The organism is Arundinibacter roseus (genome assembly GCF_004348825.1).
GTDB classification, from domain to species: domain Bacteria; phylum Bacteroidota; class Bacteroidia; order Cytophagales; family Spirosomataceae; genus Arundinibacter; species Arundinibacter roseus.
Genome location: NZ_SMJU01000002.1, coordinates 1 through 57,671 on the forward strand (window position 1 = coordinate 1; position 57,671 = coordinate 57,671).

General features: G+C 45.5%; 44 protein-coding genes (1 of these 44 running past the window's edge). 14 read left to right on the plus strand and 30 right to left on the minus strand.

Annotated features, from left to right (window positions below):
* Positions 1 to 144: 144 nt before the first annotated feature.
* The 5 genes from EZE20_RS02580 to aspS all read right to left on the minus strand — a co-directional run bounded on the left by EZE20_RS02580 (position 145) and on the right by aspS (position 8,451).
* Complete coding sequence (locus EZE20_RS02580; protein ID WP_132114203.1) at positions 145 to 1,173, minus strand: oligosaccharide flippase family protein; 1,029 nt, start codon at positions 1,171 to 1,173, stop codon at positions 145 to 147.
* 125 nt (positions 1,174 to 1,298) lie between these two features.
* Positions 1,299 to 2,897, minus strand: a complete 1,599-nt coding sequence (locus tag EZE20_RS02585) for an autotransporter outer membrane beta-barrel domain-containing protein (protein ID WP_132114205.1) — start codon at positions 2,895 to 2,897, stop codon at positions 1,299 to 1,301.
* A 139-nt stretch (positions 2,898 to 3,036) separates the two neighbouring features.
* Entirely contained in the window at positions 3,037 to 4,050 is a 1,014-nt protein-coding gene (locus EZE20_RS02590; protein WP_165933395.1) for a GumC domain-containing protein, read from the minus strand.
* A gap of 14 nt (positions 4,051 to 4,064) precedes the next feature.
* Positions 4,065 to 6,641: an SLBB domain-containing protein gene (locus EZE20_RS02595; protein WP_132114209.1), complete on the minus strand. Its 2,577-nt coding sequence runs from the start codon at positions 6,639 to 6,641 to the stop codon at positions 4,065 to 4,067.
* Between the two features lie 31 nt (positions 6,642 to 6,672).
* A complete protein-coding gene (gene aspS / locus EZE20_RS02600) occupies positions 6,673 to 8,451 on the minus strand; it encodes an aspartate--tRNA ligase (protein WP_132114211.1) in 1,779 nt (592 codons plus the stop codon).
* 92 nt (positions 8,452 to 8,543) lie between these two features.
* Here aspS and EZE20_RS02605 point away from each other — a divergent pair, with 92 nt between their 5' ends.
* The gene (locus tag EZE20_RS02605; protein ID WP_132114213.1) at positions 8,544 to 9,458 is read left to right on the plus strand and encodes a PE-PGRS family protein; all 915 of its coding nucleotides are present in this window, start codon (positions 8,544 to 8,546) and stop codon (positions 9,456 to 9,458) included.
* A gap of 117 nt (positions 9,459 to 9,575) precedes the next feature.
* Here EZE20_RS02605 and EZE20_RS02610 read toward each other — a convergent pair whose 3' ends face one another.
* The 11 genes from EZE20_RS02610 to EZE20_RS02660 form a co-directional block, all read right to left on the minus strand.
* Positions 9,576 to 9,881, minus strand: coding sequence for a helix-turn-helix domain-containing protein (locus EZE20_RS02610; protein WP_132114215.1), 306 nt, complete (start codon positions 9,879 to 9,881; stop codon positions 9,576 to 9,578).
* A complete protein-coding gene (locus tag EZE20_RS02615; RefSeq protein ID WP_132114217.1) occupies positions 9,865 to 10,212 on the minus strand; it encodes a type II toxin-antitoxin system RelE/ParE family toxin in 348 nt (115 codons plus the stop codon). Before EZE20_RS02615 ends, EZE20_RS02610 begins: the two co-directional genes overlap by 17 nt.
* Positions 10,213 to 10,348: 136 nt before the next feature.
* Positions 10,349 to 11,005 (minus strand): response regulator transcription factor, encoded by a 657-nt coding sequence (locus EZE20_RS02620; RefSeq protein ID WP_132114219.1) that lies wholly within the window; start codon positions 11,003 to 11,005, stop codon positions 10,349 to 10,351.
* A gap of 72 nt (positions 11,006 to 11,077) precedes the next feature.
* Positions 11,078 to 11,953 (minus strand): sensor histidine kinase, encoded by an 876-nt coding sequence (locus EZE20_RS02625; protein WP_228713505.1) that lies wholly within the window; start codon positions 11,951 to 11,953, stop codon positions 11,078 to 11,080.
* Positions 11,934 to 12,629 (minus strand): hypothetical protein, encoded by a 696-nt coding sequence (locus EZE20_RS02630; RefSeq protein WP_132114221.1) that lies wholly within the window; start codon positions 12,627 to 12,629, stop codon positions 11,934 to 11,936. Before EZE20_RS02630 ends, EZE20_RS02625 begins: the two co-directional genes overlap by 20 nt.
* A gap of 13 nt (positions 12,630 to 12,642) precedes the next feature.
* Positions 12,643 to 13,008 (minus strand): hypothetical protein, encoded by a 366-nt coding sequence (locus EZE20_RS02635; RefSeq protein ID WP_132114223.1) that lies wholly within the window; start codon positions 13,006 to 13,008, stop codon positions 12,643 to 12,645.
* 387 nt (positions 13,009 to 13,395) lie between these two features.
* On the minus strand, positions 13,396 to 14,166 hold the full coding sequence (gene rlmB, locus EZE20_RS02640) for a 23S rRNA (guanosine(2251)-2'-O)-methyltransferase RlmB (RefSeq protein WP_132114225.1): 771 nt from the start codon (positions 14,164 to 14,166) through the stop codon (positions 13,396 to 13,398).
* The gene (locus tag EZE20_RS02645) at positions 14,142 to 15,425 is read right to left on the minus strand and encodes a GWxTD domain-containing protein (RefSeq protein WP_132114227.1); all 1,284 of its coding nucleotides are present in this window, start codon (positions 15,423 to 15,425) and stop codon (positions 14,142 to 14,144) included. Before EZE20_RS02645 ends, rlmB begins: the two co-directional genes overlap by 25 nt.
* Before the next feature lie 71 nt (positions 15,426 to 15,496).
* Positions 15,497 to 16,387, minus strand: coding sequence for an SDR family oxidoreductase (locus tag EZE20_RS02650; RefSeq protein ID WP_132114229.1), 891 nt, complete (start codon positions 16,385 to 16,387; stop codon positions 15,497 to 15,499).
* A 56-nt stretch (positions 16,388 to 16,443) separates the two neighbouring features.
* A complete protein-coding gene (locus EZE20_RS02655; protein ID WP_132114231.1) occupies positions 16,444 to 17,253 on the minus strand; it encodes a crotonase/enoyl-CoA hydratase family protein in 810 nt (269 codons plus the stop codon).
* Positions 17,254 to 17,401: 148 nt separating this feature from the next.
* Positions 17,402 to 18,658 carry a thioredoxin family protein gene (locus EZE20_RS02660; protein WP_132114233.1) on the minus strand — a complete coding sequence of 419 codons (1,257 nt, stop codon included), beginning with the start codon at positions 18,656 to 18,658 and terminating at the stop codon, positions 17,402 to 17,404.
* 139 nt (positions 18,659 to 18,797) lie between these two features.
* On the opposite strand from EZE20_RS02660, the gene EZE20_RS02665 reads away from it, so the two are divergent.
* A complete protein-coding gene (locus EZE20_RS02665; RefSeq protein ID WP_132114235.1) occupies positions 18,798 to 19,916 on the plus strand; it encodes a trans-sulfuration enzyme family protein in 1,119 nt (372 codons plus the stop codon).
* On the opposite strand, the gene EZE20_RS02670 is transcribed toward EZE20_RS02665, so the two are convergent.
* The 3 genes from EZE20_RS02670 to EZE20_RS02680 all read right to left on the minus strand — a co-directional run bounded on the left by EZE20_RS02670 (position 19,901) and on the right by EZE20_RS02680 (position 23,923).
* A complete protein-coding gene (locus EZE20_RS02670; RefSeq protein ID WP_228713506.1) occupies positions 19,901 to 20,746 on the minus strand; it encodes an SDR family oxidoreductase in 846 nt (281 codons plus the stop codon). The genes EZE20_RS02665 and EZE20_RS02670 overlap by 16 nt on opposite strands.
* A 160-nt stretch (positions 20,747 to 20,906) precedes the next feature.
* Positions 20,907 to 21,989: a phosphotransferase enzyme family protein gene (locus EZE20_RS02675; protein ID WP_132114239.1), complete on the minus strand. Its 1,083-nt coding sequence runs from the start codon at positions 21,987 to 21,989 to the stop codon at positions 20,907 to 20,909.
* Between the two features lie 86 nt (positions 21,990 to 22,075).
* Positions 22,076 to 23,923 carry a M1 family metallopeptidase gene (locus EZE20_RS02680; protein ID WP_132114241.1) on the minus strand — a complete coding sequence of 616 codons (1,848 nt, stop codon included), beginning with the start codon at positions 23,921 to 23,923 and terminating at the stop codon, positions 22,076 to 22,078.
* A 243-nt stretch (positions 23,924 to 24,166) separates the two neighbouring features.
* Here EZE20_RS02680 and EZE20_RS02685 point away from each other — a divergent pair, with 243 nt between their 5' ends.
* From EZE20_RS02685 to EZE20_RS02705, 5 genes are all read left to right on the plus strand, one after another.
* Positions 24,167 to 26,053 (plus strand): CocE/NonD family hydrolase, encoded by a 1,887-nt coding sequence (locus EZE20_RS02685; protein WP_132114243.1) that lies wholly within the window; start codon positions 24,167 to 24,169, stop codon positions 26,051 to 26,053.
* A gap of 107 nt (positions 26,054 to 26,160) precedes the next feature.
* Positions 26,161 to 30,576 carry an NACHT domain-containing protein gene (locus EZE20_RS02690; RefSeq protein WP_132114245.1) on the plus strand — a complete coding sequence of 1,472 codons (4,416 nt, stop codon included), beginning with the start codon at positions 26,161 to 26,163 and terminating at the stop codon, positions 30,574 to 30,576.
* A gap of 10 nt (positions 30,577 to 30,586) precedes the next feature.
* Positions 30,587 to 31,024 carry a carboxypeptidase regulatory-like domain-containing protein gene (locus EZE20_RS02695; RefSeq protein WP_132114247.1) on the plus strand — a complete coding sequence of 146 codons (438 nt, stop codon included), beginning with the start codon at positions 30,587 to 30,589 and terminating at the stop codon, positions 31,022 to 31,024.
* 98 nt (positions 31,025 to 31,122) lie between these two features.
* The gene (locus EZE20_RS02700) at positions 31,123 to 31,443 is read left to right on the plus strand and encodes a DUF4249 domain-containing protein (protein WP_132114249.1); all 321 of its coding nucleotides are present in this window, start codon (positions 31,123 to 31,125) and stop codon (positions 31,441 to 31,443) included.
* Positions 31,444 to 31,540: 97 nt separating this feature from the next.
* A complete protein-coding gene (locus tag EZE20_RS02705; protein WP_132114251.1) occupies positions 31,541 to 32,824 on the plus strand; it encodes a DUF5690 family protein in 1,284 nt (427 codons plus the stop codon).
* Here the strand turns inward: EZE20_RS02705 and EZE20_RS02710 are convergent, their stop codons facing one another.
* The 3 genes from EZE20_RS02710 to EZE20_RS02720 form a co-directional block, all read right to left on the minus strand.
* The gene (locus tag EZE20_RS02710; protein WP_132114253.1) at positions 32,825 to 33,982 is read right to left on the minus strand and encodes a TIGR03364 family FAD-dependent oxidoreductase; all 1,158 of its coding nucleotides are present in this window, start codon (positions 33,980 to 33,982) and stop codon (positions 32,825 to 32,827) included. It abuts the gene before it with no gap.
* Positions 33,983 to 34,012: 30 nt separating this feature from the next.
* Positions 34,013 to 34,741, minus strand: coding sequence for an HAD hydrolase-like protein (locus EZE20_RS02715; RefSeq protein ID WP_132114255.1), 729 nt, complete (start codon positions 34,739 to 34,741; stop codon positions 34,013 to 34,015).
* Positions 34,742 to 34,846: 105 nt separating this feature from the next.
* Complete coding sequence (locus EZE20_RS02720; RefSeq protein ID WP_132114257.1) at positions 34,847 to 35,959, minus strand: endonuclease/exonuclease/phosphatase family protein; 1,113 nt, start codon at positions 35,957 to 35,959, stop codon at positions 34,847 to 34,849.
* A gap of 162 nt (positions 35,960 to 36,121) precedes the next feature.
* Between EZE20_RS02720 and EZE20_RS02725 the strand changes: the two genes are divergently transcribed.
* The 5 genes from EZE20_RS02725 (at position 36,122) to EZE20_RS02745 (ending at position 41,934) form a co-directional block, all read left to right on the plus strand.
* Positions 36,122 to 36,604 (plus strand): ribosome maturation factor RimP, encoded by a 483-nt coding sequence (locus EZE20_RS02725; RefSeq protein ID WP_132114259.1) that lies wholly within the window; start codon positions 36,122 to 36,124, stop codon positions 36,602 to 36,604.
* Positions 36,605 to 36,691: 87 nt separating this feature from the next.
* Positions 36,692 to 37,933 carry a transcription termination factor NusA gene (gene nusA / locus EZE20_RS02730; RefSeq protein WP_132114261.1) on the plus strand — a complete coding sequence of 414 codons (1,242 nt, stop codon included), beginning with the start codon at positions 36,692 to 36,694 and terminating at the stop codon, positions 37,931 to 37,933.
* 116 nt (positions 37,934 to 38,049) lie between these two features.
* Positions 38,050 to 41,199: a translation initiation factor IF-2 gene (gene infB, locus EZE20_RS02735; protein ID WP_132114263.1), complete on the plus strand. Its 3,150-nt coding sequence runs from the start codon at positions 38,050 to 38,052 to the stop codon at positions 41,197 to 41,199.
* 149 nt (positions 41,200 to 41,348) lie between these two features.
* Positions 41,349 to 41,663, plus strand: coding sequence for a hypothetical protein (locus EZE20_RS02740; protein WP_132114265.1), 315 nt, complete (start codon positions 41,349 to 41,351; stop codon positions 41,661 to 41,663).
* A 43-nt stretch (positions 41,664 to 41,706) separates the two neighbouring features.
* Positions 41,707 to 41,934: a hypothetical protein gene (locus tag EZE20_RS02745; protein ID WP_132114267.1), complete on the plus strand. Its 228-nt coding sequence runs from the start codon at positions 41,707 to 41,709 to the stop codon at positions 41,932 to 41,934.
* A gap of 9 nt (positions 41,935 to 41,943) precedes the next feature.
* Here the strand turns inward: EZE20_RS02745 and EZE20_RS02750 are convergent, their stop codons facing one another.
* The 6 genes from EZE20_RS02750 to EZE20_RS02775 form a co-directional block, all read right to left on the minus strand.
* The gene (locus tag EZE20_RS02750; RefSeq protein WP_132114269.1) at positions 41,944 to 42,825 is read right to left on the minus strand and encodes an alpha/beta hydrolase; all 882 of its coding nucleotides are present in this window, start codon (positions 42,823 to 42,825) and stop codon (positions 41,944 to 41,946) included.
* Between the two features lie 70 nt (positions 42,826 to 42,895).
* Positions 42,896 to 44,611 carry a GMC oxidoreductase gene (locus EZE20_RS02755; RefSeq protein ID WP_132114271.1) on the minus strand — a complete coding sequence of 572 codons (1,716 nt, stop codon included), beginning with the start codon at positions 44,609 to 44,611 and terminating at the stop codon, positions 42,896 to 42,898.
* A gap of 17 nt (positions 44,612 to 44,628) precedes the next feature.
* A complete protein-coding gene (locus EZE20_RS02760; protein ID WP_132114273.1) occupies positions 44,629 to 45,819 on the minus strand; it encodes an acyltransferase family protein in 1,191 nt (396 codons plus the stop codon).
* A 96-nt stretch (positions 45,820 to 45,915) separates the two neighbouring features.
* Positions 45,916 to 47,577, minus strand: coding sequence for a CotH kinase family protein (locus EZE20_RS02765; protein WP_132114275.1), 1,662 nt, complete (start codon positions 47,575 to 47,577; stop codon positions 45,916 to 45,918).
* Positions 47,578 to 47,751: 174 nt separating this feature from the next.
* Complete coding sequence (locus tag EZE20_RS02770) at positions 47,752 to 49,473, minus strand: FAD-dependent oxidoreductase (RefSeq protein ID WP_132114277.1); 1,722 nt, start codon at positions 49,471 to 49,473, stop codon at positions 47,752 to 47,754.
* A 96-nt stretch (positions 49,474 to 49,569) separates the two neighbouring features.
* Positions 49,570 to 50,169, minus strand: a complete 600-nt coding sequence (locus EZE20_RS02775; RefSeq protein ID WP_132115073.1) for a gluconate 2-dehydrogenase subunit 3 family protein — start codon at positions 50,167 to 50,169, stop codon at positions 49,570 to 49,572.
* A gap of 252 nt (positions 50,170 to 50,421) precedes the next feature.
* Between EZE20_RS02775 and EZE20_RS02780 the strand changes: the two genes are divergently transcribed.
* Entirely contained in the window at positions 50,422 to 51,126 is a 705-nt protein-coding gene (locus EZE20_RS02780; RefSeq protein ID WP_132114279.1) for a DsbA family oxidoreductase, read from the plus strand.
* 70 nt (positions 51,127 to 51,196) lie between these two features.
* On the opposite strand, the gene EZE20_RS02785 is transcribed toward EZE20_RS02780, so the two are convergent.
* On the minus strand, positions 51,197 to 54,958 hold the full coding sequence (locus EZE20_RS02785) for a GEVED domain-containing protein (protein ID WP_132114281.1): 3,762 nt from the start codon (positions 54,956 to 54,958) through the stop codon (positions 51,197 to 51,199).
* A gap of 460 nt (positions 54,959 to 55,418) precedes the next feature.
* Here EZE20_RS02785 and EZE20_RS02790 point away from each other — a divergent pair, with 460 nt between their 5' ends.
* Positions 55,419 to 56,579, plus strand: a complete 1,161-nt coding sequence (locus EZE20_RS02790) for a sigma-54-dependent transcriptional regulator (RefSeq protein ID WP_132114283.1) — start codon at positions 55,419 to 55,421, stop codon at positions 56,577 to 56,579.
* Positions 56,580 to 56,634: 55 nt separating this feature from the next.
* Here EZE20_RS02790 and EZE20_RS02795 read toward each other — a convergent pair whose 3' ends face one another.
* On the minus strand, positions 56,635 to 57,671 hold the 3' portion of the coding sequence (locus tag EZE20_RS02795; RefSeq protein ID WP_132114285.1) for an acyl transferase. It continues 16 nt past the right edge of the window; only the last 1,037 of its 1,053 coding nucleotides appear in the window; its start codon lies beyond the right edge, outside the window; the stop codon is at positions 56,635 to 56,637.

Genomic DNA, 57,671 nt, shown 5'->3' on the forward strand with positions numbered 1-57,671 from the left:
TGTACAACCAAAAGTATTTTGATATGAAGAATCAAATAATTTTAACAACTTAATATATCTTTCCTTATTAAGTCCGGTTGCAGAACGCCATTGACGCTCATTTTTTAGATCATTTATCGATATTTTCATGTGCCAAATTTAAGACTATTTTTCCATTGCAACAAGTCTAATGTACTCATACTTGAAATTTTCTTTCAAAAAGAATATTAAGATTTCTTCCGAAAAACATATTAAGAATAGCGATCCTCCAAAGGAAACAGTAATATTCAATACAAATACCTTAAGAAATGATTTGAATATTTGGTTTGGATTAGCCTTATTATCTTCTTGGTAAGAACTTATTAGTGGAAAAATTGGATGAGCAACTTGTGCAGTTAATTGATTTAATTGTATACATATGTTAGTAAATACAGTGTATACAGTTAAAACTGATGGTCCTAAAAGGCTTGCGATAAGCATTTTATCACCATGTGTAAAAATAGATGATCCAATACTTCCACCCCAAATTCTCAAATTGTATTTGACAAACGTCTTGAAATTTGATATTTCAAAACTCCAATTGAAATTTTGTAAAATATTCAAAAATTTTAATAAAATTATTATGGTTATTATTGTAATTATTATACTTGCTATAATAAAATATGGCAGATAAGTAAGTTTGAAATATGCAAGAATAATAAATGACGCATTTATTGTTACAATTTGTACTGTCTGAAAAACATTTAATAATTCATACCTTTGTTTTGATTGTAAAATTGACCAATACAAGTTTTGAATAATTCTTAGAGCAATTAGTATAGAACCTAATTCTAATACTATTGACAACTCCAATTCATATCTTTGAGCTGATGATGGTAATAGGTTTATTAATAAAAATGAAAAAGAGAGAATTGTCAGAATTACAAATAAAATTGAGACAAGTAAAAGAACTATGCTGTTTGTTAATGTTTGATTTTTTAACTCAGTTGAATGTTCATTTTTGGATAAAAAATATATGAGTCCTGAACTCAATCCCGCCTCTGAAAGTTGAAATATACTAATTATAGTTGTCGACCAAGTCCATAACCCGTATAATTCAGTTCCAAGTAGCGAGATTAAAATTGGTATACTTATTATAGTTGTTGCCATCCTTATTATCTGACCAACTAAATTCGATACTCCTTTTTTAAGCATTAAATTTGATTTCTAATTTTTTTAATTGTTATTTATAGATTTAGGCCTCTGAAAAAAAATATCATATTACATTCTAAATGAGATATTCAGAATGTAATATGATATTAAATTTTTTAATTTTGTCTTTATGGGTTGTTACCTCTCTTTTCTAGATCAATTATACGATTCTTCAATTCTTTGTTTTCGTCTTTTATTTCAAGTAAATATAAAGTCAATTCTTCGATCTTTCTAAGTAAGAGAGCATCTGTTCTGTGCAAGTCGTTTCCTTGTTTTACCATTTCTTTTGCACTAGGGACATCTGGTAGATGTTTATTTTCTTCTATATAATTTTTCACTTCATTTAAATCCATCAATTTGTAATTAGTATTGAATACATAATCTGACCATTCCGAAGTGTTCTTTACAGCTACTTTTACTTTTTCAGTTAATAAGCCATCAGATACGACCAATTTATAACCTTTTGGAATTCTCTCTAATTTATCACCGATAACGACACTTCCACTATTTAGATTTTGTAAATTATTATCTGCGTCTATTCTCCAATTGTTATCTATTGGAGATGCAGATTCCCGAGCACTTGAAGTATTAGATTTTAGTATATTACCATTCGAATCTACAAATAATGGATATACAGTGCCGCTTACATTTGGAAGATTTTCAAATCTTACTCCTGTTGAGGTTGTTCCACCTAAGGTCACGTGCAATCGTGAAGTTGGCGCATTATTTCCTATTCCAATATTTGTTGCTGATGTTCCTAATATCATAGCATTGCTTATTGTTACCGTTGAATTGGTTCCAATAGCAATTGAATTGGATAATGTGGCAGCATTTATTCCAGACGGTTTTGAATTGTATCCAATGAAAATATTTTCACCTCCTGATATAAGTCCTTGTCCACTATTTGCACCTAATAATATGTTATCATTACCTGTTTGACTGTTTCTGCCAGAATTATACCCAAGAAATAGATTTCTTACTCCGGTTGTATTGTCATATCCTGAGCTCACGCCACAAAAAAAGTTTAAGCTAGCTGTTGTATTCGAAGCTCCTGCATTGGGTCCAATGAACGTGTTTAATGAACCAGTTGTATTTGAGGAACCAGCTCCACTACCTATAAATGTATTTGATTGTCCTGTCGTATTTAACTTTCCGGAATTTACACCGGCGAAAAAATTATTTGTTCCTGAGGTAGTTTTTTGTCCTGCATATGTACCTAAAAATACATTGAAATTTGCGGTAGTATTACTTTCTCCTGCATATGATCCTATGAATACATTATATGCACCGCTAGACAAAACACTTCCCGCATAATTACCTATGATAGTATTTGCGGTTCCAGGAGCTCTTAAAAATGGTAAATTATTTATCCTAATAGCATTCGCACTTGGAATATTAATATCCCCATTGACATGCAGTCTTTGGAGCGGCGTGTTTGTGCCAAGCCCTACGTTACCGGTATTGAAAAAGATATTTGCGGCATTGTTGGTCCATTGACTTGGGGTGCCTCCTTCATCAGGAGCGAGAAAGAGGAGTCCGTTGGCATCAACGGTTAGCACCTTGCCGTTCGCGGCTTGTGTTGGCGTGCTGCTGTTGAGGTTTGAAAGCCTTACGCCTTGATTCCCGATGACCAAAGGCTGCCCGGCGGGGGTAGTGATTTGATTTTGCGCTACTGCACCAAAGGAAACAGCGAGCAGCAACAGGAGGAATGTAAAGTTCGATTTCATAGAAAAAGTAGTTGGAGTTCGGCAAAAATAGTTAAAATACTCAACTAATATAGGGAGGCTACTGCTTTTAAAAAAATGATTGTTATCGAACGGTCACTTAGCCATTTTCCTATGAAAGCCTTTTTTGAATAGGAGTATTTCATCCGAATTTATGATGAATTTTTTCCTTAACAAACAAAAGTACAATTAAAACCAAAAATCCGCCAAGAATGGCAAAACCGAGGGCATAGAGGCTTCGTTTGGGCTTACTCTTCCAGTTGGGTATCATCGGTGGTTCGAGTACCTTTAGCACGGGGGCTTCTTCCAGGGCCTGCAGGCGGGCGGCTTCCAGCTGTCGGGTCAACTCACCGTAGAGGGTTTGCGCCTGCAGGTAATCGTTTTGCAGGCGTTGCTCTTCTACCTGTGCCATGTTGGTGAAGGCGCTGCGGTTGCGGTCGCGGTAGGCATTCAACGCCACTTCGGTACGTTGGTATTTCCCCTTTGCTTCATTGACCTGCGTGCGCAGAAAGGCAACTTTTTCGGCCTTTTTCCCTCCCCGGTACTCGCCCACAAAGGTTTTGAGGTAACTAAGCGTGTAGGTGGCACAGGCCGCAGCGAGCGTTGGGTCCGGCATTTCGGCCCGAATGCTGATGACGCCGGACATTTTATCCATGCTTGCGGTGATGCGGGCGGCCACATCCTTCATGACGCGTTCCTGTTCTTTGCTAAGCGTAATGAGTGTATCTCCCTGCGCGAGTTGCTGCGGGCTCAGGGGTTGCGCTTCTTCGTCGAGGTAGCTAGCCAACACGATCTTTTCGCCATTTTGCAGCGGGAAAGGAGTAGATAGCACCTGCATCAGGAATGTTTTGCTGCTGAGAATACTCGGGTAGAGGTCGGGACGCAGGGCATCAGAACTGCTTTTACCCAGGGAAAAACCGGCAAGGCTTGCCAGGTCGCTTAGCCCCCCGGCACCAGTACCGGAACCGAATTCGGGCAGTATTTTGGCGGTCGCTTCAAATTGGGGAGCTATGAGATGTGATATTCCGTAGCCTGCTGCCCCGGAAAGCAACCCGGCGAAGAACAGGATCAGCCAATTTCGTTTGAAAAAGCCAAAAATATCGGACAAACTAACTTCGATGACTTCCGAAGAAGGGGGAGAAGGAGTTTCATTCATGAGGTTCATAATGGTTAAAACAACCGGATAATGGTGAGAGCGAGGGTTCCCAGGAGTGATAAGATAGCCACCCGTTCGGCGGGTGTAGTTTCGCGCCCCGACTTATCAATTTTGATTGGGACATTAATAGTTGTACCGGGCGTAATTTTGGGGCGGCTGATGAAAAATAGCGCGCGTTTGGTGCGGTCGAGCCGGCCGTTGGCATAGGCCACAAATGCTTTGTGCTTTCGGGCATTATCCGTATAGCCGCCGGCTTGCGAAATGTAGTCGTTAAAACTAAACTTTGGATCGTAGTTTACGATGGAAGGGTTGAGTACTTCCCCGAGTATGCGAACGGTTTCAATCTTTCGTGGAATGATGATCGAGTCACCTTCCTGCAACAAAATATTGGCGGGAGAGGAAATATCACGCAGGAGCGAAACCATGTCTAAGCCCACTAGCTGACGGGTCACGGGCGGTTCGGTAGGTGTTGCTTCTATATCTTCGTCTTTCCTATCGTTTTCGGTCGGCTGTTGCTGGAGTTCAAGTTGCTTGCGGGTCATTTCTTCCAGCGTGCGGGTGTTTTTCTGTTCATCTTTGGTAAGTTGTCGGGTCAGACGGGCGCCAGCGAGGTAGGCATTGGCTTTAAGGCCACCGGCCCGTTCGATTATATCGGAAATACGCTCCGTATTGTTTAGGATTGCGTAACGTCCGGGGTAGTTCACTTCACCGGAAATCACGATGGTTTTTTGGGTATCATAGCGCGGAGATTTCCGCACAAAGACGAGGTCGAAGGGTTGTAGCCGAAACCTACGGTCCTTGGGCTGCAGCTGCAGGTTTTCCTCAATATCGAAAGAAAAAATACGGGTGGTTTGGGAAGGTGCAAGATCCGTAGAGTCGTCCCTGACGCGCCGGGCTACCTCGATGCGGTCGGGCGTACCGCCTTCGGCATAGCCTCCGGACAGATAAATGAGGTCGGAGACGGTCATGCCTTCCGAATAGGCGTAGGTTCCGGGTTTATTTACCGAACCCTGAATGCTGATATTTTGAGTTGCCTGCAACTGCTGAACCGACTTAATGACTAAAATATCTTCCCGTTTGAGGGGAATATCCTCAATTTCGCCGCGCATCAGTTGTCCGAGGTCGAAGGAAACCGTTTGCGGACTTAGGTATTCATTTTTACGCTGAATGATGGCGCGGTTCAGGAAGGCATCTTCCCGCAGGCCTTCGGCTTTCAGGATAAGTTCTTTAACGGTGGAGGATCCGGCTTCGATGGCATACAGACCGGGGCGAAACACGGGGCCTTCGATGGTAACGAGGTTTTCGTAGCGATCCAACAGCGGATCTACCTGATAGAGGTCGCCGTCTTTGAGTTGAAAGGATTCGGCGGCGTCGCTGCCAATCATCCCGATGCGTAATTCTTTTCCGGTATTTCGGCGGTAGCGAACGGAGGCTGTATAGGCATTGCTGCCAAAGCCGCCGGCGTAGCGCATGAGATCCTGAAAGGTATCGCCGGGCCGGGCTTCAAAGAGACCTTCGTGCTTGACCTCGCCGATGAGTTCTACCCGTGCCTGATACGGATGAACCATGATGATGTCCTGATCCTGCAGGGTGATATTGTCTTTCAGCTCGGCATTGACGATAAACGAGTAGAGATCAATTTTGGCGACTACGTTATTGCCCCGAATGACTTCAATCTTACGGAAAGAGCCGTTTTCGGAGGGGCCACCTGAGAGGTACAGGGCGTTAAAAGCCGTGGCAAGCGAAGAAACGGTGTACGAACCGGGCCGCTTGACCTCGCCCGTAACAACTACCCGAATGCTACGGACGTCGCCCAAAGATATGGTTGCATAGGTGCCGCTGCCGGGACGATTGAGGGAAGAAAAAGCCTGCCGCAGGCGGGTCACGATCCGCTCGGATGCCTGCTCAATTGTGAGGCCGTTGACGTACACGGGCGCAAGGTTCAGCATCTTGACCGTTCCTTCGGGGCTGACATTCAGCTGGAAATTTTCTACTGCATTGCCATAAATATCCACAATGAGCTGATCGTCGGGGCCCAGGACGTAGTTTTTGGGCGTAGCCATGCGTAGGTTTGGCTCAAAGGTCAGGGAAGTATTTCTGAAAAAATTGGCCCCGAAAATTCTTTTTTCAATGTCTGAAAGTTCCACAGGAGGCTCCGAAGCCTGCGGGTCGTCGTTGAGCGACGTTCCGACCTGCTCGCGGGTATTGGAAGTGGTATCACGCTTCATGCCGGAGGTAGCGTTTGGGTTTTTCTGAGCTTCCATCAGGGCCGTACGCAGTTTGGCAATATCACTCAGCGTGTAGCCCTGAGCCATCGCGGCCTGCTCGATTTGCATGTCAGTCATGCCACTTGCTTTGGCTTGCTTATAGTAGGAAAGCAGCTGCGCCGGGGACACCTGTGCCGGACTGCCAATCCGCGACTGAGCGTGGGTTGGCAGGTTGAGTAAAAGCAGGCTAAGAGCAAGCAGGCAGAGGAAACGAGGCAATAGAAAACGATTAGTAGTCATAATTGGGATATATCTCCACGGCGATGGGATAGATGTAACGGCCTTATCAATAACTAAAAAATTCAGACGGATGGTATAAAACATACTTTTCAAGTTCGTAAACGGTCGGTTCAATTTAGGAGAGTGCGACCTGAATACTCAGTTCTTTCATTTGCTGCGGGGCAATGGGCGAGGGGGAGTCGATCATGACATCCCGGCCGGAATTATTTTTAGGAAACGCGATAAAATCCCGGATGGAATCGACTCCACCAAACAGCGAACACAGGCGGTCAAATCCAAAGGCAATGCCCGCATGCGGAGGCGCACCAAATTCAAAGGCATTCAGCAAAAAGCCAAACTGCGCCTGTGCTTCTTCGGGGCTGAACCCGAGCAGGGCAAACATCTTTTGCTGCAGCTCTTTCTGGAAAATCCGAACGGAACCGCCGCCAACCTCCACGCCGTTGATCACGAGGTCGTAGGCATTGGCGCGCACCTTGCCGGGCGCCGTATCAAGCAGGGCGATGTCTTCCGGTTTGGGGCTGGTAAATGGATGGTGCATGGCGTACCACCGGCCGGTAGAAGGATCGGTTTCGTCTTCTCCGTATTCTAAAAGTGGAAAATCGAGTACCCATAGGACCCGGTAGTTATCGGGTTTTCTGTATCCGAGGCGTGTGCCCATTTCGAGGCGCAGCTCGTTGAGTTGCTTACGGGCTTTGTCGGTTTCGCCGGGCAAAATCAGCATCAGGTCTCCGGGTTTGGCGCCGAAGGCATCGGCCCACTGTCTGAGCGTGGCTTCGTCGTAGAATTTATCTACCGAAGATTTCAGGCTGCCGTCTTCGTTGTAGCGAACATATATTAACCCTTTGGCACCGATTTGCGGCCGCTTGATCCACTCGGTCAGTTCATCGAGCTGCTTGCGGGTATAGACCGCACAGCCGGGCGCACAAATACCCGCGACAAGCTCGGCAGAATCAAAGACGACAAAATCTTTCCCGGAAGTGAGGTCCCGGTCTTCGCCTTTAAGTTCGACGAATTCCATACCAAACCGAATATCGGGTTTGTCTGACCCAAAGCGTTTCATGGCTTCTGCGTAGGTGATGCGGGGTACTTCGGGCAGTTCCAGGTTTTTGACTTTCAGAAACAGGTGCCGAATCAGCCCTTCAAAGGTATTAAGGATGTCTTCCTGCGTTACGAAAGACATTTCACAGTCAATTTGGGTAAATTCCGGTTGGCGGTCGGCGCGGAGGTCTTCATCCCGGAAGCACTTCACGATTTGGTAGTAGCGATCAAAGCCGGACACCATCAGGAGTTGCTTGAAGGTTTGGGGCGATTGGGGCAGCGCATAAAACTCACCGGGGTTCATGCGGCTGGGAACTACAAAATCGCGGGCACCTTCGGGCGTAGATTTGATCAGAACGGGAGTTTCTACTTCTATAAACCGGAGGTCGTCGAGGTAATTGCGGGTATGCCGGGCTACCTGATGGCGCAGTTCAAGATTTTTGCGTACCGGCGACCGCCGCAGATCGAGGTAGCGATATTTCATGCGGAGATCGTCGCCGCCATCCGTTTCATCTTCAATCAGAAAAGGAGGCAGTTTGGCAGGATTCAGGATGACGAGTTCGGTTACCCGTACTTCAATGGCTCCGGTATCTATTTTATCATTTTTGGAAAAACGCTCAATTACTTCTCCTTTGGCCGAAATGACAAACTCCCGGCTCAGCGTGCGGGCGGTTTCGAGGAGTTCACGAGTGGAGGAGCTATCGTCAAAAAGTAGTTGCGTCAGGCCGTAGCGGTCTCTTAGATCAATCCAAAGCATACCTCCTTTATCACGTACTTTTTGTACCCATCCACAAAGGGTAACTTCTTGATTTACATGATCTAAGCGCAGCTCGCCACAGGTATGAGTTCGTAACATAAAATGGAATTAATTCAATATTGTAGGTTGTAGTTTGTAAGTTACGGGCCAAAAGTACGTATTTTTGACAAATCTATCGTTCCGAACATTCTATGAAATCATGTAGGAAATTTTCCCTAATCGCAATTCTTGCCTTTATCTTTTATTGCTGCGGAGAGAAAAACCCCTTAAAACCCGGAGCCGGAGGCGGGCGATCTGATTCTTTTGCCACTGTTCCTCAGCGATTTCCGATCACTCCCGGACAAATAGACGAAGCCTCCGGACTTACCGATAGCCGAACCATCAACGGGTATTTGTGGACACATCAGGATGCAGGAAGTGTAACTAAATTGTATTTGATTAAACATGACGGCACAGACATTCGCAGCTATATCCCCACAGGAATAACCAACCGGGATTGGGAAGATATTGCCGTGGGAGCGGGCCCAACGGAGGGTGTAAGCTATTTGTACGTGGGTGATATTGGAAACAACGATTCTAATCCGGGCGTCACGTCGCAGTTCATTTACCGCATGCCCGAATTGACTTCGCTCGACGGGCAGTTCAATGCTGCGTCCATTGACCGGATAACGTACCAATATCCCGACAGTCCGCGTGATGCGGAAACGTTGCTATTCGATCCGTTGACAAAAGACCTGTTTATAGTTTCCAAAGAACTTACTCAGACAAACTTATACCGTTTGCCCTATCCGCAGGCAATTGAAGGAGTGATGCGTGCGGAGTTGATAGGACGAATTCCTACGGTACTTTTAGCTACGGGTGGAGATATTTCGGCGGACGGAAAAGAAATTATTGTTCGGACGTATTCTGCGATTTACTATTGGAAACGGCCTGAGGGTCAGTCAATAGGCGAGGTACTGACCAAAAATCCGGATAAGATGCTTCCCTATGAGCTCGAACCGCAGGGAGAGGCTGTATGCTTTGATAAAGAAATGAATGGCTATTTTACTATTAGTGAGCGGCGTAACGCACCGAGTGTAACGCTGAATTATTATAAGCGGCAGTAGCGGTTGATTTTTTTTGAATGCTATTGTGCCGACGTTGCTGTTTTCCCTACAGCCGTCAGGCTGACTACGGAAGCCCTTTTTGTAAGAAGTAGTTTACTTCTGTTGCAAAGTCGTTTGTTAGATTTTTATTTTAAGTTCAAGTCGTCCACCAAAACCTAGCTCTATGATTTTTTGAAGTGTCGAAATACGAGCTTCTTTTAAATTGTTCTCAATTTTAGAAATATAGGATTTAGTTGTCCCAACTTTTTCAGCAAGTTCTTCTTGTGTCATTCCCATTTCTATGCGAGTGTCGTGAATCAATGCACCAATTTTGAATGCTTCATAACCTGCTTCAAGTTCGTCACGTTCCTTTGTTCCAGGTTTGCCGTAGTTCTTTTCTTTGAACTCTTCCAATGTCATTAAGTTCTTATTTTTCGCTTTCATATTCTGCCTTTATTTTAAGGGCCATTTCAATTTCTTTCTTTGGTGTTTTTTGTGTTTTCTTCTGAAAACTGTTTGCTAGAACCACCAATTTTCCCTGGTCAAAAAAACAGAAAATTCTAAAAATGTCGCTTCCTGCTTTAATTCGGATTTCATAAAGCCCATCCGTATTTTCAAGGTGTTTAAGATAGGATTCTGGAACTCTTTGCAAGTCTTCAATCAAGTCAAAAGTCCAAACAATTTTTGCCTTAACCTTTTTGTTTTGTCTTTCGAAAAATTCTTGAAAGTAGTTTTTGTAAAATACTATCGTTCTATGTTTCTGATTTTTGTCCACGAAGCAAAGATAGAAAAGTTGCCTTAAAGTGAAACATGAAATTTGGATTTTTGTGCCGTCGTTGGTGTTCTCACCAACGACATTACAAGTACGTTTTTGGTGTAGCTGACAAACCACCAACAATGGCAGGAAACCATCAAATCAGATGATTTTTGTAGGCAAATGCTACGGCGGCGGCGGTGTTTTTGGTGCCGGTTTTTTCGAGAATACGCAGGCGGTGCCCTTCTACGGTGCGGCTGCTGATAAAAAGTTTGTCGCTGATTTCGGAGGTAGACAAGCCGTCGCACAAAAGTTGAAGCACTTCCTGCTCGCGATTGGATAGCCCGACATTGGCGGCGTTTGGGAAAAACGGCTGTTTGTTTGGGGAGCGGTTGACCATTTTTCGATGCATCGCTCTTGACACAAAATCACTGTAATAAAACCCTTCTTCGGCTACCCTTCGGATTGCTTTTTCCACTTCGTCGGGCGAGGTATCTTTGAGCAGATAGCCCTGCACTCCTTTTTCCAGCATGTGAATCACAAAGCGGTCTTCGTCGTACATAGACACGACGATAACCTTGATCTGCGGGTATTTTTCGAGGATAATTTCGGTAGCCTGCATGCCGTCCATGACGGGCATCTGCAAGTCCATTAAAATAATGTCGGGCGAATTAAGGGCAATTTTTTCGATCAATTCCTGCCCATTGGCGGCTTCCAGCACAAACTCAAAATCGGGAATGACACTAAGCATCGAAATAAAACCTTTTCGAAAGAGTTCATGATCGTCGGCAATGGCAAGTTTCAGGGTTTTCATGTCAGAACGGGGCAAGAGTCCAGGAATTGGCGGCAATATACGTACTTATTGGCAGATAGGACAATGACGCTGTTAGGTTCCGGTGACGCCTGCGGGAGTTTTTCTGAACGGATGCAGTGGCTCGGGTTTGGTATTGCGCTCAGGACCGACCGGAATCTGCACGCGGGCCCGGGATCCCCGAATGCCGGGAGTCTGATAGTTGACATTTCCATTAATGACACTCAGTCGACTTTCGATGTTGCGCAGGCCAAGGCCGGCCTGATCGCTCATTTTTATTTCCTGAGCATCAAATCCTTTGCCATTGTCGGTCACTTGCAGTTCCAGTTTTCCCCGGTCGAGGTGCAGGTCAATTTCGATTTCGTTGCAGTTGGAGTGCTTGATGGCGTTGTTGACCAGCTCCTGCATGATGCGGTAAAGCGCCAGCTCTACCTTGGGCGATTGCCGGGGAATGTTGTCGGCATCGCAATGGAAATGAACGGTCAGCGCGAGATTATCGCCCAGGCGATGAATAAATTCGTCGATTGCTGCCACGAGGCCAAACTGTTCGAGGGTAGTAGGGACCAGGTCGCGCGTGATGCGGCGCACGTGAATGATCGTTTCTTCGACAAGCGACTGCGCTTTATTAAGAGTGAATTCGGTACGGGTTTCTTCTTTGTGAACAATTTTGTGCAGCTGATTGAGGCTTAACTTTGTGAGAGAGAGCATTGTACCAATATCATCATGAAGATCCTGAGCGATTCGTCTGCGTTCGGCTTCCTCAGAATTGAGGGCCGTTTCAAGGAGCATCCGCTGATAGGTTTTTTCTACATCCCGTAATTTTTTCTCCTGTTCGAGTTGCCGCTTCTGATAGTAAATGACAAAGGCAATCACAAAGATTGCCATCATCAGCATGGCTAATGTAGCTATGAAAACCGCCCAGCGTATTTGTTCAGGATTCAATGTTGTCATAGTGCGATTTTGTAAGCCAAATACCGATTGAAAACAAAAACAGGGAGATGATTTCTACGGCATAGGGGATTTCCTCAATAAAACCCAACTGTAAGTCATTTTCCCATCTGTTCATGTAGTACCAAAATGGAAAATAGAAGATATTGCCCGAATAAAAAATCAATAACCCGGCACAAACCCAAAAAAACGGGTAGCTAATAATGTTTGTAACATTCAGAGTCTTTATGATTTCATAAAAATAAAGCAACACCCACAGGATAACCAGTATACTTTCTACAACCTGCGCATACTTACCTACCATATGATTGTGCAAATCGGCGAGGTTTGCATTGCTTGTGTAGGTATCCAGCAGCGTAAATGGCACGAAGCCGATCATCGTATACTGAATAACTTTTTTTAACCGGATTGATTTAAAATTATAGAAAAACATTCCGGCAAAAAGCAGGTACCGTACGGGTACAAACAGGTTTACCAGCGGAATGTTATTGGTTCGGTAAGCGGCAAGGTGAAACATCCCCAGGCCAATCACCAGATCCAGACACAGGAATATGAGTAATAGTTTAAAGGCTTTGTCGAGGGATGAATACCGATATAGGGATAATGCCAGAGGGACTGCAATAAAAAATACGGCAACACTCGCCAAAAAATAACGCTCAATAAAGGTTAAGTAAGCCATTGGCTTTCAGTAATTAAGGGTTACAGCTGTGCGGACAAACGGGGCCCCCGGTCAGTGCGTCGCCCCGGTCTTCGGGCATGTCTTTGAGCCCTATTCGTGTGCTTGTAAGATCCTTGCCATCTTCATTCACAGCAACTACGACTATATGATCGCTGAATTCTGTATCTTCTGAAACGCCAAAATAAAATCGCAGCCCTACACATCCTTCCTTTTGCATGAGTTTGGCAAGTTGCTTATTGCCAAAAAACTGAGCTTCGGTGTAAGTTTTGGGTTTACTACCTTCTTTCTTCTTTTTTTCGTGGAAGCGGTTGATAATTGTAGTGGCCTCCTTAGCACTGATTAATTTTCCTTCCTCGCCGGTAAATTTTTTCAGATTCATGTTGTGTGTACAATTTAGGGTTTATTTAAAATTTTATCTGGAAGAGTTTAATCTTCGATTGAAGTTACAAGCATTAGTGTCCAAAGGCAAGGAGGTGGTAAAATCTGGTATATTTAATTATTGTAAGTAATTGTTTATTAGGCAGTTGTGTGATTTCCGTTGGATAAATCAAGTAGAATTACCTATACAATAAAACTGGAATACGCTCCGATTGAGTCATTTTCCTGCATTTAAAAAAGGCGTGAATTAACTCTAAAACAGAGACTTACCAATCGCTACTTTTGTGGCATTCCCGTACTATACAGCATTGGAAAGTTGATTCAAGGTTAGGTTAAAACAGAAAGCCGGGGAAGGTTTCTTCCCCGGCTTTCTTCATGAAACTCGTGTTCAGGATTGAACGCGCTGTCGAACCACTTCGTACAGAATGACTGACGTAGCTGCCGCAACATTGAGTGACTCAACCTGACCCATCAGCGGAATCCGGACCTTATGATCCGAGAGTTTTAGTAGTTGTTCCGAAATACCGTCTTCTTCCGAGCCCATGATGATGACCGTCGGAACGGTAAAGTCTACCTCATACAAATTGTCCGTGCCTTTTTCGGTACAGGCGACAACCTGTAGGCCGCTGTCGCGGAGGTAATGCAGGGTATCCAAAATGCTTCCCTCGCGGCAAACCGGAAGGTAATTGAGCGCCCCGGATGATGTTTTCATGGCGTCGGCGTTGATTTGCGCTCCACCTTTGAAGGGAACCAACAGCGCCTGCGATCCCGCGCATTCGGCTGTGCGGGCAATTGCTCCAAAGTTTCGCACGTCGGTGACGCGGTCGAGCATCAAAAACAGCGGTGTTTTGCCATCTTCGAATACCTGCGTCAGAACGTTGTGAACGGGTACGTATCGAATGGGCGATACAAAACACAGCACACCCTGATGGTTTTTTCGGGTAAGACGGTTGAGTTTTTCGAGAGGTACCCGGCTCAGGGGCACCTGCAACTCTACGGCTAATTTCTGAATGTCAGGAAAAACCTGATCTTTTTGAATCAGAAGGCGCTCTATTTCTTTCCCTGAACGCAGGGTTTCCAGTACGGATTGAACCCCAAAAACCATGTCGGATTTCGGGATTGAGGGGGTTTTTCTTATCGGATAGCGCCGTTTCTCCATGCTTCTACTACGGGATACCATATCGGCTGATACTCTACATAGCGTACCAGTTCGTAATGATCGTCCACAAATTGATTGGTTCGTTTGTTAAATGTAAAATTGACGTTGGTTGCATTGCCCCGTTGATCGTAGACCCATACTTCCTTTTCTTTACTTCTTTGTACTTTATCGGGTGGTCCCAGAACGATATAAATCATTCCTTTATCGGTTTTCCAGCCTTCTTTATAGGTAGTAAACAGCCGATTGGCGTCTTCTACCCGTGTGTAAAAGTTTCTGATGATTTGCTGTGCCAGTTCCGGGTTTCCGTTCATGAGCGATAGCCAATATTTGTCCAATGCTTTTTTGCTATCACGAGCTTCCTGCAACTCTTTGATTTCCTGATTGGTACTCATGTACATAAGTGGTTCTACCAGTTGCTCGGGATAGGTCATTTTGGGGAATCGGTCGTTTTTAACCAGAATCCCGAGACCGTCCGTACGCGTCGTGTCAGACAAAAGATAGTACAATCCTTCCTGAGTAAAACGCATGGACTGACCACTCTGAATGGTAAACGAACTATCAATTTTCAAGGATTTTGCACCCGAGCGCGGCACGGTATTCATGGGCGATGCTGCGGCGTCGAAAGAATCTTTGTAATAGTACACCTGCAGCGGAGCGTTCCTGCCATTCAGCGAGCTAATTTTTATTTCCTCCTGATTAGTCACAAAATGCCGACGCAACGGCACTTGCTGCTGCCCCGGAAAAATTCCGAACCGATCGCTGTCGCGGGCACCGCCAAAGCGTACGGCAAGATCATTCAATACTTTTTTCAGCGTTCCGGTCTGACTGATTTCCATAAGCAGCACACCGGCATCTTTGGCAGGTTTTTTCAGGTCAAACTGAGCCACAATCTGATTGTCAACCCGCGAAAGTTCCTGCGCCACGAGGGGCACATTGCCATAGGCAAGGCGGTCGCGAGTGCCGTAATCTGAGTACATCACGTAGTTAAGATTATACAACGAGCTGAATTCTTCCAGGCTCAGGGGTTCATCACCTTTAATTACATCAATGTAAACAAAAACCCGAATTTGGGTAGAGTCTTTGGCCAGGAAAGTGCTCGTTACACCAATCAGCGTAGGGTCGTTGCCAGCAGGTACCTGATTTTGCGGAGCGGAAGCGGCCTGTGTATTGGAGCTGCGCGAAGCCTGCCGGGGCGTATTGCAGGCGGCAAGGCTCAGGAGCGCAATCGTAAATCCGAGAATATAAAGTTGTGCTTTCATATAATTTTTCCTTCGTATCTTCAAATAACGAAGGAAGACGTCGATTTACCCAATTCAGGTCTAAAAAATGTTCAGCTTTCTTTTTTACTACTTCTGTTGGCGTTTTTGATTTGGCCTTCGATCGTGTCCCACTGCTCGCCTGTTACTTCATTCAGAAAGTTAAATTGCCCCGCAGCCAGTACTTCGCCGCCATCCAGGGTAATGACTTCACCTGTGACGTAGGCCGAAAAATCGGACATCAGGTAGGCCGCTAAGTTAGCCAATTCCTGATGATCGCCCACCCTTTTTAACGGAATCCGGTTTTCAAAAGCGAATTTTTCGGCAAGTTCTGCCGGGAAAAGCCTATCCCAGGCACCTTTGGTAGGGAAAGGCCCCGGTGCAATGGCATTGAGCCGAATGCCATGCGTGGCCCATTCAAAGGCTAGCGATTTGGTCATAGCCAGCACACCTGCCTTGGCCATCGCCGACGGAACGACCCATCCTGACCCGGTCCAGGCGTAGGTTGTCGAAATGTTCAGGACCGTTCCTTTGATCTCTTTTTCAATCCAGTACTTACCCAGCGCGAGGGTGAAATAGTAGGTTCCTCTCAGCACAATATCCACGATTACATCAATGGCCTTGTAGCTGAGCCGTTCGGTGGGACTGATAAAGTTTCCTGCCGAATTATTGACCAGACCATGTACCGCACCAAAACGGGCAATTGCCTCGGCAATCACCTGTTCGATCTGTTCCGGCTTGCGAACGTCGCAGGCTACGGCCAATACCGATCCGCCGGTGGTCTGTTCCAGGTCGAGTGCTGCCTCGTCGAGTACATCTTTGCGACGGCTGCAAATCACGACGTTTGCCCCAAGTTTGAGAAAGTACGTAGCCATGGATTTGCCAAGGCCCGTGCCGCCGCCAGTTACTATGATTGTTTTTCCACGCAACGCATCGTCACGCAGCATTCCTTGTGTATGGTTCATATAGTTGATGATTTTTTTCGTGTAGTAATGGGTAGGTAAGGGAAAATTATTGCCAGTTATCCTTCAAATTCGGCCTGTCGTTTTTGAATAGTTGCCTGAAAAGCCTCAGTTAAATCGCTGGAAAGCAGCATAGCGGCGTTCCAGGTGGCCATGTATTCCAGCCCATCGGCGATGCTATGTTCGCGGCTGTGGTTGAGAATATGCTTGGTGCCACGAATCGACAACGGCGACTTGCGGGCAATTTGCCCGGCCAGATTCTGAACTTTGTCCATCAGCGACGCTTGATCAATTTCCGTAGCATTGACCAACCCGATCCGGGCGGCTTCGGGACCCGCCACAGCTCGCCCGGTATAGGCCATTTCGCGCATGATGCCTTCCGGAATCAACCTTGGCAGACGTTGAAGCGTGCCCAAATCGGCTACCATCCCCATGTCTATTTCCCGAATAGTGAAATACGCATCTTCCGTACAAAAACGCATGTCGCAGGCGCTCACAATATCTACGCCGCCGCCGATACAGCCGCCGTGAACGGCCGCAATAACGGGTTTACTGCATTGCTCAATAGCGTTGATGGGGGCCTGTAAAGCAAGAATCAGTTTACGGAGTTGTTCGCGCTTGCGCCCTTCGCAGGAATTTGTGAGCGTAGCTACACTCATGAGGAGTTCGAGGTCTATACCGGAACAAAAATGCTTTCCTTCGCCGCTCAGCACAATTACCCGTACATTTTCGTCTTCATCCAATTGTTCAAAAACCCACTTTAATTCATTCCAGGCCGTTTGGTTGAGCGCATTGGCGCGCTGTGGACGGTTGAACCGAAGATGGGCTACGTGGTTTTCGGTGCTGAGCGTTAAGGTGGTTAGTTCCATAAAAAATGACAGAGGTTTAGACTTTGATAAAAAAGTATGCTTGCATACTATTACAAAGCTATGGAAAATTCCTGAAAAAGACTTTGGTCTTTCCAAAATGAAAAAAAGACGTAAATCCTTTCCACTAAGCCATAAAAACAGCTGGAATTTACCTAAACTTCGCTACCTGCTTTTCGTACGAAGGCAGTGCTTCTTTGGTCGCTTTGGCAAGTGCAAGGGCTGTTTCGGCGGCCTTTTTACCTTCGGCTTTCTTCCCAAGTCGCAGATACGCTTCGGACTGTTCGCGGTACAGTTCGGCTACTTCGGCACGGGCGGGTTGGCCGGGTTTTACCTGTGTCAGGGCACGGTTCACCCATCGTACCAAACTTTCAGCGTAGGATGAATCGGGCGCTTTTTCGTTGAAGAAACGCACTAAATAGGCATAGTCAGGCAAGCCCAATGTACTTGCCGATTGGTAGGCATCAAAGCGGGCAGTTGCCTGAGCTGTGTTTTTCTCGCGCAGGAGAGTTTCTATCTCCTTCAAAATTGTACGCATGGCCACAACCGCCGCAGGTACTCCAAGCGACTCCATTGCCTTTCGCATGTCGATTACTTCCTTAGAAGTTAAATCGTTGGTGCGGTGGCCGTACAGCGTCTGGAAGAGAATTCCTTCGCCGGCCTGCTGTATTTCCCGCACACCGTAGCGGCTGCGGTAGGTATCCAAATGGGTAAAGAAATACTGCGCCATCGGATTTTGGAAATCAGGAATAATTCGTCCCAAAATATAAAATCCTACCTGACTTTCCAGATCGGCAGGTTGCACAAAAAGACGGGCGAGCTCGTTTGAAATTTCCATTAAACGGGCGGTATCGCGGGTAGCTTTGGTATATTTTCCATAATTTATGAGAAAGTCAGGCGTGCGTTCGCCTTGTGCGAATCGGGCGGGGTAGCTGCTTGTTCGAACTGCCGGATTGAGGGCGTTGGTTCCGTGGCGCAGTACTTCTTCAATAAATTCAGGGCGCGTTGGTTTGTCGGATGGCGTAGCCTGATGCAGAAGTTTACCGGAGGCGTCGAAGAAAAAGAAAAGGGGGAATTCGGGAAAGTAAAGTTTTTGCTTATCCTGCAACGATTTCGCAAGCGCAGAGTTGGCTTCGGCTTTGAGGCTCACAAAGGCAGAATTATAAAAATCGCCCACTTTTTTTTCAGTCAGTACGGGTGCCAATGCTTCGCAATGCGGGCAGCCGTTGAGGTAAATTTCCACAAAAACAGCCTTGTTTTGGCTTTTTGCCTGGGCAAGAATTTGTTCAAAACTTCCTGCCTTAAATTGAATACCCTGCGCAGAAACGGATTTAGGAATGGAATGAATCAGGATTATACAAACAGAGAAAAAAAGCAAACGGATCGTTTTGAAATACAATGAAATCATACAGAAAGAGTCGTTGGATGAATGTTTTATACCAAACAAAAATCAGGCAAAAATGCGCTGTAAACCACAAAATGAAGAGAAAAAAGTAATTTGCAAACCCTTTTCCCAAAATGACGTTTGTTTTTTAGTAAACAGAATTATGAAACCTGAAACCTTAGCGCTTCGCAGCACGCACCCGACCGACAACAACGCATCGGCGGTAGTGGCGCCCATATACCTCTCAACTACGTTTGAGCGTAACCAAAACTATGAGCTCCCGCACGGGTTTCTGTATAGCCGGGCCGGAAATCCTAACCGGCAGCAACTGGAACATGCCCTGGCCACGCTGGAAGGCGGAACCGAAGCAATGGCCTTTGCCTCAGGGCAAGCCGCTACGATGAGCTTTTTTCAGGCTCTGAATCCCGGCGATCACGTGCTCGTACCTGACGATGCCTACTACGGAACTCCGGCTTTGTTGCAGGAAGTTTTTACCCGGTGGGGACTTACTTTTTCCAAAATTGATTCAACTGATCCTGGAAAAATTGAGGCGGCTATTCGTCCTGAAACAAAGGTGCTTTGGCTGGAAACTCCTTCCAATCCGCTCGTGAAAGTGGCAGACCTGACCGTTACGGCAGCGCTGGCAAAAACATATGGCCTGTTGACTGTGTGTGACAATACCTGGGCAACGCCCCTGATTCAGCGACCCCTCGACCTGGGCTGCGACGTGGTGATGCACTCAACTACCAAATATCTCAGCGGCCATAGCGATGTGCTGGGAGGAGCGTTAATCTTCAAAGAAAGCAACGAACTTTCGGGACGAATCCGGCAAATTCAAACGCTGGGCGGGGCCGTTGCATCTCCATTTGATTGTTGGCTCACGAGCCGGGGAATAAAAACCCTTGCCGTTCGGATCAAACAGCAATCAGCCAATGCTGCGCAATTGGCCACTTTTCTGGAAACTCACGCAGCGGTGGAGCGTGTACATTATCCGGGGTTACCGTCGCATGCGGGGTACGAAATTGCTCAAAAACAGATGAAGCTACCCGGAGCCATGCTTTCGGTTCAGGTCAAAGGCGGAGCCGCAGAAGCTATTCAATGCATGCAAAAGTTGCAGCTCTTTACTCGCGCCACAAGCCTTGGCGGAGTAGAAAGTCTGATTGAACACCGGGCGTCGGTAGAAGGCCCGGATAGCCTGACTCCGGCCAATCTACTCCGCATTTCGGTGGGGTTGGAACATATCGATGACCTGCTCAACGACCTGACTCAGGCATTGGGTTGAGTGAAGTCACGCACGAGTTCATCGCTTAATTTCCAAAGTTCTTTGGCCAGAAAGGTACTTTGTGCGTCAGTAGATGGTTTTTTGGGTTTTAAATCTTTGAAATATAGTCCGGAAAAAGTCCGGGCTTCGGGCGATGTGGCCAGGTAAATGGTTGTTTGGGCTCCTTCTTGTGGAGATTTAAAAAAAGGCCGGGCCATCCACATCATGAGTTTGGAAATTCCCGAATTATTTGAACCAAAATTGGTTGCAACGCCGCCGGGGTGGAGCGCGTTGGAGGTAATGCCAAATGGTTTTACGCGCTCGGCCAATTCGTTTGAAAACAAGATGTTGGCGAGTTTTGATGTGCCATACGAACCCCAACTGCTGAATTTTTCGGGGCGCACAAGCTGGTCTAGCCGGAATTTGCCAATTCGGTGTGCTTCCGAAGAAACCGTCACGATGCGGGCATCTTTTCCGTTTTTTAGTAAATCAATCAGGCCTTTGGTGAGCAAAAAATGACCCACGTGATTGATGGCAAAGGTTTTTTCGATGCCATTGGGCGAATACTCCAAACGATCCAAAATCAGCCCCGCATTATTTATCAGAACGTCCAATCGGCTATAATTTTGCCGAACGTGAGCGACTGCCTGCTGCACCGACGAAAGATCCGAAAGGTCGCAGGAAACGAAGGCCGTTTCGACAGACGAGCCGATTTCCATTTGAAGTTCGTCCGCTTTTTTGGCATCACGCGCCAGAAAAATCAGGTTATAATTTCGTTTGGCAAGTTCGAGAGCCGTAACTTTTCCGATGCCCGAGGTTGGGCCGGTAATAAGCGCTATTTTTTTCTGCATGATTCGCTATTTTATTAGTGAGTTCTAAACGTTGAGGTGTACATTTTGGTAAAAAGGTTGCTTAATTGAATAAGGAATTAACCCATTCAGAAGCGTTCTGTTTTTTTGATATGCCTTTTAAAAATTTTCGATGAATAACATTTTAGGGTTTATAAAAATTTCAGGCCAACGCATCCTGAATGATTACATTCAGTTGATCTTCGTTAGCAAATAACTTCTGCAAAAGCACCATTTGATTTTGCGCCCGGCGAAGGTTATGCTCAGGGTAGCGGATTGGGTAGTAGACATCTCCATTCAGGAAATCTGCCAGAAACCGGAGGCCCTGCATGTAAACCAAAAACGGCCCGGAAAAGAAAAGGACGTCCTTTTCGGTGGGGGTCAATACGTATTTCATTTCGGACAAATAGCCATTCATTAAGGCTTCGTAATACTCCAAACGGACGCTAATTTTCTCAAAATCAGTACTTTCTTCCGATACCGGGCTCACAAAGGTGCGGATCATATCGCCTACGTCCGAGATTATTTTTCCCGGCATGAGTGTATCCAAATCACACACACAAAGACCTTTTTGAGAAGTAGTGTTTAGCAGCACATTATTAATTTTGGTATCGTGATGCATGAGCCGATCCGGAAAATCCGGATTTCGTAGCAGCACTTGATAGGTATCGACGATAAGTTTACTTCGCAGAAAATATTGGATACATTCCGCGGCTTCCTTTTTTCGGGATTCGGACGATGAATCCAATGCCTGCTGAAATTGTTGATAGCGCCAGGTCAGGTTATGGAAATCGGGGATTGTTGCCTTGAAACCATTCATAGATAAGCCATTCAGATGCCGGGCAAGCAGTCCAAACTGCCGGGCGGCTTCGTAGGCTTGCTCCGGGCTAGTGGCTTCATTGATTGACATTGAGTTGGGAACAAACACTGTCAGGCGCCAGTATTCGCCTGCTTCTACAAACATCTCGTCCCCGGTTAAGGTATGAACCGGTGTTAGGAAAAGGTAGCCCGGTGCGTGGGTTTCAAGGTGTTTGGCTGCCAACGAAAGGTTGTTGGCAATAGCTTCGGGTTTTTGAAAAACCTGCGTATTGATTTTTTGTAAAATATATTTTTCACCCTCAAACGAATGCACCAAAAATGTATGGTTTATGTGTCCTGAACCAAATGGAACAGGTGGCTTGGCCGGTGTAAGACCGAACGCAGCCAACACGGGCAAAAGGGACGAAATATCAAGAGAATGTTCCATAAGAAATTGCTCGTACTAGAATGAAAAAGACGTGATGGTTTTACCGTAAAACCATCACGTCAAAGGCGTAATTTTCCTGTTTTTAATTAGTTACCGGAGCCCTGCATCCTTGGAACTTCCGTAAGAGCCGGGTATACATTATTGTCAGGAACAATATCGGCCAATCGCGACGAAGGATCAATAATGATGCGCTGAATGCTTGTTACGGGACGGTTTATTGAAAAACTGTATTCAGGGTACGTCCAGGGCCAATCGGCCAGAAGCGTGGTTTTGGAATAAAGATTTTCGGTTTTTTCGCCACGCATCATTTCCAGCGGGATATAAAAGTTTTCCTGCGTACCATCCGTGTAGCTTACGACTACGTCAAGCGGCATGGGCATTTTCCCGATTCGTTCCAGCACGACCGCTGTTTTCCCGGCCGTGGGCAACACTTCTTTCACCGCATAATCGATCGTGCGGGTAGTGCCCACCCAGTCTTCCCAGTACCAATCCAGTTCCAGACCCGATTCTTTTTCCATAATTCTTTTCAGATCCGTAGGATTGGGATGTTTGTATTTCCACTCATTAAAATACCGCTTCATGCCCCGATCAAAAACCGATTGGCCGATGATGTAGCTTAGCTGATGCAGAAAAACCCCGCCTTTGGAATAAGCCGCTGTACTGTACGCGCGATTGGTGTTGTAATGATCTGAATGTGTAGTCATGGGTTCTTCCAGACCCGATTCTACCAATCGCTGATACGAAATATACGAGCCGTAATGCGGGTTGTTGCGGGAGGGGAATAATTCTTTAATTACTTCATTTTGAGCATAGGTTGTAAAGCCTTCGTCCATCCAGGCGTACTTGGATTCGTTGCTTCCGAGCAGCATTTGAAACCAGCTGTGGATGGATTCATGCACCGTAACACCTACGAGCGACCGCAGATTTCCCCGGCCTAAAACGAGCGTTGCCATCGGGTATTCCATGCCACCGTCGCCACCCTGAATCACCGAATACTGCTTGTAAGGATAGCGTCCGAAGCGCTCGTTCATGATTTTGAAACAGCGTACGGCATAGGGTTCCATTTCTTTCCAGTAATTCGTAGTATCATCCTGATAAAAGAAATGCAGGTCGAGATCTTTGTCTACCTGCACAATGTCGTGTTTATAGTCAGGATCAGCGGCCCACACAAAATCGTGTACATTGGGCGCAACAAAATGCCAGGTAAGTTTATCGCCTTTTTTGTGAGTAACTGTCTTTTTGCTATATCCATGGCCAATTTTGTCGGGATTTTGGAGGTAGCCCGTAGCCGCAATGACGTAGGAAGCATCCATCGTTATTTTTACATCAAAATCACCCCAAATACCGTAAAACTCGCGGGCAATATACGGATTAGCGTGCCAGCCTTCGTAGTCATACTCGCTCATTTTGGGATACCACTGTGCCATCGAATAGTCGATTCCTTCCTTATTATTGCGGCCCGTGCGGCGAATTTGGAGAGGAACCTGCGCTTCAAACTCCATCTCAAACGTATGCTGCGATTTCGGCATAATCTTCTCATTAAGAGTTACTTCCAAAATCGTGCCTACGACTTCATATTTTACAGCCTTGCCGTTGTGTTTCAGGGATTTTACTTTTTCATAGCCGATTTCGTCCGGAGATAATTTATAAATCCGGTCCATAACCCGCCCGTCGGGGTCTGCAATCGTGCGCGAACGAACGTCCATTTGACTTCCGGGCTGAAAGGCATTGAGGTAGAGGTGATAAAAAACTTTGTGAAGTGTATCCGGCGAATTGTTGGTATAAACCAGCTTTTGAGTACCTGTATACCGATGCGTATTTACATCAAAGTCAACGGACATTTCGTACGCAGCTCGCTGCTGCCACCGATCGGTTTGGGCCATGCCCTGAAAACTCAGGCTCGCAAAAGCAAAAAGAATAAAAAGGTTTTTCATGAATGTGTTTAAAATAATCTGCTAAAATTCAAAAATAGCTAAACTCGTTGTTATACCATCTAATTTTGATGTTTTACTGACTTTTTTCATTAAATGCTCCTGTAAAATGTCCATTTGACAAGAAAGGAAAGTTTTTTGATGCACCGGAAATCCTGTTTTCTTCTCTAATTTTACCAAACACTTCCGGCTGTTTTTCATCACCGGATCATTTCCAGCTATAACCCAAAAATTTCCTGCAAAACTATGAATCGCCTTTTACTCGTATTTTTCTGGCTGCTTACACAGTCGTTGGCCGGGGCTCAGCCGCAGTCGGATGAAGCTTACATCAAAGAAAATTATACCAAAAAAATCTATGACATTCCGATGCGCGACGGCGTTAAGCTGCATACCATTTTGTATGTGCCCAAAAATGCCTCCGCCACTGCTGCCTATCCATTTATGATGCAGCGTACCTGTTACAGCATTGCTCCTTACGGCCCGGACGCTTATCCGACCCGGCTCGGGCCAAATCCGTTTATGATGCGGGATAAGTACATCTTTGTGTATCAGGACGTTCGGGGTCGATACATGAGTGAAGGTACATGGACGAACATGACGCCCCACATTGCTGATAAAAAAACCAAAAATGACGTGGACGAAGCGTCTGATATGTACGATACGATTGAGTGGCTGCTCAAAAACGTCCCGAACCACAACGGTCGGGTCGGGCAGTGGGGTATTTCGTACCCTGGTTTTTACACCACGGCAAGTGCCCTGAGCGGGCACCCGGCGCTCAAAGCATCCTCGCCACAGGCACCTATATCCGATTTTTTCTTTGATGATTTTCACCACAATGGTGCTTATACACAAGGCTATTACCTGACGTTTCCGGTGTTCGGGATTCAGCATCCCAAGCCTACCACGGAATCATGGTTTAACGATAAGTTTATTCAGGCAAAACCCGACGGCTACACCTTTAATCTGGAACTTGGGCCGTTGAAGAATTTTGACAAATACTACAAGGATAACTTCTTTTGGCAGGAAATGATGGAGCATCCGAATAAGGATGAGTTTTGGCAAAAACGAGACATTTTGCCGCATCTCAAAAATGTAAAACCTGCCTTCATGACCGTTGGCGGATGGTTTGATGCTGAAGATTTGTATGGCCCGCTCAATACCTATAAAACTATTGAGAAAAATAATCCAAAAGCCTATAACACGCTGGTAATGGGGCCGTTTGGCCACGGACGGTGGAGCCGGGAGACGGGTCCAACCTTACACAACGACATTTATTTTGGCGATAGCATCGCCACTTTTTACCAGAAAAACATTGAAACTCAATTCTTTGCTCATTTCCTGAAAGGTGCCGGTGATGGCAAAACCGGGCTGCCGGAGGCCTATTTGTTTAATACCGGAAAAAATGAATGGAGGACGTTTGAGCAGTGGCCTGCGGCTAAGGCAACTAAAAAAATGCTGTATTTTCAGCCAAACGGCAAGTTGAGTTTTGAAAAACCAACGGCTGCCGCTTCGTTTGCCGAGTACGTGAGCGATCCGATGAAACCCGTACCGTATACCGAAGACTATACCCAAATGACGGGCTTTACACCCTTTAACTACATGTCGGAAGATCAGCGCTTTGCCGCCACCCGGCCCGATGTGCTTGTGTTTGCAACCGACGTACTGACCGAAGACCTGACCCTGGGTGGAGAACTAATGGCGATGCTTAATTTTAGTACGACCGGAACGGATGCAGACTTTTTTGTGAAGCTAATTGATGTGTATCCCGACGATGAAAAGAATCATAAGTATCTGACAGACAAAGAAGTGGTGCTGGCCGGCTACCAGCAAATGGTCCGCAGTGAAGTGATGCGCGCGCGGTTTCGGAATAGCTTTTCAAAGCCCGAACCGCTGAAAGCCAACACGCTTACACCGCTGAACTTCCGTTTGCAGGATGTGCTGCACACCTTCAAAAAAGGCCACAAAATCATGGTACAGGTGCAGAGCACGGCCTTCCCGCTTTTTGACCGTAATCCGCAGAAGTACGTCGAGAATATTTACAAAGCCAATGCGGAAGATTTCGTTAAAGCTACGCAACGGATTTTTATGCAGGCCAATGCGGCGAGTGGGTTGGAGGTGGAGGTATTGGAATAGAAAGGGAGTTTAAATTAGAGGTTCTTGCATAGGTAGACTTTTGTGTTTCACTGTGCTTTTACTGGTCACCAATTACATGGAAGAGGAGCTGCGAAAGCACTGAATATATGGAAGATTTTATAGAACTAAATCGCACGTTTAATAAACTAACAGGTGACAAAACCGGTGAGGCCGAGAACGATAATGTAGATATTTCAGAAGGTCTTAGTACACTTTTTAGTGGTAGTGTCGGCTGGGAAGATTTATTAAAAGAACCTCGTCTAATTCTGTTAGCGGAAGCAGGAGCTGGCAAAACACAGGAAATCCGAAACACTACTAAAAAACTAAGATTAGAAGGAAAGCCTGCTTTTTTTCTCCGATTAGAACACATCGCTGATGGGATCGAAACTGCTCTTGAGGATGGGACGTACCAAGAGTTCGAAAAATGGCTTAATTCAAATCAAAAAGGTTGGATTCTGCTTGACTCAGTTGATGAAGCAAGACTCAAAGATCCTAAAGACTTTGAGCGGGCGATAATAAAACTTGCCAATCTCATATCACCAGCGATTCAAAGAACCCATATTATTATAACTTCGAGAGTCACTGCTTGGCGGCCAAAGTCCGATTTAGACTTGTGTAAAAATAGGTTTCCATACATAATTAACAGCGAAAAGATAATATTATCCTCTCCTGATGAGGTAGATACTGTCGATCATGAAGATGTTGTTTCGGCTAATTTTCTAAAAAATGGGTCAGTAGATCACTCTGAATCAAATGAAAACAAAAAAGAAAAAGTTTTCAAAATTTATACAATTAATGATCTCTCAAAGGAGCAGATAAGGCTCTTTGTAAGTGCTAAGGGTATCAGAAATGATTCGACCTTATTGGAGGAAATTGATAGACAAGATGCGTGGGCCTTTACTACACGGCCCCAAGATTTAGAGGAGGTTATAGAATATTGGAAAGAGAAAAAATCGATTGGAACTCGTTTAGAGTTGATGAAATACAGCATCGACAGTAGAATTAGGGAAAGAGAGGAAAATCGAAAAACTTACAGTCCACTTACAGCACCGAAGGCGCGAGATGGAGTAAGGGTGCTTGCTGCTGCATGTTCATTGATGCACGAGTCTACGATTAGGGTGCCCGACGGTTCAAATTTATCCCCAGGTGTTGACGTGGAATCTATTCTAATTGATGATCGTCACAATTGGGCCAGGGCAGAATGCCAGGCTCTACTGAGTCTTCCCATTTTCGATGAAGCAATTTATGGTTGTGTTCGCTTTCATCATAGGTCAGTAAGAGAGTACTTAACTGCCGAATGGCTTGCCGAAAAACTTAAAGGACAAGGTTCCCGAAAAAAGATTGAGGGTCTGTTTTTCCGAAAGCAATATGGAATGGATGTAGTTATACCCTCGATGAAGCCAATTCTATCTTGGTTGGTTCTTTTGGATCAGAGTATTCTGGATAAAGTTTATAAACTTGAGCCAGAGATAATTTTGAATGGCGGAGACCCAAGTAAACTACCCCTCGATTTCAGAAAGAACATTTTACGCTCTGTTTGTGAAAACATAGCAACTGGAATAGCTAACAGCTCGATTGATGAACAAGCATCTCTGGAACGATTCTCTTCCAGGGATTTGGCAGGAGAAATAAAATGCCTGATCGAGAAGTACAAAGCAAATCAAGATGTGGTATCTTATCTGTTACGCATGGTGTTGAAGGGACATATGAGCGAGGTTATACCAGAAGTTAAGCCTTTTGCCTTGAATTCAGAGCCCAATAATTATTGTAGAAGTAGTGCAATTAGAGTAGTAGAAGCAATCGGATCAGCAGGAGATTTTCAGGATTTAGCGGATACTTACCTGTCTGATCCTAAACCTTATGACAGAATTTCACTATCCGCATTAATTAGCGGGCTGAAAAGTACAAAAGAAAATATAGGTTGGATAGTATCTGCATTAGAAGATATCCAACCCAAAGAAAAGTATGGATATGATGGCTTGCATTATTCACTGATCAACTTTGTTCAGCGTTCGGATGAAGCTCTTCTACTCAATTTGATTAAGGGTTTTGACAAATTTTTACGTTGCGAACCAGTAATCGAGCGTCTTGACATTGATGTTTCGCAAAAATTTAGCTGGCTAATGCCGATTAGTCTCAAAGCTGTCGAAAAATTGGTTCTGACTAAAAATTCGAATGCATTATGTCCAGAGTCAATGTATGTTCTATCTCGAATCATCGCTTTTGAAAAGTATGGAGATAGTAGATCCGAATTGATCAATCATGATCTGATCAAGCTTGTTCCCGAATGGAAGGAATTGAATTATCGATTGTTTTGGTATGATGTCGAGAGGACAAGGTATCGCTTAGCTAAAGAAGAAAATGGACCGCTAAAAGATTTTTGGCATGTTTCAATATATGGTCATTATTGGAAATTTGATGAAAATGACTTCGATTATTTGATTGCAGAAATATTAAACAGGGTACTTCTGGATGATAAACATATTGCTCTGTCACTTGCATTCAAACTGTATAGAGAAAATAGCCGACCTAAAAAGTGGTTATCTGCTCTAAAAAAAGCGGTAGGTAAAGAGAATGAACTCAGAGACACCCTTGATAGTATGCTACAACCGCCGAAGCAATCCGAGAAATTGAAAAAAGCGTTACGACAGAACGCTCGGTGGAAAAAAGGAAATGAGCAGAGGAATAAAAAAAATACGGAGAACCATATCAAATCGATAAAATGGCTGAATGAAAACTATGAGTCATTGCGTAACCCTGGCTTAGAAAAAGGAAAGGTGTCCAATGGTCAGGCGTATATATTCAATCGAATCAGAGAAAAGAACGGAGCAGTGACGTCGCGGTTAGCTACTGGAAACTGGGATGACGTAATTGAAGAGTATGGACTTAACGTTGCTGAAGCGTACAGAGATGGGCTTTTAAACTTTTGGAGAACTTATACTCCTGCTCTTCGCTCAGAACACGATCATGGCAGCAGTATTCCATATGCACTAGTATTTGGCCTGTCTGGGGTTGAGGCCGAAATTAATGCTGGTGGGCTAGAAAAATTTAGTGAGGCGGATGCTGAGTTAGCGTGTAGATACGCAATCCACGAGTCAAATGGCTTCCCCAGCTGGTTTTATCAATTGTGTGTAAGATTCCCAGATACTATATATGATATCATTCTTGCTGAAATTGAATGGGAGATTAGCTCTAAGGAGTCGATAATTCACGTGCTAAGTAGTGTGAGTTGGAGTTACGAATGGCTATGGGATAGATTAGGACCGAAACTATTACCTCTTTTAGAGAAAGCGCTTCCAAACGGAGAGAATTTGCTTTATGCTTTGAAAATAATTCAAGGTAGTTTCACGGTATCAAATTCAGATTTAGCTAATCTCGCAGCTAGAAAATGTAAATCCGCCATTTCTCTTGAAAATCTAGGCTATTGGTTTTCCACTTGGATTGGCGTCGATCCAGATCCTGCAATACATAGACTGACTTCTCATTTGAAGAAACTTCTTCTGGAGGACAAGGAAGCCGCAAAAAATCTCGCAATGAAGGTAGTGGTCTGCTTGGCAGGAGAGAAACGTTACCAGTTAAGGACTCGTGAGAATTTCAAGACGCCTTATTACTTAAAGCAACTCTTCCTGTTGATTCATACCTATGTAAGAACAGAAGAAGACATTGATCGGTCAAATACGGGAGTCTACTCACCAGGGCTTCGTGACTATGCTCAAGAGGCTCGAAGTACTTTATTTTCTATGTTAAAGGGAATGTCTGGAAAGGACACCTTCCTAGCTTTGATTGAATTTTCAGAAACACACCCTCTTGTCTCTCATCGCTCGTGGATGAAACGTTATGCAAAAGAAAGGGCCGAATTAGATGCTGAAACTTCTCCATGGACTGCTGAAAAAGTGATCGAGTTTAATAGGACTTTGGAAAGTACCCCATCCAATCATAGAGAATTATTTGAACTGTGTGTTCAACGGTTTGAAGATCTAAAACATCAATTAGAGGAAGGTGACGACAGTATAGCTTCTACATTGAGGAAGGAGCGTAAAGAGACAGGGATTAGGACAGTAATTGCAAATTGGTCAAGAGATCGGGCGGTCGGAAAATATATAGTTGTGCAGGAAGAGGAACTAGCAGATGCTAAAAGGCCAGACCTACGTTTCTACGGTACGCTTGGTTCATCCAATGAACCCGTCCCTGTGGAGTTAAAGTTGGCAGACAATAATTGGGGTGGAGTAAAACTCTTTGAACGACTTGAAAATCAGTTATGCGGCGATTATCTGCGAGATGGTCGTTCCAACTTTGGTATTTTTATATTGGTGTATCGTGGCGAACAAAAAGGCTGGAATATTCCAAATGGTAAATCGAGAGCGACTTTTTCAGAACTTGTCGAGGCCCTTCAAGGTCACTGGGAAACAATTTCTTATAAATTTCCAAAAGTTGAGCAAATTAGTGTGATCGGTATCGACCTGACTAAGCGCGAAAATAGAGTAAATCATTTGTCTGGATCAGGAAAGCAGTTTAATTACTAATTTCTGTATTATGAAAAAACGCTACTTACTTCTCTTCTTGCTTATCCCTAGTATAAACCTTGCCCAAAACGCCTTCCAACTCACGGGTTACGTTCGCGATACCGCTGCCCGTCCGCTGGCGGGGGCGTCGGTACAAGTACTGAATGTGGGCTACGGTGCTACCACCGATTCGCTGGGGTTTTACACTATAAAGGTACCTAAGGGTCTGCAGACGATTCAGTTTTCGTCGGCGGGCTACGAACCGCAGCAACGCAGCCTGACGGTTCGGGCTAACGACACGATGAGTGTCCGGCTGGCCGAGCGCGTCACACTGCTGCGCAAGGCCATTGTCACGGGAAAGCAGCCGGGGCAGCAGGTACTGAGTACTGCCGTGGGACTGACGACGCTTTCCATCAGGACATTGCGGACTCTTCCTACGCTGCTGCACGGATTGCTGGAATATTGTTAGCAGTGCGGGCAACATCCTTATTGCCTCAGACCGGTTGGTAAATGGACGGAAACTAAAAAGTAGCCGAAGTCCCTAACGACGACACTGAGCCCTATTATTTGCGCATCGGGCAACAATCTATGAGCCGGGGAGCCTATCAATATTGGCAGGCTATTCAGAATATTACCTCCAATGTTGGCAGCGTGTTTGATGTAGCTCCCGCTACCTTTACCAGCAACTTGCACAACGCTTCGCCAACTGGCCCGCCTCTGCTTGGGTTCTTTCAGGTATCAGCCCGGTTGGAAAAGGTTGTGTATATCAACCGGCTTCGTGCGCCACTTAGGCCGTTCGTCAATGTGGAGTATCCATACTGGAATATATGCGAGCCTTGTACGGAAAGCTTGTACCGTACTGCCTTACGTCCGGTAGGGTGGCAATGAACAGAAAATTCTGGCTTCACAAATTATTAATACGTAGAAATAAGATACTTTGCGTTTCTACGCGTATTTTCGTTAGTATTTAACCTTCCCGCTCTTTGTGAAAAAGAACCCCGAACTCTACACTACCTTTCTTGGCGCCGTAGCGGCTTTTTGTACCTATACCAGCATGTATGGCTTTCGCAAAGGAATCACTGCGGTGCAGTTTGAGGGCATTGCCTTTGCGGGCATTGATTATAAAATATGGCTGATTACGGCGCAGGTGCTGGGTTACGCCGTTTCCAAAGGTATCGGTGTAAAAGTAGTATCAGAAATGAAGCCACACCAACGCCCACTTTACGTGCTGGGGCTCATTCTGTTTGCGGAGCTGGCGCTGCTGGGCTTTGCGGTGATTCCGGCTCCTTATAATATCGTATTTCTATTTCTAAACGGGCTTCCTTTGGGAATGGTGTACGGCACGGTTTTAGGATTTCTGGAAGGAAGAAAACAAACCGAAATCCTGATTTCCGCGCTTACCGCTTCCTTTATTTTTGCCTCAGGACTAGTCAAAACCGTCAGTTTGTTGCTTATGCAGCAGGGGGGCGTTACCGAGTTGTGGGCTCCTTTTATGACCGGCTTGCTCTTTGTGGTTCCGCTTTTGCTGTCGGTTTGGGGTCTAGCCCGACTGCCGGCGCCTTCTCAAATCGACAAAGACCTGCGCACCGAGCGGCTTCCCATGGACCGCGCCGACCGCAAACGTTTTCTGAATACATTTCCGACCGGGCTTACGCTGCTCATCATTTCCTACGTTTTGCTTTCGGCCTTCCGCGACTTTCGCGACAACTTTGGGCCGGAAATTCTGAAAGGCGCTGCCGTAGGTAATCCCGCAATTTTTGCACAAACCGAAACACTTATTGCCGTTATAATCCTTGTACTAATGGCTGGCTTGCGCTGGGTAGACAATCATTTTCGGGCATTTACGCTCATCAATTTGCTTATGGCGGCAGGCGCTTTGGTGGTAGGTCTGAGCACATGGCTCTATCAACTGGGCCTGCTGACGCCCGGCCCGTGGTTTATGCTCACCGGCCTGGGCATGTACATGGCCTATGTGCCTTGCAACGGATTGTATTTTGAGCGTTTGGTGGCTGCTTTTCGCTACGTCAGTACGGTTGGTTTTATTGTTACTCTGGCCGACTGGTATGGGTATTTGGGTAGTGTTGCGGTTTTGATGTACAAAAATTTCGGTCAGCCGGGCATCAGTTTTCAGGAGTTCTTTGTGTACGGTTGCTACGGTCTGAGTGGTGCGTATTTACTTTTGACGTTATTTTCCTATGGCTATTTTCGCCGAAAAATAGGTGCCATTGAACCGCATCCTTCTATTTCAATTTCTGAAATACGAGCCTGATTATTTTACGGCATTCCCAAACCATTTTTGACAATTAACTTCGGCAAATCCCAGGCTCGACGTCATTCCTTTGCCGCCAATACCCGTCAGAATATGCAGCCGGGGCGCGGGTTCGTGTTCGTAAAGCTCATCGGGATGCTGCGCATAGTAGCCGGCCCACGTTCGGGTCAGATCCCGGACCGGGAAGTTGACAATTCGTTCGGCTTCGGCGAGCATCAATTCATTGAGATAATTATTTAGGTCAAAACCCAAATCATCGGTTTGGGTTGCAGAGGCGTACTCGTGCGAGTCGCCAATAATGATAGAGCCGTCGGTGGCTTGTTTAAACAATAGATGAATGCCCCATTTTTTAAGTTCTGCATAATGTTCCGGAACGGACAGTTTTGAAAACGACGGGCATTCTTCAAAGGACTCGTAGCGGCGGATCGTCAGACCTGTCAGTACATTTGCGTTCATTTTTACGGTTTCAAGTGTCCTGGTCTGCATCATTTGCAGCTTGCTGACAATCAGTCCGCTTTGGGCGAATTGGTCTGGAAAAAGAAGTTTAAATTCACTTCCATTGCAGATCAACACCCGCTCAGCGAGTATGACTTCTCCCTGCGCAGTTCGGATCGAAATCAAATCACCGGAAGGCTCGCAGGCAACTACCGCTGTATCAGGTTTATACGTAATGCCGTATTTATTTACACCATACGTTAATAAACGGTGAATCATCCGATCGGGCTCTACGCTGAGGTCGTCCGGAAAGTACAGACTCGACTGAACATAGTCGGGACGAAGAAACGGGAATCGATCAAGCGTCTGACGTTTTGAAAGGTGGTCAACCGCATACTCCTTTTGTTTAAACAGGGTAGCTGCTTCTTCACAAATTTGGTGTTCTTCCTCGTCAGATGCTACATAAACAGAGCCTTGCGCCCGAATACTAAGGTCGAATTCCTGCTGAATTTCTTTATAAATTTCAACACTTCTACGGCCATAGGTATGCCAACGCCCCGACAGCCCGGAGGGTACAACTTGTCCAAAATTACGAACCGTGGCACTTTGCGGGCGGTTGTCTTTTTCAAGTAAAACTACTTTTTTGCCCTGACGAGCCGCCATTAATGCATGAGAAGTGCCCAAAACTCCGGCACCAATAACGATAAAATCAACTGGTTTCATGGAATAAGAGTTTTAAAGTAGCGCAACAAATCAGGACCTGGTACGGAGATCCTCCAAAACAGGAATCAATTCATGCAAAGAACCCAGCAGAAGTGATGGATTGTGGGGAGTCAAAAGGTCGGCAGCGTGCGTTCCGTTACTGAGCGCCACACTCAGCCGACAGTTTGCGGCAAAGCCCGACTGAATGTCAGAAGGTGTGTCGCCTACGTTAATAACCTGCTGAGGATCAGAAATATGTAGTAAATTCATAGCTTTCTGAATCATAAACGGATGAGGGCGTCCCTTTTCTACCTCGTCACTCGTGATAGATGCCTGAATGGTCGTGGAGGCTGTACCGACATGCGTATCGTCGAGTCCTTCCAGCCAACCGAGTTTTTCCAGAATAATATTGCAGACTTTGCGATAAAAGCCCGTAGTCAAGGCAATTTTGATTTGATGTATATGCAAATACTCAAACAATTCCAGGCAGCCTTCGGTAGGCGTAATGTCGTGCGTAAGGTAATGATTTTCAAGTACTTCTGTAAAAACCCGGTAGGAATTATCCACGCGCATCTGCCATTCGGGATGCGTGGTAGTTCCCAAAATTTCTTCCCAGAGCGTTTGGAAAACAAAATATTTGTGCAAACCCTGCATGGCCAAAATACGGTCGTCGCTGACGGTTAAACCTGATTTTTGGGCAGCCATGGCAAAGCAGGCTTCTACTTCGTGGTGGTCGGTGACGGTGGTGCCGGCCATATCGAGGGTAATCAATTGAATCATGAAAAACGTAGAGAATAGTGTAAAATGGATATTTCAAAATTAAGGGAAATGCAGAAGGTCAAAAGTAGACGGTTTCGACTATTTACAGATATTGCTAGTGTAAAATTACTGTGAATTTTCAATCCCCTTGTCACGCAGCATATAGGTGGCAGTAAGTGGATAATGATCCGAAAATGGAATGGTATTTAAGGTCTGAAAATCCGTTAATTCAAGTCGCCTGTGATCATAAAACTGATGATCGATTCGTATGAAATAGGGGAGACGATTGTAAGTAAAGCCAAAGCCATGACCTTTCTTTTCAAAGGCATTGGTCAGTTTTTGAGCTAATCGACCATAGACATAGCTATACGGTGTATCGTTAAAATCTCCGCAAATGATGACCGGATAAGGAGAAATGCTCTGCCATTGATCCAGAATCGCCACCTCTTGCGACCGTTCATTGAAGCCCCGGCGCATTTGCCGAATCGTTCCTTTGGTTTCGCGCTTGATGCCATCGTAGGCTTCCTGCTCTTTTAATTTATTGAGTTTGAGAGTCATAGAAAACAGATGAACATTCATGATTCGGACTGTATCTTTTCCCCAGGCAATATCAGCCTGTAAAATTCCATTTTGGCCACCAAAAAAAGTATCTCGTTTTGCCACAATCGGATATTTTGAAAATAGCGCCACGCCCACCGTATACGACGGATTTCCGCCCTGTTTATGATCGAGTCGGGTGTAGTGTTTGTAACCCGCCTTTTTTAGCGTTGAGACAAAGTTAAAGGCAGGAATATCTTCACGGCTGTAAAACTCCTGAAAGCACAGAATATCGGCATCCTGAGTACTGATCCAGGAACGGATCTGATCCGTATTTGAGGTATTCTCCCCACTGAGATAATTGTACAAACTAAAATTAAAGACATTGTAATTGAGGACTTTAAGGCTAGTGGAAGTGTGCGGTAGTGTATCGGAAGCCGGCAGTCTGAACTGAAATGTTCGTCCCAGAAAAGGCCACGCCAGGCCTATCATCACCAACGATGTGAGTACACGTTTGGGTGACACCAACGCCCAGAAAACAAGAAAAAAGCCGTGGATAATCAGCAGAATCGGTAAGGAAAGCATCAAGAAGCCAGCCAGCCAATGTGCGCTGAGGGTCCAATAGCTTAGTGCAAAGACCAGCAAAGTATACACAATGATGAGTTTGTAGACAAGCCAAAGAAAGGAAGAAAACAGGCGCATAGTAGCTGGAATGGATGAAAGTCCAAAATTAAGCGAAGGAAATGAATAAAAGCGGGTTTAGGAATGTGTTTGCGAATATTGCGGAATATTGTTATCTTTGCGGAATATTTAGGTTAAAATATCACGATGGAGGGGATAGCAAATCCCCTTTTTTGTTGCAATATGGCGCTAAAAGAACAGATTACTACCTTTCTGGAACCTTACCTGGAAGAAGGAAAATATTTTATTGTTGACATTCATGTCAAAGCATCAAAAGTAAGTCAGAAAGTAATGATTTTGCTGGATAGCGATGAGGGAATCACTATACAGGAGTGCGCCGACATCAGCCGGGCGTTGGGCAATGATCTGGAAGCTTCCGAAACCATTGATACACCTTATACCTTAGAGGTTTCGTCTCCCGGTCTGGATCAACCGCTGCACCTGCTTCGTCAATATACAAAAAACGTAGGTAGAGAACTGAAAGTATCCCTGGTGTCAGGTGAGATTGTAAGTGGGACATTGGTAGAAGTAAAAGAAAGTAGCATCGTGTTACAGGTGCCTGCTCCTAAAAAGAAACCAAAAGTGCCGCTGGAAGAATCCGCACTCCGTCCGGAGCTTCCACTCGAAACCATTGCAAAAGCAATCGTACAGGTTTCTTTTAAGTAGTTGTATATCAGTGCTTTTGAGATAGTTTTTTTAAGAAGAGATATAATTTTCGTAATTTAGAATCAGGAATATCCTATTTAATACAACATGGATAGCTCAATATTAATAGAGTCATTCGCAGACTTTGCCAGTTCAAAAAGTATTGATCGTCCCACGATGATCAGTGTGTTGGAAGAGGTGTTTCGTACCATGATCCGGAAGAAATTCGGCACGGACGATAACTTTGACGTCATCATCAATCCCGAAAACGGGGATCTTGAAATGTGGCGCACCCGCGAAATTGTTGACGATGATTCGGAAGACATCTGGGATCATGACAAGATACCTTTGTCCGAAGCCCGCAAAATTCAGACGGACTTTGAAGTAGGCGAAGAAGTTGCCGAAGAAGTTAAACTTGTAGACTTTGGTCGTCGATTGGTACAAACAGCCCGTCAGACATTGATCCAAAAGATCAAAGATCTGGAAAAGGAGATGTTGTACGAAAAGTACAAAGATCAGGTAGGAGAGTTGATTACAGGTGAAGTGTATCAAACTTTGCGGAATGAACTCATTATCATGGATTCGGAAGGCAACGAACTTTCTCTGCCCCGAACCGAGCAAATCTCGAAAGACAGATTCCGTAAAGGAGATTCCGTAAAGGCGGTTATTCATAAAGTAGAAATGAATAATGGTACGCCAAAAATTACTTTGTCAAGAACTTCATCGGTGTTCCTGGAACGACTTTTTGAAATTGAGATCCCGGAAATCGAAGACGGACTCATTTCGATTCGGCGGATTGTCCGTGAACCCGGAGATCGTGCCAAAGTAGCCGTAGAATCCTACGATGACCGCATTGACCCCGTGGGTGCCTGCGTCGGAATGAAAGGTTCCCGGATTCATAGCATCGTTCGTGAGTTGGGTAATGAAAATATAGACGTTATCAATTACACCGAGAACCTTGAACTGTTGATCAGCCGCGCATTGAGTCCCGCCAAAATCAGTTCCACCACCATTGATCGGGATGCAAAGCGGGTTTCGGTTTATCTTAAACCGGATCAGGTTTCGTTAGCGATTGGTAAGGGCGGACAGAATATCAAGTTGGCCGGTCGCCTTGTTGGTATGGAAATAGATGTGTTCCGGGATGTTGAAGAATTGGCAGAAGAAGACGTAGATTTGTCAGAATTTACGGATGAAATTGAAGAGTGGATGATCGGAGAATTCCGTAAAATCGGACTCGACACCGCCAAAAGCGTACTAGCGCTGAGCAAAGAAGAACTCCTGCGCCGGACCGATCTGGAAGAAAGCAGCATTGAAGATGTACTCGACGTACTGCGCAGAGAATTTGAATAGAGAACAGCCAATAGCCTCAGCCTGACAATAAAAAGCGGGTAATGTAGCTACAAACTGAACTATAAGTTTATATATTTTATTACCCAAAGAAAGAACACTATTGTTAATTGCTAAATATGGCAGAAGATAAAATGATGCGCCTAAGCCAAGTGGCACGAATCCTGAACGTAGGAATATCTACGATTGTGGATCATCTGTCTGCCAAAGGGTTTAAGGTGGAAACCAATCCGAATACAAAAATCAATGCTGAGCAAATCGACTTTTTAGCTAAGGATTTTAAATCGGACCGGCTGCATACTTCGGTTACGGCACCGAAGCCGGCAGCGGCTCCCGAAACTCCTAAGGTAGAAGAAAAGCGCGAAAGTGAATTTGATGATATACTTTATTTTCGTCCATCAGGCACAAAACCCGCAGAGAAACCCGTTGAAAAGCCGGTTGAAAAAGTTGCTGAGCCCACATCCATTGAAACGCGCTTACCCGGGATAAAAATTGTAGGGAAAATTGACCTTGACGCCAAAAGGCCTGTGGTGGCTCCAAAACCGGAGGTAAAAGCCGAGGAGCCTGTTCCTGAACCTGTTAAACAGCCGGAACAGCCCGTTAGGAAAGAAGAAACCCCCGTTGCCGAAGCCCCGAAACCGGTAGAAAAAACACCGGAAGCAGTGGTTGAAAAAACGGTAGTAGATGTGACTCCTGTGGAAAAAGCCACTCCAATTCAGGAGACACCGAAGGTTGTTGAAGAAAAGGTGGAAAAACCTGCGCCGGTAGAGGAAAAGATTGCTCCCAAAGCAGAAGTAAAAGAGGAGGTGATTGCGCCGAAAGTTGTTACGCCGGAGCCAATAGCAGCAGAACCGGTGAAAGTAGCAGCAGTTGAGCAGCCAAAAACAGAAGAAAAGCCGGTCGTTGAAACGCCGGTGTCTACTCCGGCGGTAGATGCAGGAAGTGCCAAACAAGAATCTAAGGAAATAAAAGAAAACCCAACGTCCGAAAAAAGCCAATTGCCTGTTGTAGAAGAAACCGTCCCGTCTGAGCTGATCGAAGCCAAAGGACAGCAATTACGGGGTTTACGCGTAATTGGCAAAATTGAACTTCCCTCTGAGAAGTCGAAAAAGAAAGATCCAGTTGCGTCCAGCGATGCAGCCGGAGATAAAAAACGTCGCCGTAAAAGAAAGCGGATTAGAGATAATCCTGCCGCCCCCGCTGCGCGTCCGCCAGCTACTGGCGCAGCAGCTGCAACTGCCGCACCGGCAGGTAGTACGCCAACCGCCAAGCCTAAGGAAACGACCGCCCCGGCCAAGCCCGCCGCCGCAGGTACTGCCGCCAAGGCAAAAACCGGACGTCGTGGACCTCGTCGGGAAGAGGTTTCTGAAAAAGAAGTTTCGGACAACATCAAAGCGACAATGGCGAGAATGGGCGGTGCCGCCGCCAACACCCGCATGGGTGGTAGAGGCGGAAACAAACGCCGCCGCGACCGGGCCGATCAGGATGACAGTGCATTTGATCAGGAGGAAACAAAGGTGCTGCGCGTAACTGAGTTTATCTCCGCAAACGAGCTCGCTTCTTTGATGGACGTAACGGTTCAGGAAGTAATTTCCGTGTGTATGAATATGGGTATGTTCGTGTCTATCAATCAGCGTATTGATGCCGAAGCGATCACCTTTATTGCCGATGAATTCGGTTTTGAAGTTGAATTTATATCCGCAGAAGAGGAAATTCAAAATGAAGTAGTAATTGAAGTAGATAAGCCCGAAGACCTTACCGAGAGAGCCCCGATCGTGACGATTATGGGACACGTGGATCACGGGAAGACTTCGTTGCTGGATTATATCCGTCAGGAAAACGTGGCGAGTGGTGAAGCGGGCGGAATTACTCAGCACATTGGTGCATATAGCGTAAAAACAAAAACCGGCAAGCAGGTTACGTTCCTTGATACTCCTGGTCACGAAGCCTTTACGGCGATGCGTGCACGGGGAGCGAAAGTTACTGACGTAGTAATTATCGTAATTGCTGCTGACGATAGCGTGATGCCTCAAACACGGGAAGCCATCAACCACGCACAAGTGGCAGGTGTTCCCATCGTATTTGCTTTCAGTAAGGTAGATAAGGCCGGAGCCAATACCGAAAAAATCCGGGAGGAACTTGCCAACATGAACCTGCTCGTAGAAGAGTGGGGTGGAAAATACCAAACTCAGGAAATCTCGTCTAAGTCTGGATTGGGAATTGCTGAACTTCTGGAAAAAGTATTGCTGGAAGCTGAACTCCTTGAACTCACTGCCAATCCTAAGCGTAAAGCAATCGGTACGGTGGTAGAAGCGTCGTTGGATAAAGGCCGAGGCTACGTGACAACAATTCTGGTGCAGGCCGGAACGCTTAAAGTTGGAGATATTATTCTGGCGGGAGCGCATCACGGTCGTGTGAAAGCAATGACAGATCATTTGGGTAAACGCCTAAAAATTGCGGGTCCTTCAACGCCTGTGCAGGTACTTGGCCTGAACGGAGCACCGCAGGCGGGAGATAAGTTTAACGTAATGGAACAGGAACGGGATGCCCGCGAATTGGCCAACAAACGTGAGCAGATTCTCCGCGAACAAACGATTCGGTCACGCAAGCACATTACGCTTGAAGAAATTGGTCGACGTAAGGCTATTGGTTCATTTAAAGAATTGAACCTGATTGTCAAAGGCGACGTGGATGGATCAGTGGAAGCGCTTTCAGATTCTTTGCTGCAACTTTCTACCTCAGAAATTCAGATCAATATCATTCACAAAGCGGTTGGACAAATCTCTGAATCGGATGTTAACCTTGCCATTGCATCGGATGCAATCATCGTGGGCTTCCAGGTGAGGCCATCGTCCAACGCAAAGAAAATGGCCGAACAGGAGCAAATCGAAATCCGGCATTACTCCGTTATTTATAACGCCATTGAGGAAATCAAAGATGCCATGACGGGCATGCTTGCTCCAACGGTGGAAGAATTTGTAACAGGAAATATCGAAATACGGGATATCTTCAAAATCAGCCGTATCGGAACAATCGCCGGATGCTATGTGACGGACGGTTTTGTGAAGAGAAATAACAAAATCCGGATCATTCGCGATGGTATCGTGATTCATACCGGAGAAATTGATTCTCTGAAACGATTCAAGGATGATGTCAATGAGGTTCGCTCGGGTTACGAATGTGGCTTGAATATCAAGAACTTTAACGACATTGAACCGGGTGATATTATCGAAAGCTTTGAGCTTCGCGAAGTGAAAAGGACGCTCTGATAGACATTCAGAATATAAATAGTCAAAAGGCTGATTTCCTCGGAAGTCAGCCTTTTTTGTTGACCGATAGCAGCGTATGTAACAAAGTGAGAAGTGATGAAGGCATGGTTTTTTAACTTTACTATTCACAACTAACTTGATTGAAGGACATGGATACTAACGAAAAAGAAAAAGAACAACAGCGACATCAGACTAACGCAAATGACAGTGACAAGCCTGAACCCTATGACCCGGATCAGTACATTCCCAAATCGGCTACGATTGAAGGGTACGAGGAAGATGTTTTTCTGGAAAAAGTAAGTCCTGAAAAAGGATACAGCACGGACCCCAAACAGGGAATGTGGGATGCTTCGCAGCACATTGCCGATGAAGATGTAGATCGGGTTCCGGATGAAGATCAGGAGAAAGAAGCACAAAATATGAAAGAAAGCTTTGAAAAATCTCAGGAGAACAAGGATAATTAGCACTCGATTGTATTCCCATGTATTCTAACAAAACATTTCAACCATGATCGATCAACAAAAAAGTAGTCAGGAAATTGACGAAGAACGAATCGTCCAAACGCATTCAAACCTGGGGCTTGTAGACGCACGACCCGGAGAAAGCACGTTTCCAACGGGTACAAAAAACCACAGTACCAGCATGGATCATGCGTTTGATGAGTTGGCAGATTTGCCAGCGGAAGAAGAGCTGGAAATGGACGAAGACTCAGAGTTGGAGAATGAAGAGGAATGATAGATCTGATTACTCCTCAAACGAAACCATGATTTGATTGGCCGCCGTTTGTGGAGTTGTTTCATGAGTTTCCTGGGCAAAAACATCAAATCGACGCGGGACATTCAGAAGCCGGAGTTTCTTTTCCAGCATTTCTCCCTGCCGGGGCGACACGAGATTGTCACGCAGGCCGTACACAAGCATGGTACGTGGGGAGCGAAAAGAGGCCAAATGAAATGGACTTGCGTTTTTGAAAACATCCGTGGAGTCGCCGTATTTTTTGCCCAGGAGTTTTTCAACATTTATCCACAAGCTTCTGTCCATCAGAGAATTAATGGATAGTTCAGTTGGAGCAGAGAAACCTATAACCGTATGTAAACTGGTTTCTTTGGTAGAATAGGCATACGTCAGCGCCAAATGCCCTCCGGCACTGAGCCCGGCCAATCGGTAATTGTTTTTTCTCAGATTGAAAGTATCTGCATGGGAAATAAGAAACTTAATGGCCGTATCAATGTCATTCAGCTGACGAGCAAGCAGTGTAGATGAATCCTTTGGAGTAACCTGATAATTCATATTGACAATTGCCAGGTTCTTATTTTTATTAAGAAGCAACTCAACGGTTGGATACAAAAATGTTTTATCTCCACTAATCCAGGCTCCGCCATGTAGTAAAATGACCACTTCGGCAGGGTTTTTATCTATTGATAGAGGTTGGTAAAGATCAAGCGTCAATGATTTATCAGGGCCAAAAACCAAATCCTGATGTAATTTGTAGCCTGAAATTCTGTCGTTCAGGAAAGAGGGTTCAGGGCCAATTTGATCCAGCCATTGGCAGCCTGCAAGCAGGAGTGAGCTACACAAAAAAAAGGATGCCTGTATACTCAATGATTTATTCCCAAACATTCTCCTCATACATTTCCAATAAAATTCGGCTAAACGTACGTCAAACACACGTAATAGGATGTTTGAGTTACGATAATTGTTACAAATTTCCTCGTTTACTTTCAGCAATCGCCCGATCTACCGCCCGAGCCGTTAGTGCCATAAAGGTAATAGATGGATTTTGATTTCCGACAGAAGTCATGCAGGCACCATCTGTGACAAATACATTTTTGACGCTATGCAGTTGATTCCATTCGTTCAGGAGGGAAGTTTTTGGGTCATGACCCATACGCACACCGCCCATTTCGTGAATATCCAGGCCAGGTGCCTGACCTGTATCATAGGCGTTAATATTCTTACAACCCGCGGCTTCCAGCATCTCAGTGCCCTGTGACAGAAAGTCATCCCGCATATTAAAATCGTTTTCATCATACTCTACCGAGGTTATCAAAAGCGGAACGCCCCAGGCATCTGTCTGATCTTCACTAAGTCGAACATGGTTGGAGGCTTTTGGAATAGTTTCTCCCTGCATTTGCATAAAAACCCGCCAATCGCCCGGCGACGAAAGCCCGTCTTTGAAACCTGCTCCAAATCCTTTTTGTCCTAACCCCTGCTCCCAGCCGCTTCGCGCCGCACTGAACGCCACCATATAGCCGCGCTGGAAATTCAGTTTTTCCTGATTTTTTAAGTTTCTGAACGAAGGCATAAAGACCGATGTAGGCCGCCTGCCATAATAGTAGGATTCCTGAAATCCTTCGAGAGAAGCCACAATATTTCCCCGATAATTGTGAAATGCGATGTATTTACCTAACAGACCGCTGTCGTTTCCCAGCCCATTAGGGAAACGATTAGAGGTAGAATTCAACAGAATAAGATTGGTATTGAGACAGGCCGCATTTATAAAAACTATGCGGGCATAATATTCGGTTTCTTCCTTGCTGTGTGCATCAATTACTTTGACTCCCAGTGCTTTACCTGTTGCTTCATCATACATAATGGAAGACACAACTGAGTCGGGCCGGAGGGTAAGATTGCCGGTTTTTTCGGCCCAGGGTAGAGTAGAGGAATTGGAACTAAAATAACCGCCGTACGGACAGCCCCGATAGCATAGGTGCCGGGCCTGACATTGGCCACGCCCCTGCTGCAAATGAATTTCACCAGGTTTGGTCAGGTGCGCACAGCGGCCAATAATTACGTGACGGTCGGGATAGCGGGTGTTTAATTTCCCCTGAATGTGTTTTTCGGCGCAGTTCAGTTCCCAGGGAGGCAAAAACTCGCCGTCGGGCAGGCTGTCAATTCCATCTTTATTACCACTTATGCCAACAAATTTTTCGACATAGCTATACCAGGGCGCAAGGTCTTTGTACCGAATCGGCCAGTCAACTGCAAAGCCATCACGTGCAGGGCCTTCAAACTCATAATCGCTCCATCGTTGTGTCTGTCGTGCCCATGTCAGCGACTTTCCCCCAACCTGATAGCCACGAATCCAGTCAAAGGGTTTTTCCTGAATGTAGGGGTGCTCCTGATCTTTTACAAAAAAATCCTTTGTCGCTTCATCAAATGCATAGCAACGGTTTACGATCGGGTTTTCTTTTTTTTGTGCCAACTCATCCCGCAACCGATGTGGGAAATCCCATGGATTGAGCATGGCAGTGGGGTAATCTTCTACGTGCCTGACCATGCGGCCACGTTCCAAAACCAACGTCTTTAACCCTTTGTCGCACAGCTCTCGTGCGGCCCAACCGCCGCTGATGCCGGAACCAACTACGATTGCATCAAATGTATTTTGTTTTTTTGCTTTTAGATTAAGATTCATAGTCAGCAATTAATTTTTTAGATGCGTATGAATAGTTTTTTGGTATACATCCAATGAAGAATGAGCCATTGAACGGCGAGCAGTACTGCTCCGCTGACGAGGGTTCGGTACGAATCACCAAAGAGCAGATCATAGGTCGGATGGATATTTGTACGGAATGAGTCATCAATAAAGCCCGTGATTGTATGCGATAGTACATAAGCTGCGATGGAGTTCATGCCAATAACCACCAACGGAAAGAAAACGGCTTTGTAGTTTTTTACATCTGTGAGAAAATAAAATAATCCCAAAAGTACAAAACACCAGGCACCGCTGAACAGTGTCCACGAAGGTGTCCAGATTCGCTTGACGATGGGACAAATCCCGAGCCAGTCGAGCATCAGCGCCACTGTGAACAGACCAACGGCAGTGAGTGCAAAAGAACGCAGTAATAGCCAGGGCGAAGTGCTGTTTTTAAGCCATCCACCCGCTATAAGTCCCAAAATCATGGTTCCTAGTGTTGGTATAAAACTTAGGGTAACATACCCGCCTCCATTAAAAAGAAAGGGTTTTTCACGCGGGAAAAGGTTCATGAACCAGCGATCAAATGCCCAGGCAGCGTTGGTGTTTTTGTTCCAATGCGCGGCAAAGCCTTTTAAATGATGCTCCCAATCGGCGGTAATTCCGGTTTGTGACCAGTCGAAGGCCGGGCCGGGAAGTGGGTACGCTGCAAAAAAAGCCCAATAACCGACCAACAAGCCACAAAGCGCAAACCAGGAAACACGTTCAGAATGAAAGCCCAGTGCAAACAGAAACGGATAGCCGAGTCCGATTTGAGTGAGCGTATCTTCAAATGTAAAATTGGTTTGATCGCGATTCATTGAGCGAAGAAAAATACCCAATAGTATCAAAATGAGCGAACGCCGTATCGTATGATACCACAAACTGCGGCGACTTTGGGATCGGGTGGTTCGGCTGGCAATGGAGTAGGGAAGCGCTACACCTACTAAGAAAGAGAACGAAGGCTGAATCAGATCGTGCAGCGAGCACCCTACCCACGGCACGTGACTTTGATGAAAATTAAGGAAACTCCAAAATGAACTGGCAGGAATAGCTCGGGCAACGTGGCTGAATTCCAGCACTTCGGCCATCATCAGAAACATCACAAGCCCTCGGTAAGCATCTACGGATGTGACACGTTGGGCTGGAACTGCGGAAAGTACAGACATAGGCAGGGGAAATTCACAGGGTTTAGGAAGTCAAAAGTTAATCAATCGTGAGGAGAAATTTATTGGCTATATAAGACAAATTCCTACATATTTTTGCTATTCAAGAAGCAGCCGGGTCAGGGGCGTTTTTACACCATTCAAATCAAGGCCAATAAATAGCAACTGAGCCGGATGTTGGGCTGTATGCACTGTAAAGGGTAAGTCATGCGTGCCTGCCGATAAGGTAAGCGGAGAGTTTTCCTGCAACACCCGTCCCCAATGATCCATGAGCTGAACTTTTACTACCGCAGATCGATCCAAACTAAACCTGACCCGAAGATCCCGGTGCGGGGCTGGGTTTGGAAAAACCGTAAGTGCGGATGAATAATCGTTCGGTTCAAGGCTTGTGACGGGGTTTCCGATGGTAGAAAACGCCTGATCCATCCACAGAAGCCGATCTTTCAGCCAATTTTTGAGGTAGTTTACTTCACTCTCGTAGCTTGGTCCAACATAGTAATTGGGCCACACTTTTTGTCCGATCACCGGCCAACGGGTAAAATTCCTGATTCGGGCTTCCTGCAAATAAGAGGAAGTAGAATCGATATAGGCATGAAGAGATGCAGTATTGAGGGTGTTTTTTCGTAGATTTTCATAGCGTGTTTGGGCCCGATTGGCAAAGGCAGGGTCGCTCAGGAGGCGTTCCCACCAAAAAGGCATCTGATAATAATCTTCGGGGCACACACGGTTAAAATCAAAAGCCCAGCCGGTGTTTTTTTCACCTTCGCAGTAATCGACGTTTCCATAGGCAAGGTTATAATCCCAAATGGGCCCCATGACCAGTTTGCCACCTTTGGAATCGCGATCTTTATAGAAAAAAGTACTGAGTCGATAAGCATCTACATTACGGGTTACTTCGGTAAGAATCAGATAATCAATCCAGGAATCTACGTCAATGTAGCGTTGGTAGCCGGTAGAAGGGTCGGTGTAGGAATCAGCAGACAGTGCTTCTTCAAAGGAGGTTATATAGTTCTTGATATAATTAAATTGCTTTTCTGTAAGGTCTTTCAGTTTAGGATACTCCACCTGAATCGGAATTCGGATTGTCGCATTTTGTGAAGATGGAAAAGGAGAATTCCAGAATCGGGACGCTGTGCCTTCGGTTTTGTCTATTTTGAGTAAATAACCGCCCGTAAGTGCATCGCCTTCTTGATCTTCGGGTTTCAGACTGCCGATGTCTACCCGATTTTTATCCCGTTTAATTTTCTCCATCAAAATGTAAATTCCTTCATACTTGCCATTTAATACCACCTCACAAAATCGTGTACGGGACGCAAAACGTGGACTCATGCGATGCGCCATTTCATAGGTAAGTACTTCTCTTAGCAAGGTTTTGTCGTTGTAGGTTGCATTCAGAACCCAGTCTTCTTCTTTGGGAATCCCCAGGAGCGACTCACTGATGCCTTCTTCTCCGGTGGCAGCGTCTCGAAGTTCAAATCCGTACGGTTTTTTGGGAAATAACGTCCGGGAAGTAGAGCCGCGCTGTTCAATACCGATTTTGCCAGCGTAGGAGGGCAAGTCTTTCAGAGTATTTCGCTGTCCTGTGGAATTGCTGATAATCATGAAATCTGCTTTGATTTTTGGCTCATTCGGAATTTCCAGACCTTTTGTGTCAATAATGAGTATGGGCAAATTCGAGGATTCAAAGGTTTGACCCCAGGCTTGAAATCCAATCAGGAACGTCAGAAAAAGCCAAAGATTTTTTTGAGTAAAATGGGTCATATTAATAAATTTAAATTGAAAGTAATAAAGAGCTGCCCAGGTAAAAATCGCCGTATTTACTGATATATAGGACTAAGACTTGGCGTGGAAAGGCTAAAAATTCAAGAAATTTGCCAGAAAAAAGCCTCTGCCATTTATAGAGGCAGAGGCTTCCTAAGGAATCAATACGTGTGCTTAAACATTTTGTTTCTTCAATTCTTTCACCGCATGATCTGCTGCGCGGGCTGTTAACGCCATGTAGGTAAGCGATGGGTTCACGCAGGAAGCTGACGTCATGGCTGCGCCATCGGTCACGTATACGTTTTCGGCTCCCCACACCTGATTGTTTTTGTTGAGAACAGAATTTTTGGCAGACGTTCCCATGCGGGCAGTACCCATTTCGTGGATTCCGATGCCGGGGCTTTTGCTCTCGTCGTTGTACGGATTGATATTTTTTGCTCCGGCAGCTTCCAGCATTTCGGCAGCGTCGTTCATCATATCAATCCTCATTTTCTTCTCATTATCTCCATAGGCAGCATCAAACACCACCAGCGGCAGTCCCCACTTGTCAGTTTGATCTTTCGAGAGAGTAAAACGATTGTCTGCATTTGGAACCATTTCTCCAAAACCACCCAAACCAATATTCCAGGCACCGGGTTGTGAAATCTGCTCTTTGAAAGCAGCGCCAAAGCCCGGCATTCCGGCTCCGCGTCCCCAGCTTTCACGGCTTGCGCCGCCCTGATACCCAAAACCGCGTACGTAGTCGCGCTTGTCGTTGCCCCAGTTGCGGTAACGTGGAATGTAAATTCCGTTGGCACGGCGGCCAAAGTAGTACTTGTCTTCAAAGCCTTCAAAAGTCCCGGAAGCCCCAACGGCCAGGTGGTGGTCCATGATGTTACGGCCCAATTGATCGCTTTCGTTACCCATTCCATTCGGAAAACGATCAGACTTTGAATTCATCAAAATAGATGTTGATGGTATTGCGGAAGCATTCAGGAAAATAATTTTGGCAAAATATTCCTTCACATCACCCGGATCATTCTGATTAATGACCCGCACGCCCGTCGCTTTATTGGCTTTGCTGTCAAAAATTACTTCCGAAACAATTGAATCGGCCAATAGCGTTAGGTTTCCGGTTTTTTCGGCAGCAGGCAGAGTCGCTGACTGTGTGCTGAAATACGCACCATACGGACAGCCACGCATACACATGTTGCGGAATTGGCAGGCTGCCCGGCCCAATTCAGTATGAAAAGCCTGAGGCTGAGTGAGGTGAGCCGTCCGACCCATAATCACATTCCGACCGGCAAACTTCGATTCAATATCACCTTTAAGCTTTGTTTCTACGCAATTCATCTGCATAGGAGGCAGAAAGTTTCCGTCAGGAAGTACGTCAAGTCCGTCGCGGGCACCGCTGATTCCGGCAAATTTTTCTACGTAATCGTACCAGGGTGCCAGGTCGCTGTACCGAATTGGCCAGTCGGTTCCGAGGCCTTCTTTGGCATTTGCTTCAAAATCGGCTTCATTCCAGCGGTAGCTCTGCCGGCCCCACATCAGCGAGCGTCCGCCTACGTGATAGCCACGAATCCAGTCGAAGCGACGGGTTTCAAGGTATGGGTTTTCTTTATCGTTTTCAAAATGATGGCGATGCTCTTCGTTGGCGGTATATCCGGTACGAAAATTTGCCCAATATTCTTCACGGGCCATGGTACTTACGCGCCCGCGGTGTTCAAATTCCCAGGGAGCGAGGGTAGCCGTTTTGTAGTCAGTTACGTGTTTGATATCCCGGCCACGTTCCAGCATCAAAACTTTCAATCCTTTTTCGGTTAATTCTTTGGCAGCCCAGCCACCACTTATGCCAGATCCAACCACGATGGCGTCGTAGGTTGCTTGTTGTTTGGCTTTTATATTCAGATTCATAGGGAGTCAATTAGTATAAAACGAGGTTCGACTTTTCATTAATTAATTAGGCAATGCATGCAGGCATCCGGCGATTGACAGCTTTCAATCGGCCACTTACATGGCCCAGGCTTTTTGACCGGGTTTCAGGTCCACGCAGCCATCATATCTGCCTGGCACCGGAACGTATTCCAGCGCTTGCTGTGCGCCTTGCTCAGACGTAAAGTAGCCGAGTAGCGTAAGCTCTTTCATCAGTCGGAAGAAAGGTACGCCTGGCTCTTCAAAGGTTTTGCCTGCCTCTTTTGCTTTCCCACGGTCTTCGCCAATTTTTTTCAGTTCGTCAGCGGCTTCGGTTTCAGCTTCGATCAGCATTGCGGTTTGCTCCTCGGGAGTGGCTTTCAAAAAGTCTTTTTTATCGAGTTTCTCCAAACCAGCCATAAAACTTTTCTGGTCTTTTTCGTAGTAGCAATCTTTCAGCATTACCTGTACAAATTCCCCCACTTTGGCATCTTTGGCGCCGGGAGTATCTGTTTTTGGAATAATAATTTCAGCGATTTCAGATACCAGATTCAAATGATCGGTAGAGAAGGCAAAGTTAGCCGCGTTGGCTGTTTCGTTGGTTGTCTTACAGCCGTTCAAAAAAGCAATCATCGTCGGGGCTGTCAGCGTACCTCCCATCAAAAGCGCTACACGGGAAATAGCATCACGTCTGTTCATCATACTGAGAATAATAAGGGTTAACAATAAAGAATGTAAAAATACATTTGATTAATACAATAACGAATTCTACGGGTTTATTTTTCAAAAAAACACTTTTTCTTTGAAAGCTTTTGACTTATCAAAAAGTTTTGGAGAATCTTTCAGTCAGGTAGTTGGATCTATGTCAGTAAGTTTGGGGATTGATCACCAGCCGAAGGAATTTATCGTGGGCGGGGTCTGTTGTTTAATCTGGAAAAATGAAAAAAACTTATGAAAATGCTTAATCCGACGAACGAAAAAATAAAACTTGATATTGTTTCTGACGTAGTTTGCCCGTGGTGTTACGTAGGTAAAAAGCGCCTCGAAGAAGCCCTTGCCACACTTGGTAACCCAACAGACATCGACATTGAATGGCATCCTTTTCAGCTAGACCCTACGATTCCGCAGGAAGGTGTGGACCGGAAAAAATATTTTATTAAGAAATTTGGAGACGAAGGCCGTATTCGTCAAATGTTTGATCACCTGACAAATGTGGGAAAAGAAGTGGGCATTGATTTTAAGTTAGATAGTATTCCAAATGCCATCAATACCTTCAACTTACATAAACTTTTACACGTTGCCGGCCTTGAAGGGTTTCAGCCGGAAGCCGAAGAAATGCTGTTTAAAGCCTATTTTTCAGAAGGAAAAGATTTGCAGGATCTGACGGTTCTAACCGAGCTCTTTGCTTCCTATGGCTGGGATACTGCGAAAATCCGTCAGATTATGGATGATGAAGCTATCGGACTGGAAGTCCGTAAAGAAATCGGTCATTTTCAAAGCCTGGGTGTCAGTGGTGTTCCATTCTTTATTATCAACAACACTTACGGAATTTCGGGCGCACAGCCTGCCAGTGTTTTTGTAGAGGCGCTCACTACCGTCCGCAACGAAATGCTGCAAGCCATTGAAGGACAGGTTTGTGGGCCGGAAGGCTGTTAGCTATTGGTTTATTTCAGGAAGTTGAAAGTACCCGTTAAGATCATGAAGATCTGAATGGGTACTTTCAACTTTATTCGGGATTATTAACCAGCAAAGTTCCGTTATTGACAAAATCAAGCGATCCATTGATAAGGTCAACTTCTTTGGCTTTTGCCTCCATGCCATTGATCCGTACGAGGTGACCCGCCTGCACAATGACCCGTTGAGATGCCAAAGGTGCCAAACCGCCAACCCAGGTAGAACCCAGATCCCAATCCCCGGATTGCGCAGACATAATCACCGCATTATTGGATAGTGTAACCAAATGGTCCTCCGTTTCTCCATACTGATACAGAACACAAGGGTCATTTACGACACCTGCATAGGCATATTGCGTACGGATCCGTAGCCGGGTCATACCCAAAGAAGCATTGGCAGGTATAGCAAGGGTGTTCATGATTTCATTAATCGGAATACCGCTGCTTTGGTAAAGAAGTTCAGTCTCAGTAAAACTTCCGTCCTGATTCAGGTCAATCCATATGGCTATGTTTTGGGGGTAATAGCTCGTTAAATTGCTTCTGTATGTTCTGAAAATAAAAGGATATTCCTGACCAGGAACAAGTGTCGTAGATGTACTTCCATAGTAACCAAAGCCATTCGGAGAGCATCCTGTATTTGTGTAGGAAAGATTGGTATTGGTTAGTATAAAATCGGCTACCACATCTTCATCTGAACAGCCATAAGTGTATTGTGGTAAACAATAAGGTAAGGGCGAACCTGTGGTAGTCGTTACTAATTTTACGGGAGCTTCTCCTTCGCAGCTTGTCAAAAGTCCGCCGCCTTCTTTATAAAAATACACTTCGTAGGTAGTTCCCGGCATCAGACCAGTAACTTCCCGAATAGCACCCGTGCCCGCGGAAGGTATCGAAATCAGACCCCATACAAGCGCATATTTCCCATCTGCATTTAATCCATTTTGAATTTGCCCGGCTGTTGGTTCCATTGAATTTGCACCAACTACCACAAAATGAACCTGTCCGGGATCATTTAAAGCTGCCTCTACGGTAAAGCCTTCATTTGTGGGATTCGTGATTACGGGCGTAGAGCCTACATAAACTAACCCGCCAGCAGTGATAGTAAACGGGCCGGCCTCGCTGCTTAGAAGCGAGGGGTGAGAAGCCTTCGCCCGGATCCGGTATTGGGTCCCCGGGGTAACTTCGGGAATATCCGGGATAAGTGCTGTCAGCGAACCTGTACTTCCGGTACCGATGATTTGTGTATTGGTGTCAAAGCTTCCGGTCGCATTTGAAAGTTCAATGTCGAATTGATTTTCTGATTCGTAGCTGCCTGTTACAAAAAGCTGCACCGGAAAAGAGAGTCCTTTACAAATACTTGCAGGTAGTGTATTTGTAATGGTCAGGCTATTGGGTGCATTTTGTGTAGAAAAAGCGTCCGTAATAAACATTCCCCGGCCGTGCGTACCCACAGCTACCTGTCCGTCAGAAGCACGATAATGCAACCAATGGCAACTTACATTGGCAAGATTAGTATTGATAGGAGCCCAGGAAGGAGAAGCCGTAAAGAAATCGTTTGTAGCCCAAACACCAATTTCTGTGGCAAGCATAACCTGACTTCGGTTGAGTGGATTAAAAATTCCAAACCGAATAGGCATATCAGGTAAAGTAGCATTGTCCATATTTTGCCAGGATATACCACCATTTGCTGTGTACCAAACTGAGGCTACGCCATAATTGGAGAGCGTTACCAGCAACTCATCGTCAGTAGCTCCAATGTCAATGCTTGATACATTGCCATAGGACCCATTGCCATTATTGATGATAATTTGACTTGTTGTATCCAGGTCAGTATTTGTCACTTTGTAAATAGTTCCTGAGCTCGTACCTACAAATAAGACATTTGCGGTTTTACCGACTTTTATGAATGAAGTCCCATTGATGGCAACCGCAAAATCGGAGCGATCATTTGTTGTTCCAACATTTCGTACTCTGGTAAATCGTGTGGAATTTCTATACGAATAGAGAATATTCTGCTGACTGTCATAATCTGCCGGATTCAGGAATTGACCTTCTGTGCCATAAGGTACTATCTCACCTAGATTTTGACCGTTTGAATTCAGTAAATTATAGCTATTGTATTGATAGGATGATATTTGAACCGTAGGATCGTCCTGATCAATGAAGCATAACATCCCATCGCCACCGCTCGAAAAACCGCCTGCCCCCAAAGCCGGAGGCGTAGAGTTTAGATGATGCGTTCCATTATCCTGTGAACCCGCCAGCAGATAAGGATCTCCCGGTACATTCTTTTGCGCAATGGAATAGTATTGGGTAATGTTGTAATTTTTGTTTCGGTCAAAGTAATCTACTGAGCCGGTTGCCACCGACGAATTACCTGCATTAGGTGAATAGTATATACCTCCGTCGTTGCCTAAAACTACCCCTTCCGGGTTTCCAGGTCGGAACAGCAAGGCATGCTGATCGGGATGATTGTACCAGTAAATGACTGGATCGGCCCAGGTGGAACCACCATCAAACGAGCGGGTAATATTGGTACCGCCTGCATACAGAAAATCTGGATTTGCTGGATGAACGGCCAGAATTAAATTATACCAGGCTTGTCCACTTGTAAAATGCTCCCCGTTGGAATAAGTGGGAATGGTGATGTTGGCCCAGGTTGCACCGGCATCCGTTGACTTCATGAACAATCCTATATCCATGGATGAAAAGTTGTACTGCATGGCCACATAAATCGTTTGATTGTTACCGGCAGTAGAAGGGGCGAGCGCAATTTCGGTACGCATTCCAGTTGCATCAGATGGCGTAACGTTAGTCCATGTTGAGCCAGAATCAGAAGATTTATACAGCTTGCCACTTCCATTTCCTGCATAGTAATGCCCATAAGCAGCGTATAGCACACCATCAGCAGCCAGTTCGAGATCCGAAACAAAATTGCCGTAACCGGTGCCCGGTTGATGCGCAAACGACCAGTTGAGGCCACCATCCACAGATTTTAAAACTCCGTACTGAGTTCCGGCAAACACAACACCCGCTGCATTTACGACCAGGTCCTGAATATTTTGAAATGCCCCACCCAGGAAAGTTGAATTTCCATTTATTGTTGGGATTGTGGCTGCTAAACGCGTCCAGGTTGTTCCCCCATTGGTAGTTTTCCAAATACCGCCTCCCCTAACCGCATCTGAATTCCCGTATCCTTCACCAGTACCGGCGTACATAATCTGCGGATCCGCCGGATTGTACGCAAGGCTACTGATAGCCAGATTTTCCCAAAAATCATTCACATGTTGCCAGGCCGAATCCGGATTTGTGATGTCGTTGGTATACCATAACCCTCCCGATACTCCGCCAGCCCAAACTTTACGGTGGGTAGGGTCGTTCGGGTCAAACAGTATAGCTCGGGTGCGGCCACCAATGTTGTTCGGGCCTCTTTCGACCCATTCGGTAGATTCTACATTGAACTGCTGTTTTTGTAAAAGTGCCCGGGTGAATTTGCGCGAGGTTTCCAGCCTTTCATAGGGTACCCGCTTTGTTTCAGGATCCATCGTGATCAGGCGCTCATGTTTTTGTCTTAATTCCGGATTATCATCCTCACTTCCCTGAGTCGTTGCCGGGACTTTATGTAACTGTTGATAGTCTCTATCAGCATCCAGAAATTGCTGATAAGCCTCCCGGCGCTCATTTGCGACCTGAGTCGGTAGAAAATTCTGTGTTGAAGGCAATAACGGAGTAGGTACTCGCTGACCAAAAGAGGGCAGAAAAAAGACAAGCATAGCTATCTTGCCTAGAATAATTGATTTTAGCAAAAGTGATTTCATAAAGTTGGTTGGCAAAGAGGGTAGAGGGTCTGTAAAGTATTAAGTGAAATTATAGATTAGGCTTAGTATACACCAGTATATTTTCATGCGGAGTTTTTATGTAAAAATCGGTTAATTATTTTATTAATTATTGGCGTATTCAGTAATTTATTTCGCGGGAATTTTCGAGATTCACGTGCAAATTAAGGGTAAAATATGTTTAGTACGCATAGGGAGTTGTCCTTGTGAGGCGAGACTGTGATGTGATTTTGGGCGCAAATCAGACGCCGATGCATAAGAAATTAAACATTGAGCGCTAAAAAATGTATAATGTTTCCTATTTTTGGATGTATTAGTTCAAAAATAGTGGAGATAGGTTTGTGATGGTAAAATATCCAAAGGTGCCGGGTCTTCACTTCTTTTTGCCGTACTTTGGCCTAACGTAAGAATCAAAAATACACGAATTCGATCAGCAAATTTTATGGTAAAAATAATCATCATCGATGATGAAGATAATATTCGCGAAGCTCTCAGGGACATTCTGGAATACGAGGGCTATGAAGTTGATGAGGCGAAAGATGGTGAAGAAGGACTTCTGAAAATCAAAAAAGAAGACTATCACGTAGCTCTTTGCGACATTTCTATGCCCAAAATGACGGGTCTCGAACTGCTGCTGAAAGTTGGAGAAGCGGGTAGATGTACGCAGTTCATCATGATTACGGCCTACGGAAATATCGAAAATGCGGTGGATGCTACCAAAAGAGGGGCCTTTGATTTTGTAAGTAAGCCACCGGATCTGAATCGACTCCTCATCAGCGTACGTAATGCCATCGAAAAGTATAAACTTGTTTCGGAGACCACGCAGTTGAAGAAAAAGATTTATAAGATCAACGAGATGGTAGGTGAGTCGGAGGCAATTCGGCGGGTCAAAGAATCCGTAGATCGGGTGGCACCAACCGAAGCGCGCGTACTTGTTACGGGGCCGAACGGATCGGGAAAAGAACTGGTAGCTAAGCAAATTCATGAAAAAAGTCCTCGTGCGCACATGCCATTAGTGGAGGTGAACTGCGCGGCTATTCCGGGAGAACTTATTGAAAGTGAGCTTTTTGGTCACGAAAAAGGAGCATTTACATCCGCAATCAAGCAGCGGCTGGGGAAATTTGAACAGGCCAATGGCGGTACAATTTTTCTGGATGAAATTGGTGATATGAGTCTTTCGGCACAGGCCAAAGTTCTACGTGCCTTGCAGGAAAATAAAATTTCGAGGGTAGGCGGAGAGAAAGAAATCAAAGTGAATGTTCGGGTAATTGCGGCTACTAATAAAGACTTGCGTAAAGAGATTCAGGAAGGGAATTTCCGTGAAGACCTTTTCCACCGATTGAGCGTCATCCTCATTCATGTTCCGGCTTTGGCCGACCGGAGAAAAGACATTCCCTTATTGGCCGATAAATTTTTGTATGACATTGCCGAAGAATATGGCAGCAGTACAAAAAAAATATTACCTGATGCCATGGAGTACCTGCAATCACTACCCTGGACGGGGAATGTTCGTGAACTGCGAAATGTAGTAGAGCGGTTAGTTATTCTGTGTGGAGAAAAAATTACCCTGGATGATGTCCGCATGTTTGCGGGCTCAATGTGAGTATAAATCTTTGAGCTAAGTCCGGAAAAATTTTCGTTTTTCCGGACTTAGCTTTTTATAAGGCCATCAAATTACAGCCACGCAGGTCAGAATTATCAAAGCGGCCCAATACGTAGAAAGACTCTTTTTCCTCCCCAAAACGGCCTAAGTCCTGTGTTTCTATAAAACTGCACGAATCCAAATTGGCCAGATCTGTCACATTAATCCCACCGGTTTTGATCGTTTGGCCATACGTGTACTGCTCAAAAGGATCATTTGGGTCCCGAAGAAGTATACGCATCGTTGCGCCGGGCCGAAACAGCCCGCCGCCGAGTGAATAGCTTTGTGAAAGAAGTTCAGTCATTCCATACTCCGAATGAATATTGGCGATTCCTAGTTTTTCCTGTAAAACAGCGTGTACTTCTTCCCGCAACATTTCTTTTCTGCGGCCTTTCATGCCTCCGGTTTCCATGATAATCAGGTCATTGAAATCTTGAAGAAAGGTCAAATCTTCGCTGGATTCTGCCCAATCAAGTAGCGCAAATGTAACTCCTAGCACAATTATTTTCTTGCCGTCCTCCAAGGTAGAAAGTCCACGAAGCGTTTGGGTCAATGCCGCTAGGTCATTTAGATAAAAGCCCGAAAAGTCAGAACCCGTTTGCTCAATAAAGTGGCGCACCATATACACAAGCGAAGAATTGTTTCGTTGAAGGTAGGAAGGTAAGAGGGCGAGCAGGTGAAACTGACTTAATGCTCCATATTCCTGCTCAAAGATGCGTTGGCTGAGGGTTTGATAGAGGGATGCATCGTAAAGCGTATGGACACTTGCTGTGGAGCCTGTGGTTCCACTGCTTTCAAAATGGATCGCCGACGCGGGCGGCTGGCCGGTTCTAATAGTGTGGTGCTTGAAGAATTGTATGGGGAGATGAGGGACCTCTGCCAGCCGTTCGAGGCGATTCCTGCTCACGCCCAAATGGTCCAAATAGGTCCGATAAACAGGATTAAAGCTTGCCTGATACCGAAATACCTGCATAGCCAGATCTTCAAATGTATCTGGTGTAACTGTCAGTATTTCGCGGCGTAGTTTCTGCCTTATTTCGGCTGCATTGCTGT

What these genes read in the sequence shown, in the direction of transcription:
- EZE20_RS02580 (WP_132114203.1), bottom strand. Translation starts at nt 1,173, where the DNA reads ATGCTTAAAAAAGGAGTATCGAATTTAGTTGGTCAGATAATAAGGATG.
- EZE20_RS02585 (WP_132114205.1), bottom strand. Translation starts at nt 2,897, where the DNA reads ATGAAATCGAACTTTACATTCCTCCTGTTGCTGCTCGCTGTTTCCTTT.
- EZE20_RS02590 (WP_165933395.1), bottom strand. Translation starts at nt 4,050, where the DNA reads ATGAATGAAACTCCTTCTCCCCCTTCTTCGGAAGTCATCGAAGTTAGT.
- EZE20_RS02595 (WP_132114209.1), bottom strand. Translation starts at nt 6,641, where the DNA reads ATGTTTTATACCATCCGTCTGAATTTTTTAGTTATTGATAAGGCCGTT.
- aspS (WP_132114211.1), bottom strand. Translation starts at nt 8,451, where the DNA reads ATGTTACGAACTCATACCTGTGGCGAGCTGCGCTTAGATCATGTAAAT.
- EZE20_RS02605 (WP_132114213.1), top strand. Translation starts at nt 8,544, where the DNA reads ATGAAATCATGTAGGAAATTTTCCCTAATCGCAATTCTTGCCTTTATC.
- EZE20_RS02610 (WP_132114215.1), bottom strand. Translation starts at nt 9,881, where the DNA reads ATGAAAGCGAAAAATAAGAACTTAATGACATTGGAAGAGTTCAAAGAA.
- EZE20_RS02620 (WP_132114219.1), bottom strand. Translation starts at nt 11,005, where the DNA reads ATGAAAACCCTGAAACTTGCCATTGCCGACGATCATGAACTCTTTCGA.
- EZE20_RS02625 (WP_228713505.1), bottom strand. Translation starts at nt 11,953, where the DNA reads ATGACAACATTGAATCCTGAACAAATACGCTGGGCGGTTTTCATAGCT.
- EZE20_RS02630 (WP_132114221.1), bottom strand. Translation starts at nt 12,629, where the DNA reads ATGGCTTACTTAACCTTTATTGAGCGTTATTTTTTGGCGAGTGTTGCC.
- EZE20_RS02635 (WP_132114223.1), bottom strand. Translation starts at nt 13,008, where the DNA reads ATGAATCTGAAAAAATTTACCGGCGAGGAAGGAAAATTAATCAGTGCT.
- rlmB (WP_132114225.1), bottom strand. Translation starts at nt 14,166, where the DNA reads ATGGAGAAACGGCGCTATCCGATAAGAAAAACCCCCTCAATCCCGAAA.
- EZE20_RS02645 (WP_132114227.1), bottom strand. Translation starts at nt 15,425, where the DNA reads ATGAAAGCACAACTTTATATTCTCGGATTTACGATTGCGCTCCTGAGC.
- EZE20_RS02650 (WP_132114229.1), bottom strand. Translation starts at nt 16,387, where the DNA reads ATGAACCATACACAAGGAATGCTGCGTGACGATGCGTTGCGTGGAAAA.
- EZE20_RS02655 (WP_132114231.1), bottom strand. Translation starts at nt 17,253, where the DNA reads ATGGAACTAACCACCTTAACGCTCAGCACCGAAAACCACGTAGCCCAT.
- EZE20_RS02660 (WP_132114233.1), bottom strand. Translation starts at nt 18,658, where the DNA reads ATGATTTCATTGTATTTCAAAACGATCCGTTTGCTTTTTTTCTCTGTT.
- EZE20_RS02665 (WP_132114235.1), top strand. Translation starts at nt 18,798, where the DNA reads ATGAAACCTGAAACCTTAGCGCTTCGCAGCACGCACCCGACCGACAAC.
- EZE20_RS02670 (WP_228713506.1), bottom strand. Translation starts at nt 20,746, where the DNA reads ATGCAGAAAAAAATAGCGCTTATTACCGGCCCAACCTCGGGCATCGGA.
- EZE20_RS02675 (WP_132114239.1), bottom strand. Translation starts at nt 21,989, where the DNA reads ATGGAACATTCTCTTGATATTTCGTCCCTTTTGCCCGTGTTGGCTGCG.
- EZE20_RS02680 (WP_132114241.1), bottom strand. Translation starts at nt 23,923, where the DNA reads ATGAAAAACCTTTTTATTCTTTTTGCTTTTGCGAGCCTGAGTTTTCAG.
- EZE20_RS02685 (WP_132114243.1), top strand. Translation starts at nt 24,167, where the DNA reads ATGAATCGCCTTTTACTCGTATTTTTCTGGCTGCTTACACAGTCGTTG.
- EZE20_RS02690 (WP_132114245.1), top strand. Translation starts at nt 26,161, where the DNA reads ATGGAAGATTTTATAGAACTAAATCGCACGTTTAATAAACTAACAGGT.
- EZE20_RS02695 (WP_132114247.1), top strand. Translation starts at nt 30,587, where the DNA reads ATGAAAAAACGCTACTTACTTCTCTTCTTGCTTATCCCTAGTATAAAC.
- EZE20_RS02710 (WP_132114253.1), bottom strand. Translation starts at nt 33,982, where the DNA reads ATGAAACCAGTTGATTTTATCGTTATTGGTGCCGGAGTTTTGGGCACT.
- EZE20_RS02715 (WP_132114255.1), bottom strand. Translation starts at nt 34,741, where the DNA reads ATGATTCAATTGATTACCCTCGATATGGCCGGCACCACCGTCACCGAC.
- EZE20_RS02720 (WP_132114257.1), bottom strand. Translation starts at nt 35,959, where the DNA reads ATGCGCCTGTTTTCTTCCTTTCTTTGGCTTGTCTACAAACTCATCATT.
- EZE20_RS02725 (WP_132114259.1), top strand. Translation starts at nt 36,122, where the DNA reads ATGGCGCTAAAAGAACAGATTACTACCTTTCTGGAACCTTACCTGGAA.
- nusA (WP_132114261.1), top strand. Translation starts at nt 36,692, where the DNA reads ATGGATAGCTCAATATTAATAGAGTCATTCGCAGACTTTGCCAGTTCA.
- infB (WP_132114263.1), top strand. Translation starts at nt 38,050, where the DNA reads ATGGCAGAAGATAAAATGATGCGCCTAAGCCAAGTGGCACGAATCCTG.
- EZE20_RS02740 (WP_132114265.1), top strand. Translation starts at nt 41,349, where the DNA reads ATGGATACTAACGAAAAAGAAAAAGAACAACAGCGACATCAGACTAAC.
- EZE20_RS02745 (WP_132114267.1), top strand. Translation starts at nt 41,707, where the DNA reads ATGATCGATCAACAAAAAAGTAGTCAGGAAATTGACGAAGAACGAATC.
- EZE20_RS02750 (WP_132114269.1), bottom strand. Translation starts at nt 42,825, where the DNA reads ATGAGGAGAATGTTTGGGAATAAATCATTGAGTATACAGGCATCCTTT.
- EZE20_RS02755 (WP_132114271.1), bottom strand. Translation starts at nt 44,611, where the DNA reads ATGAATCTTAATCTAAAAGCAAAAAAACAAAATACATTTGATGCAATC.
- EZE20_RS02760 (WP_132114273.1), bottom strand. Translation starts at nt 45,819, where the DNA reads ATGTCTGTACTTTCCGCAGTTCCAGCCCAACGTGTCACATCCGTAGAT.
- EZE20_RS02765 (WP_132114275.1), bottom strand. Translation starts at nt 47,577, where the DNA reads ATGACCCATTTTACTCAAAAAAATCTTTGGCTTTTTCTGACGTTCCTG.
- EZE20_RS02770 (WP_132114277.1), bottom strand. Translation starts at nt 49,473, where the DNA reads ATGAATCTGAATATAAAAGCCAAACAACAAGCAACCTACGACGCCATC.
- EZE20_RS02775 (WP_132115073.1), bottom strand. Translation starts at nt 50,169, where the DNA reads ATGAACAGACGTGATGCTATTTCCCGTGTAGCGCTTTTGATGGGAGGT.
- EZE20_RS02780 (WP_132114279.1), top strand. Translation starts at nt 50,422, where the DNA reads ATGAAAATGCTTAATCCGACGAACGAAAAAATAAAACTTGATATTGTT.
- EZE20_RS02785 (WP_132114281.1), bottom strand. Translation starts at nt 54,958, where the DNA reads ATGAAATCACTTTTGCTAAAATCAATTATTCTAGGCAAGATAGCTATG.
- EZE20_RS02790 (WP_132114283.1), top strand. Translation starts at nt 55,419, where the DNA reads ATGGTAAAAATAATCATCATCGATGATGAAGATAATATTCGCGAAGCT.